Here is a 57671-nt window from a genome sequence, read left to right as displayed (position 1 = left end):
CATTAATGCATTATTAGAAATTAGATGTAAAAAATAAAATCTAAATTAATCATACTCTTTTAATTTTTAAAATTTCTTAAATTTAAAATGTAAAATTAGTTAAAAATCCAATTTAATACTACACATAAAATCATTTTTGAGTAACTAATTTTTTTGAATTTTTGAAGCAAGATCCAAAGTCTCATCAACCATCTCTTTGAGCCTATTTTGTGCATCTTCTAAAATCCCAGTTGATGAAACTGATTCTATTGTTAAAAAAACAGCCTTTGGGTTTGTTATAACTCTGAAATACGATAACAATTGGGTAAGTAACGTCTGAACATCAATGAAACCAATATTTCCCGCAGCTAAAATTGCCATTCCAGCAACTTTTCCAGGTGTTTTTTTGTAATCTATATACTCAAAGAGGTTTTTTAATGCTGAACTAAAAAATGAATTATAGATTGGTGAACCAATTAACCAAACATCTGCATCCATAATGTCAATTGCTGCATTCTTTGTTTCTTCATTATATTCTTCAGTAGGTCCTCTATAACATTCAATTTTACCATCTGAAAGATTGATAAATTTTGTATCAGGATTTTTTGCTTTAGTATATTCATAAACATAATTCATCATTATCTGTGTATTTGCATTTTTTCTTGGACTACCAGATATTACTATGACTTTCACATCTTCAACCGACTGTCTTTGTATTTAAATTTCCTTTTTGATGAAAATTAAACGGGCTTGGAGGGCTTCGATCCCTCGACCTGTAACTTAGGAGGCTACTGCGCTATCCATGTTGCGCGTCAATTTGACTCTGCGCTACAAGCCCAGCAAAAAAAATACTCTTAATTATTTAAGCGTAATCAAGATTATCTTTGATCATTTCCTGAATACTACTCCAATCTTCATTTTGTTTATCATCCCATTTTTCAAAATACACTACATCTTTCAAATCAAGTCTTGGTAACCATCCAGCAGTTTCAAGATCTGGTTTTTCTGCAAAATCATCGACATAACCTAAACACAAGTATGCTACAGGAATTACATGTTCGGGTAACTCTAATGCATCTTTTAGTGCATCATTAGATAGAATACTTACCCAACCTAGTCCAACTCCTTCTGCTCTAGCTGATAACCATAAATTCTGAATTGCACAACAAACACTATACAATCCGGCCTCAGGAATACTTGATCTGCCTATAACAAATGGCCCAAATTTAGTTGGATCATAAGTAACACAAAGATTCACTGGAGATTCCAAAATACCTTCTAATTTGAATGAAAGATACTTTGATCTTTTTGGTTCTTCAATTAATTGTGATGAACGATTCTTTTCTTCTTCAAATGATAATTTAATTTTCCTTTTAGTTTCTTCACTTTTTATTAAAATGAAATTCCAGGGCTGTGAAAATCCCACAGATGGAGCATGATGTGCTGCATGAAGGATTTTAGATAAAATTTCATCTTCGATAGGTTTTGATGTAAAATGAGATCTAACATCTCGTCTTGAATAAATCGCCTTATAGAAACCCCTTTTTTCATCTTCAGTAAAATCTTCTGTCAAATATTACACGCCTTCATTCATTTATTCAATTCTTGCTTTTGTTAAACGTTAATAATGTCTGCACCTAGACTTTTACTTCAATGGGCCGGTAGTCTAGCTGGTTAGGATACCGCCTCGACACGGCGGTGATCGTGAGTTCGAATCTCACTCGGCCCACTTTTTAATTAAAAACCAGTCTTGAATTCTTTTTCAATAGTGCTCCAGGAAGTTTCAGTTGTTATACTCCCTTCAGCAGTAAAACTAGTGATTTTGTTTTCTATTGCTGCTTGATAGATTTCTGAATTTGTTTCAGATTTACTAAGGACAAATGTATTTTTCAAAGGAATTTCTGCACCTGAACTAAATATTGCTCTACCTGGTAATGCTATATCTGCAGTAGAATATTGACCTGAACCAAGTAAAACTCCATCACCATAAAGTTGGTAACCAATCACCGAAACTGTAAATGTTTTTTCACTTGGATTCTTTACAAGAAAAGTAACATCAAATTTTGCCTGATTCTTAACTGTACTCACATCTCTTAGTTCAACACTTGTTAATTCAATCTCTACTTGTTCAAGATCCACATTATCTAAACTAGCATAGTAAACAATTCCTCCCATTAATGCTAAAACTCCTGCAATAGCAGCATAGACTGTCATTTTATTTTGGAGTGCCATTTCTATGATATCAGACTATGTACAACTAAAAAACGTTGTTAAGATCCAAATACATAATATTTGATTTAAAATATCTAAAACTATGAGTGCAATAGAACAAGCAATTCTTACATTTGTTCATCTTGTTGCAGCTTCAATATGGATAGGAGGATCACTTTTCATCGGAATTGTTTTTTCTCCTCTTTTGAAAACAATGACAGATTCATTAGAAGAACGAATGCAAATAATGATTCGTGTTGGAAGAAGATTCAACAAAATTGCTGTTCCATCATTGATTATTCTTATGGGAACTGGCTTGTATAGTTCATTTGCTTTACTCAGTAAACCTGACTTACTTGTTGCAACAAGTTATGGAACTTATTTGATTATTAAAATAATTCTTGTTATTGCTTTAATTGTTACATACATTGTTCATGTTAGAGTAATTAGAAAAGATATTGAAGATAAGATAATGTCAAAACAAATGCCAGAGCATGAAATTCAAAAATTAAGAAAAAAAATCATTATACTCGGTGAGATTACTGTAGTTCTATCGATTGCAATCCTATTTTTTGCATCACTACTTGATGCTGGTGTCTGAAACACCTTCAATTATTACCTCAAACCCATGGGGAGTTTTTCCCACTCCGTATTTACACCCGGTAATCTTTGATGTTACAAACAAGTTAGTCTCTAAATGTTTTGATATTTTTCCAACATGAAAAATACTTTTTTTGTTAGTTAGGCTTGCAGGTACTACCAACATATCTGCTAAGTTATCATCAACACCAAACATGTTTCCCATAAATCCTTCAGTATCTATATCAAATACATGATTTTTTTTATTAAATATACTATCTACTCCAATAATTGAATCATCATCTATGCTACAAATCAATAATGATGCTCCGGAATCTAAAGCATCTTGATTTTCTAAATGTACTTCAACATGAAATTTTTCTTTAATTAATTTTTCTTTAATTAATTCTATTTCATTTTCTATTTCTTTGAAAGGTATTTTTGAAAATGTACAAATTAATTTTACATCTTTTGTATTCCTTTTTGTTAAAAAAATTGGTTTAAGACTTGATGGATAAACTAGTAAATTTATTTTACCACCTCCTTTTGGATAATAACCAGGTCTAATTACATTAAGAGAAAATTCAATTCCCATTCTTGAATATGCTTCCTTTAACACATTTTGTGTATATTCAATAGTTGGACTCCATTGAACATTTGTTCCACCTTTTAATGTCAAGTTAATTTTTTTTTGTGATATTGAAACTACTGGAATAATTACTTGCAAGATTAGAGAAATACTACCTGCAGTTCCAACATCTTCTACTAGTTCTAAGCTTTCAATTTCTCCTGGAATAAATTTTAATTCTGTAGAGCCTATCTCTGCACCAATTACATGAGCGTTTGAAATTTTTTCAAGAATTTTTATCGTTGTTAGATGTTGTGGTCGTAGTCCTGGGATTTTTCGATTCATTCTAATATTTTCAATATGAATGGGTTTTTTTGTAATACATGAAATAGTAATTGCTGAACGAATAATTTGTCCTCCTCCTTCACCATATGCACCATTTATTTTTAGGAAATCCACAAATCATTTGAATTTCTACTCTTTATGATAGTTTTTTAAAAAGAAATTTTCTAACTTTTGTATGAATGGTTTGCTAATTGGTAGATTCCAACCTTTTCATTTAGGACACCTAGAGGCATTGAAATTTGCACTTTCTAAGGTTGATAAATTATGGGTAGGCTTAGGCAGTTCCAATAAACCAATAGAAAAAATCAATCCATTTTCTGCTGAAGAACGAAAAGAAATGATTCTATCCTCAATTGATGATTCCATGAAAGAAAAAATTTCAATTTATTTTATTCCCGACTTGGATAATCACATCAGATGGATTGAAAAAATAGATACAATTGTTCCAAAATTCGATATTATTTTTTCAAATGATGACTTGACAAAACATCTGTATTCTAAAAGATCAGTTCAAGTAATTCCTATTCCATTTTTGAAAAGGGAAGAGCTATCTGGTACAAATATTCGGAATTTGATTATTAGCGATCAAAAATGGGAGAATCTAGTACCTCAGGGCACAAAAAATTTTCTAATAAATTCTAGTGCTATTGACCGATTAAAAAATCTCTAATTATAAATAAACCCCATATTACATTGAGAATTAGAACTCAAATGGAATATCTCTCAATGCTTCCTGGTCCAACAAATGTACCTAATAGAGTAATGAGAGCAATGTTAGCACCAATTATCAATCATCGAAGTGATGATTTTGTTGAATTATACACTGATGTTGTTTCTAAAACACAACAAGTGTTTGAAACACAAAATGATATTGTAGCATTGTCTGCATCTGGAACAGGTGCAGTTGAAGCAGGTGTAGTTAATTTAGTTAAAAAAGGCGATAAAATTATCATTCCTGTAAATGGAGAATTTAGTGGAAGACTATCACAACTAATTGAAAATCAAGGAGGAAATGTAATTAAACTTCAAACCCCTCCAGGACAAAATGCAACTTTTGATCAAGTAAAAGAAGCATTTGATAACAATAAAGACGTTAAAGCATTCTATGTTGTTCACAACGAAACTTCTACAGGTACTATGGTAAATTATCTTGATAAAGTATCTGACCTGACATCAAGAAATGATGCATTCTATGTAGTAGATTCAGTTTCATTACTTGGTGGTGCTCAACTTCCAGTTGATAAATGGAATATTGATGTTTGTATGACAGGTGCTCAAAAAGCGATTGCAGCTCCACCAGGAATTTCTCCAATTTCTATTAGTCCAAGAGCTAAAAAATACATGATTGAAAATCCTCCATCTACAATGTATTTCAACTTAGCAAGATATTTCAAATATTATGATGAGGAAAAACATACTCCTTTCACACCTGCACTTCCATTACTTTATGCATATAGAGAAGCACTGTCAATAATGTTAGAAGAAGGATTACAGAATGTCTTTAAACGACATAAGGTATGCTCTGATGCATTATACTCTGGATTAAGTGCAATTGGTCTTACTCCATTTGCAAAAGAAGAAGATCGTTCAATCTCTATTGTTGCATTAAATTATCTTGATGGACTAGAAGACAAAACATTCAGAAATACTCTGGCTAATAAATTCAAAGTTTTAGTAGCTGGTGGATTTGGTGATCTAAAAGGTAAAGTATTCAGAGTTGGATGTATGGGCGAAGTTAGTCCTTATCATGTAATGCGAACAATTTCTGCAATTTCATCTACATTAGCTATGATGGGATTCGAAATAGATGCTCAAGCAGGACTCAAAACTGCAGAAGAAAAACTTAAAGATCTCTAAACCCTGTTAACTTAATATAAGGAAATTCGAGACCGATCACATTGACTTTCAATAAAGGATCTTTAATTTTAGTAGATTATACTGCTAAAGTAAAAGATAGTGAAGATGTTTTTGATACAACTATTGAAGAAGATGCAAAAAAATATTCTATTCATGAACAAAATGTCAAATATCAACCTAAACTAGTTTCAATTGGAGAAGTTTCATATCCAGTTCTCAAAGGATTAGATGAAGCACTTGCAAAAACTTCTGTTGGTGACAAGTTAACTGTAGAAGTAACACCAGACAAAGGATTTGGTGAAAGAGATTCTGGAAAAGTTAGAATGATTCCAATTAGAAAATTAGGTGAAGATGCAGAAAAAGTATCAGTAGGTGACACAATTGAAGTTGATAATAAAAGAGGAATAATTCGTTATATTGGTTCAGGTAGAGTCCAAGTTGACTATAACCATAGATACGCAGGAAAAACAATTCTTTTTGATGTTAATGTAATAAAATCTCTTGAATCTCCAAGTGATAAAATTGATGGAATTCTTAAAAACAGATTACCCGTTGAAGACTCAAAAATATCGTTTGATTTAAAAGATAAAGAAGTAAACATATCCATTCCTGAAGAAATACTACGAGCTGATGGTTTACAAATCATGAAACATTTTATCCAATTAGATATTTTCAAATTTGTTCCAACTTTAGAAAAAGTAAGTTTTGTTGAAACACATATCAACAAACAATCTCAGGAAAAAAAACCTGAAGCAAAAGAAAAAGTTGTTGAAGAAAAAACTGCATAAATTAAATTACTTTAGTAGTTTTTGCTAGATTCAAAGCTCTCTTTTCTGTCATTTCAATCTCTTTTAGAATAGTATATCTCTCTGGTCTTAGATCTTGCGCAATCATTAGTGCATTTATGATCTGTTCTTTTGTTAAGCCAATTTGTTTAGCTGTAATAGGTGCTCCAAGCTGCTTGAGTGTCTTTGAAATTTTTTTCCAATCTTGTCCTTGAAGTTTTGCAATCAATATGGAACCTAACCCACATTTTTCTCCATGCAATCCCTTACCTGGTGCAATCTTATCTAGTGCATGTGAAAAAAGATGTTCTGCTCCAGAACATGGTCTGCTACTACCTGCTATACAAGATGCTACACCTGCACTTATGAGAGCTTCAACAATCACTCTAGCATCAAGTCCTTTCTTTGCATATTGACTAGAATTCTCCATTACAATATTTGCACTCATCATTGCTAAATCAGCTGAATATCTTCCATAGTACTCTCCAGTTCTATCTCTTCCTAATTGCCAGTCTTTTACAGCAATAATGTTTGCAATTAAATCTCCACAACCACTTGAAAGTAATCTTTTTGGGGCTTTTTTGATTATATCAATATCAACAAACACTCCTAATGGTGCCGTAGCTACTATTGAATGGGGTTTATCACTTTTGACTGAAACAAAAGGACTTGCCATTCCATCATGTGATGCAGCAGTTGGGACACTGACAAATGGAATGTTTAGATTAAAAGAAACCATTTTTGCTGTATCTACTGAACGACCTCCTCCAATACCTGCCACAAGATCGCTATTATCCTTCTTTACAGCCTTCTCAATTTTGTTTAATGTGGTAATCTGATTATCTATTGATGTATGCCATACAAATTTGATCTTTTTTGATTTTAATGATTTTTCAATTTTCTGTTTAAGAATTTTTTTTACGTGAATTCCTGAAATTAATGATACTTTTTTTGGCTTTGTTAAATTATAGAGAAATGATCCAAATTCACTAATATTTTTTTCACCCACAACAATTTGTCTTGGCAATTCCATTGTATGTGATTTCATGCGATCCTGAATTTTTGACATTATTTATGATTTCAAGGGATCAAAAAGTTATTTAAAAGGGTGAGATGCCAGTTACTTTATCTTAATAGGTGTATTTTTGTCAAATAATGTTGAAGAAAAAATTCTGCACGGGACTACCACTGTAGGTATCAAGGCTAAAGACGGTGTCGTATTATGCGCCGATATGAGAGCAAGTGCAGGTTATTTTATTGCAAATAACAATACTATGAAAATACAGAAAATTGACTTACATGCAGGCCTTACTTTGGCTGGAGGGGTTGCAGATGCACAAAATATTGTTGATATTCTTCGTTATCATTCTAATTTACACAGAGTTGAAAAACAAGGTCCAATTTCAATTCATTCTCTAGCAAGACTTTGCTCATTAATCTTCCATCAAAATAGAGGTTATCCATTCATGGCTGATATTTTGGTTGGTGGATATGATGCTGAAGGTCCTGCATTGTTTAACATCGATATGTTTGGATCAGTTGAAAAGAAATCATATGTTACAACCGGAAGCGGTTCTCCAGTAGCTTATGGTTTACTTGAAGAAGAATACCGAGATGACCTGACAATAGAGGAAGCAAAAAAAATAGCTCTACGAGCTGTTAAAGCAGCAATAGTTAGAAACATTGGTACAGGTGATGGAATCAACATCGCTGTAATGGATAAAGATGGATTCCGTCTTTTAACCGATGAACAAAAGAAAGCTGTTATCGAACTTTAGTGATTTAATGCAAAGAAAACAACAACAAAAAGAATTACCTCCTAGTAGCCAGAATATAATGGCAACCATACTGCAAAGTATTCCCAAAGAAGCTGGAGTTACAAAAATAGAATATGAGGGACCAAGAATTGCTCTTTACACAAACTCACCACGTTATCTAATGGAAAATAATGAAACAATTTCCAATCTTGTAAATATAATTAAAAAAAGAATTGTAGTAAGAACTGATGAGTCTATTAGAAAACCAGAAGATGAAGCTAGAAAAATTCTTGCAGATTGTGTTCCACAAGAAGCTAAACTGGAAGGTACTTTGTTTGATACTGCTACAGGAGAAGTATCAGTTGAAGCAAAACGACCATGGCTTTTACAGAGAAATGCACAAGAATTCAATCATGCTGAAATCACTGAAAAGATTGGGTGGAAATTACGTATTAGAAAAGCTACCACCATTCCATCAAGGACAATTCAGACCATTAATGCAACTCTAAAACAGGCTTCAGCTGAGAGAAGTAAGCAACTCAAACAAGTTGGAGATGAAATATTCAGACCTAGACTCTCTCAACGAACAGAAGTATCACTTTACACACTAGGAGGATTTGGACAAGTAGGAAGATCTTCTCTTTTGTTATCGACTCCTGAAAGCAAGATCCTCATTGATTGTGGAATTAACCCTGGTGCTCGTTCTCCAATGGATGCATATCCTAGATTAGATTCACTCAATCTCACTTTGGATGAGCTTGATGCAGTAGTAATTGGACATGCACATTTAGATCATACTGGATTTTTGCCGGCCTTGTGTAAGTATGGGTACAAAGGTCCTATCTATTGTACAGAACCAACTTTACCTATGATGAATCTGATTCAGTTGGATGCAATCAAAGTGGCTGCAGCACAAGGAAGAACACCAATTTACTCTGAACGTGATGTAAAACAAATCATGAGGCAAACAATTACTTTGCCTTATGGAACTGTAACTGATATTTCCCCTGATATCAAATTGGTTCTAGCAAATGCAGGACATATCCTTGGTTCAGCTTTATGTCACTTTCATATTGGAAATGGTGATCACAACTTTGTTTATTCAGGTGATATTAAATTTGGAAAAAGTATATTGTTTGAAGCTGCCAGTTGGAACTTTCCAAGAGTTGAAACTTTGTTAATTGAAAGTACGTATGGACTTAAGGAAGATATTCAGCCAAGTAGACAAGAAGTTGAATCTGCTTTCATTAATGCAGTAAATAACACTCTTGCAGATGGAGGCAAAGTCTTGATTCCAATTCCTGCAGTTGGACGTGCACAAGAAATTATGATGGTAATTGATCATTACATGAAATCCGGAGAAATGATTGAAGCTCCTGTATTTACTGAAGGAATGATATCTGAAGCATCCGCAATACATGAATCTTATCCGGAATATCTTGCAAGAGAACTTAAACAAAAAATCTTGGAGACAGATGATAATCCGTTTGATTCTGAGTACTTTACCAATATTGAGCATGCAGATGCTAGAGAAGAACCTATGAGAGAAGACTCACCATGTATAATTTTAGCAACATCAGGAATGTTAGAAGGAGGTCCCGTATTGGAATACTTCAAAAATATTGCACCTGATAAGAAGAGCAAAGTCTTGTTTGTATCCTATCAAGTCAATGGAACTATGGGAAGAAGAGTTCTTGATGGCTCTAAGCAGGTCTCAATGTTAGGTAAAGAAGGCAAAGTCGAAGTGGTATCCGTAAATTGCAGTGTTGAAAAACTTGATGGCTTTAGTGGACACAGCGATTACAATCAACTAATGTCATTTGTTCAAAGACTAAGACCCAAACTTCGAAGAGTTTTGGTTAATCATGGTGAACGCAAAAAATCTGAAAATCTTGCAATGAATATTAGACGAATGTATAAGGTACCTGCACACTATCCACAAATTCAAGAAGCAATAAAATTATTTTAGATCGTACTCTGGTTTCCAGATCTTAATGCTTGAAGGAGCAACAATGATTCTCTCCTCCCCTAATCTTGCAATATCTGCATCAGCTGCTTTTGCAATAGAATACAATTCTTCAACAACCTTACGAAGTTGTTCCACATCTTTTTGTGCTAATGGAGTTACACGTAGAATCAATATCATCTCTTTTTTGATATCTTCTTTTATAGAATGAACATCACTGATGTCTCTAATTGTAATTGCTTTGAGATATGTGGGATTTTCTTGTTTTTGCATCCTTGTTAAAAATGAGATCTACTTCCTCAAAAACTCTTCCTTAGTTAGAACTAATTTTAGAAAAAATTCACGCCTAAATTCTATATTTTATGTAATAGTCTTCTTCTACTTTTTCTGCTGAAATTTCTTCAGAAATGTTATCTTTTTTTACAATAACAGTTGATTGTTCGTTTTTTGGAGCATCTGAATATCTCAATGTAACTGATGCTGCAAATTTTACATGTGTTTTTGCATTTTTACCACGTAAAATTGAAACTGGTCCAACGTAGTCTTTAGCTTCAAGTAATATATCATCAGGTAATGCGATTGCTTGGATCATTTCATTTTCATCTTTATTTCTTCCAACAACGAATTTTGTTTCTTCATCTAGTCTGAAATGTCTTCCAATCTTTAACAAATCAATATCGTTGATCGTTGGTGTTTCAGTATGTGAAAACAAATCTTTAGCTTTAACTCCAAATTGTGGATCAGTTAACAGACAACCACCTCCAGCATTAGGTGGATTTTCAATACCATATTGTTTTGCCATCTCTAATTGATTTCTTCTTGTTCTTCCTCTAATCATTCCAAGATTTTCTCTTTTGATCAATCCTTCTTTTTCTGGAATTGTTTCTGGTAACAATGCCGCTGATAATGGTCTTACAATTTTTCCAACTAATCCTGATTCTTTTTCAATTGTTCTTAATGCTGGTGCATGTTGACTCATTGGTCTTTGTCCTAAAACTTCTCCTGAAATAATAAACTCTGCACCAATTTCTTCCATGTGTTTTTTTGCTGCATCAAACATCATAGATCTGCAATCTACACATGGATTGAATCCTGCACCAATTCCGTGTTTTGGATGCTTTAACATCTCTATGTATTCATCACCAAGATAAACAGTTTTTAAATTAACATTTAGATCATCTGCTCTTTCTCTAATTTCAAATCCACATCCTCGCCCACAATCAAAATCACAAAATGGAGTCTTAATTGCAACTGCAGATACTTCAAAACCCTGTTCCTGCATCATTCTTACTGCAAGCTGACTATCTAATCCACCTGACAATAAAGCAACTACTTTTTTCTTCTCTTTTTCTTCTGTCACATTATTTGGGATCAAATTTCCATATACAAACTTTACATCATACATAAATTGAGAAAGAGCGATGTTTTTGTGTGAAGCAGCGCAGAAAAAATCTACTAAGACATGCTCAAAAAATAGACTGTGATACTCTAGTTACATTTGAGCCTGAAAACCTGTATTATCTGACTGGTTTTTGGGGTGAAGCAATAGGATTACTTGAAAAAAATGGTAAAACCACAATTATTGCTCCAGAACTTGAGGTAGGCAGAGCAAAAGATGAATCTGAAGATTGTGATGTAATTACTGCCGAACGAGGTACAGGATTAATCTCATCATTGATTACAAAAATTAAAAAAAATCATGTTTGTACAGATTGTCAAAACTATTCTGTAATGACATCATTAAAAAAATCAATTCCAAAAATAAAATCATCAACTGAACCATTTTACAATGCACGAATAATCAAAGATGAAAAAGAACTAAAAATTCTCAAAAAAGCTTCCAAAATCATTGATGAAATGTTTGAATTGTGTTCAAAAAAGATGAAAGTAGGTCAAAAAGAATCAGAATTACAAACAATTCTGATGACATATGCAATGCAACAAGAAATGTTTGATACGGGCTATAAATCAACACTTAATCCTCTAATTATTGCAGGTGGGCCAAATGGTGCATTACCCCATGCACAAGTTACGCAAAGAAAATTCAGAAAAGGCGATCTAGTAGTTACAGATCTTACATTAAGATACAAAGGATATGTTTCTGATGCAACGAGGACATTTGCAATAGGAAAAATTTCTTCTCAAGCAAACGAAGCATATGAAATTGTTAAAGAATCTCAAAGACTCGGTTTAAAGTCTGTAAAACCTAATGTTAATTGTAAAGATGTTGATGCAGCTTGTAGAAAATACATCGATGAAAAAAAATACGGTAAATACTTTATTCATTCAACAGGACATGGAATTGGATTAGAAGTACATGAACTACCTACAATTTCTTATCGAAGTGAAACAAAACTAGAAGAAAATATGGCAATTACAGTAGAACCTGGAATCTATATTGAAAATAAATTTGGAATTAGAATAGAGGATTCATTAATTGTTAAAGAACATCCAATTATTATGCATAAATTTACTAAAGATCTAGTGACAATTTGAGGCTAATCATAAAAATCAACCAAGTCTATAATGTATTTTGATTCTGAATTATTAGATATGATTTCTTTTGTGTTTACATCAACTGTCCAATTATAATTCATTTCTCCCTTGTATGATTTAAAATCTAACAATACTTGATATTTTTTTGAATCAATATTTGAAACAGTCAAATTTACTATGGTTTTTTTGTTATCAAAAATTTTTTCATCAGGATATTCTTCTGATATTTTATTAGATATTGCATCTAATACTGTTAATCCAGATTCATTTGGACCATTATAATTCATCAAAATTTCAACAGGAAGTTTTTGCTCTTCAGACAATTCCGGGAAATTACTTTGTAAATCTCCTTTTGTTAATTCAGGAATAACAAATACAACAAATATTGCAAGAACGGCTAGATAGATTGGAGCTCTTTTTTTCAGAAATGCTTTAAAATCTGATTTCTTTGGCTTTTCTTCCTTTTTCTTTTTGTCTTTGACCAATTTATCTCCTAAATAACTAGTGTTTTGCAGTTAAAATTAAAACTTGCCAAGGAAATAGGATTGTCTCATTTCTCTTTGTATACTGTACAGTCTTTTCTTTGACTAGTTGTTTTAGCTCTTTTCTTTTTGAATAATCTAAAGAATCTAATTTTTCTTTGAGTGGTTTTGCAATGTATTTGATATAGTTTCTCCAATAGTCTTCAAATTTTCCAGGACTGTATTCAAAGACATATTCTTTAATCATTATTTTTGAAAAGCCTGCTTTTTTAAGTTCAGCAAATAGTGATGATTTTGTTCCAAATCTATCAAGATTAGGTGATCCGGGAGGAACATAATCTGGAATAAATTTTGTTACAGAATCTAAAATACTGCTAAAAAATGGGACTTTATCTTTCATTCCATGAACAGAAATTCCAATTTTGCCATCATTTTTGAGGCTATTTTTCATATTTTTTAATGCCTTTTGGGAATTTGGAAAAAAGAATAGTGCATATTGACATGTTATAACATCAAATTTTTTTGCAAAGCTAAAATTTTCTGCATCACTATTTAGAAAATCTAAATTTGATTTTTTTGTATTCCATTTTTTTGCAATTTTTATTGCAGTATTTGATGCATCAATTCCAATCACATTACCTGAATTTCCAATTTTTTTGTGAATTTCTTTTGTCACCACTCCTGTTCCACATGCAACATCTAAAACAGAATTTCCTTTCTTTATGTTTACAAGTTCAATTAGTTTTTTAGTACTTTGAAATGGTCCTTTGTTAATACTGGCCCATCTTTTATGATATCTAGGAGCTACCTCATTCCATATGTTCATATTTCTCTGCTTATACTCTATTTGATTAAATCTCATTTTATACTCAGTAAAATTATGGTGTATTTTATGTAATCTCTTCTAGTTCAGCTTTGATTGAATTTCCTGTTTCATGAAAATATCTATGCTCAATTTGATTTATTTTTTCTTGTAATTTCTTGTCTTTGGATTTTTTAATTTTTAATTTTAATTGCTTATATTCTGCTATTAACATTCTGAGCTCTGATTTTTTCATTTTAATTTAAGTTCAATTTGTTTTCTAATGAACTTTGCAATTTTTTCTTTACTTGTTCTAGTTGATACAATAATTTTTTTTGAATCTACAATAATTACCTGATTATTTTTAGGATTTTTCATATATTTTGTACCAATATCATTTGCAACGATCATATCAGATGATGATTCTTTCAATTTTTTTTGTGCAGATTTTATGAGTTGATTTTTTGTTAAATTGGTTTCTGCCTTAAAGCCTACCAGCAAAACATCTTTTTGAATTTTTTTGATGAGATCTATGATTTTAGGTGCTTTTTTGAGGCTAATTTTTAGTTCATTTTTTGAACTTTTAATTTTATTTTTACTTGAATTAATTGGAATAAAGTCAGATATGGCAGCTGCCATAATTACAATATCAAACTTTTTCATTAATTCTTGTTTTACAGCGTTTAGCATTTCTTTACTTGATCTCACATTGATTATCTTTGCACCCTTTGGTGGTTTTTCATTTCCTGGCCCATACACAAAAGTAACTTTAGCTCCTGCAGAAATTAATTCTGCTGCTAGATTGACTCCAGTTTTTCCAGTACTTTGATTTGTAATTACTCTAACTGGATCTATATGTTCAATTGTTGGTCCTGCAGTCATTAGCACTTTTTTATTTTTTAAAATTGAAGAAAATCCAAATTTCTTTAATACGTAATCTAAAACATCTTCTGGTTCTGGAGCTTTAGCTTTTCCTTCGATCATTTGTGGATTCATAAATTCAATCTTGTTTTTTAAAAACTTGATATTTTTTCTCACTGCAGAATTTTCATACATTGATTCATGCATTGCTAAGCACATCAAAATTGGGATTTTTGAGCCAAATCCAACTGTTAGTACTGTAGAAATTGGCGTGTCATCTATTCCATTTGCTAATTTTCCCAAAGTATTTGCTGTAGCTGGATAAACAATTATGAAATCTGATTGATTGTAATCAGCTAATTTGATGTGTTCTAATTCTCCCGTTAGTTTTGTAATCACTTTATTTCCTGTAGCCCATTTGAAATAATCTGGTTGAATTAGTTTTGTTACAGCATTACTTGCAACACAAGTGACATCAGCACCATGTCTCATTAACAATCGTGCAAGTTCGATTGCTTTGTATGCAGCAACACTTCCTGCGACACATAGGACAATTCTCTTACCCAATAATTCAACACCATAAGAGCTAACAATGTCTAATGATGGATGGTCTTTTTTGGTAGATCCTTTCTTACTTTTCAATATGCTCACGTAATTTCTTTAGTTCATCATCATCCATAGAAAACCAGTTCTCTTCTGCAGGAAATACTCCTGTTTCGATATCTTTTTTGTAATTCTCTAATGAATTTACAATATCTTCAGATAAATTCATGTATCTTTTTGCAAATTTGGGTTTAATTTTATCATACATTCCAAGCATGTCTTGAACAACCAATACCTGTCCATCGCAATTTACACCTGAGCCTATCCCAATTGTTGGTATACTCACATTCTCTGATATGATTTGAGCAACTTGATGACTAACCATTTCTAATGCGATACTAAATACACCTGCTTCTTCAAGCTCCTTTGCATCTTGAATTAACTTCATTGCACTATCGATTGTTTTTCCTTGAACCTTGTATCCCTGTGATAACATTGTAGTTTGTGGTTGAAGTCCTATGTGCCCCATTACAGGAATTCCTACATCTACAATTGCACTAATTGTTTCAGCCATTATGGAACCTCCTTCAAGCTTTACTGCATCTGCACCTGCTTTGATTAACCTTCCTGAATTGTTTATTGCATCTTCAATACTTGATTGATATGACATAAATGGCAAATCAGAAACTAGTAATGCATTTTTTCTTGCTCTACTAACTGCCTCTGTAAACATACACATTTGATCCATTGTTACTGGAATTGTATTTTCATATCCAAGCATAACCATTCCTGCACTATCACCAACTAACAGTACATCAATTCCAGCTTTATCACACAATGATGCTAAAGTGTAATCATAACTAGTAATTACTGAGATTTTCTTTTTTTCTTTTTTCATTTTAATTATATCTTGAACGGATTTATGCAATTTTTGCCCTCCTTGTTAAATTATTTTTTATTTGAATGATATTCTCTTTTAGATTTTTTTTATTATCAAAATTATTTACAATTTTTTCTAATTCTTTTTTGTTTTTTAGAGATAGTTTTTTGGTTTCATTTATGAGTACATCAATTGCGCGTGTAACATTATCTACTATTGTAATGCTTGCTGTTTGTGATGTTCTAGATAATGGATTAAGATCAAATGTTATTACTAATTTGCCAGCATTTCTAAGTGCCATAGTTCTATCTCCATCTTCTAGTGGTACAACTACAACATCTGCAGAAAATATTCCATTTTTATCAACTATTCTTCTTGCAGAATCAATTCCTGATAGTTTGGTTGAATCTCTTGGATTTATTCCCATTATTTTGGTGGCTCCATTTTTCTTAAGCGTACTTACGATGGCTTTTTTCCTTTTTTCATTGGCATAAAACAGATTTACCTCAATTTTGGCTTTGGTTTGTTCAGATAATTTCACAATCTCCTTTGGACATAATGCTGCAACATTACCATTTACTGAAATGACAGGCATTTTTGCCAAAATCAGTTGAGCAGCAGCTGCTTTTATTGCATTTTTTGCATTTTTCCCAGTTTTCTCGCCAAGTAAATAATCAAATGCTTCTCCTCTCCCTTGTGCTAGTAAACCTTCTTTGGCAACTAATCCTTGATCAAACCCATTAACTAATTTTTCACGAATAAAAAGTGATTTTGCTCTAGGATGAGATTTTGGAATTAATGACATGAAATATCAATTAATTTAAAAGAATTCTTGCTCCAATGTTATCTAGTTCTGATTTTATAATTATTCCATCTGAATATTTTTCTAAAATCTCTAAAACTTTGTCTTCTTCTTCTTTTGGAATCATTGAAAAAATTGTTTCTCCAAAAAGAGCAATACCACACTTGATATTTTTATCATTAAATTCATTTACTAATTTTTGCATTCGTGGCGTCATAACATCAACATATTTTGCAAATTCTATTGACATGTCTTGAAAGTGCTGATAATCTTTTGATTCCAATAATCTATTAACCATTTTACCTCCTAGACCATTAATCTGAGATAATCTTTCTTTGATGAATTTATTTGTTGAAATTGGGGAAAAACAAATCATAATTATTGAAATTTTATCTGTATTGATTTTTTCTACAGTTCCAATTCCTGGTGCACCTGGTTTAACACGAATTTCAAAACCACCATGATATGATGCTAAAACATCTCCTAATCCAGTTTTACAATTTACTTCAGCATTATGTGCAATTTGTCCAATTTTTGTTCTATCTAATTTTGTTCCTAATGCTTTATCTAATGCATAAGATAGTGATAATGCAACTGCACTACTAGAACCTAAACCATATCCAACGGGAATTAATATCTCATGCTCAATTTCAAAAAATTTATCTGAAAAATTTCCTAATTTTGCAAATTCATTTAAAACAAATTCTGAAACATCAGTCTTATCAGATTGATAACCTGTTGTTGTAATTCTAAAGTTTGATTTTGAATTCTTTTTAGGAATAATCTTGACTCTAGTTGTTACTCCTTGTTTTATGGAAAAACCAGCACCCATTGAACCCAAGTTTTCCAAGCTATTGTGTTCTTCATCTAAGTGAGCTTTGAAAAAACCTGTAATGTGAGCCGGACAAAATGCTTTTGCCTCCATTAATCTAAGTTTAAATTTTACACAAAATATAAGAATATGGCTTATATTACTTAAATTAGTATAAATTGACTAAATTCATTAGACGCCTACAAAGGATAGGAAGTAGTATTCTGGTGTCTCTTCCAAAAGAGTGGGTTGATGCTAATGGTTTGGATAAAAAAAGTCAAGTTGAGTTAGAAACATGGGAAGACAGCATTTCAATTTCGGCAAACAAGGAAACCCGTCTTACAAAGGAACTTGTAATTTCTTACCCATTACCAAAAGAAGAAAATATTGTTGCCGATATCACAGGAGCATATCTTTTAGGTTATGATGTAATTCAAATTAATTCAAAATCTATTATTCCAGGTGAAGATAGAGAAAAAATTCGTAATTCTATGAGACGATTAGTTGGTATGGAAATCATTGAAGAAGATTCGTCAAAAATTAATATGCAATTTCTTTTAGATGCAACTACACTTAATCCCGAGAAAATTCTTAAACGTATGAGCTCCATTGCATTGGGAATGTATGATGATGTATCAAATGGATTGCTCTCAGATGATAAATCTAATTTACAAACACTTGCAAAACGTGATGTAGAAGTTAATAGACAATATTTTTTACTTGTACGGTTAATTCGTAGCACTCTTGTTGATAAAAGATTAGCTAGTGCATTTAATCTAGAAAATATTGATGTCTTAGATTATAGGGTTGCAGCTAATCTTCTTGAAAATGCTGGTGATTCAATTGTTGAGATTGCAAATTTTATTTATAATTCATCATTATCTAAAGAACACTCAAAAAAAATCTATGATGTCGTTAAAGAATTTAGCAAATTAGCTGAAAAATCAATTGATGCATTTACAAAACCTGATAGACTTTTAGCAATTGAAGCAATTTCACTACACAAAAAATATGAAGAAAAACTTAGTTTACTTAGAATAACTTTAGGAAATAAGAAACAAATTCCAATTGATTTTCTAGATCTGGTGTATATGTTTGAAAGAATAGCTCAATCATGGGCTGATGTAGCAGATCTTGTTAAACCAATCTATAATGAGTAATTAGTATAACTTCTTTTTTGAAGCATAAGTTAAAACAGCACAAATTGTTTTGGAATCTTGAATTTTTCCAGATTTAATCATAGAAATTACTTTTTTCAAATCCATTTTAACAACTGATAGAATTTCATCATCATCTAATTTCAAATCAGCAATTTTCTTTAATCCTGAGGCTAAAAAACAATGAATTACTTCAGTATTGTATCCAATTGAAGGATAATATGTGATTAAAGGAGTCATCTTTTTTGCTCTATAACCTGTTTCTTCTTCCAGTTCTCTGAATGCACATTTTATTGGTTCCTCCTTTTTCTCTAATGTCCCTGCAGGAATTTCAAGTACATATCCGTGAGGAAATCTATGTTGTTTTACAAGAATTATTTTTTTATTCTCGTCAAAGGCAAGCATCGCTGCAGCACCCCTATGCTCTATCATTTCACGTTTTACTTTCCTTCCTTCAATATTTCCTTCATAAACACTTAATCCTAAAATTTTTCCTTCAAAGATCTTCTTTTTCATCATAGAATTGCTAGAAATGATTATTATTTAATTTGTTTGATATGTAAGATGTAATTTTGGTAATTTTTTAAAATTATCTATTGCTTTTTCAATCCAACCAACATAAAATAAAATTTTTTTAGGAATGAACAGATCAGTAGATTTTACATTTTTTAATTTTCTTACTTTTTGACTTAACTCATCCATTTTGAAAATATTATCACTATACATAAACAGTACAATTTGATTTTTTGCAATAAATGGAATTTGTAAATAAAATTCTGAAAACTCTTTATTCATATTTTCAAGTGTTTCTTTAAGATCTCCATCTACCCAAGTTAATATTGCATGTGGGATGAAATTTTCAATTTTTTTAGGATTATGAATTAATGTAAACTGAATTCCTTCATTTTGTTGTAATTTATCAATACAGCGAGTAATGGTTTTAGTTGATAAATTTGTGTTTTTTGCAATTTTTTCAATTTTTTGTCTTGGATCTTTAATTAACTCTTCAAGTATCTCTAAATCTGTTTTTGTGAGATTTGCATCATATCCTGGATTTTCTGCTTCAAAAATAGATAAAACTCTAACATCTTTCATCAGTTTGTTTGCAAGTTCAATTTTTTGTTGAATATTTTCTTTTACTGCTATACTACAAACAGTAATTCCTCCTACACATGGTACTACAAAATTAGGTTCTCCAACTAAGCTGACCTGCTCTAAAATTTCGTTAATGTTTTCTCCTGATACTACAATATACAAAACTCCATAACCCAAAATTGGAGGCTCAACTTTGACAAAGAAATTCTCAATTACATTTTTTTCTACCATTTTTCTGACTCGTGCACGAACAGCGCCACCTGAAATTCCCAATTCTATGCCTATTTGCCTATCAGATTCTCTGCAGTTATTCATTAGACGACTAAGGATCTTCATATCTAATTTGTCCATTATGTGATCTAATGCCTCCCCATAAAATATACAAATTACTTATTTGATATAAAATTGTCTATTCTATTAGCACTAGGAATACTATACGTTATATAATAGACTATTTTATTTTTATTGTGGAATATAGACTACGGCTTGCAAAAAGAATGCTGTTTAACAAAAAAGGTAGTTTGATTGGAGCAGTTTTGGCAGTAACTATAGGAATTTTGGTAATTCATGTAAACTTTGTAATTTTTCAGGGATTGTTTGATGCCATTGTTAGAGACATTAGTGATTATAGAAATGGAGATATTCTTGTAACTGATGAAGCTGATTTTATTGATAAATCTGATTTGTCACTTGTGAATTGGTTTGAGCGAATTCCATATGTTGAGGCGGCTACTCCGCGGCTTTCATCGACGGCAGAAATGAACATGACAAAAAATGGAAAACTGATTGAAGAAACACGAATTCCAATAGTTGGTGTTGATCCTTTTAGAGATATTAGAGCTTCAACTGTAGCTGAGACGGTTACTGAAGGATCTTATGTTTTCTCAAGAAATTCCATTGTGTTAGGTACTTCTGTTGCAAGAGATCTTGGTGGTGCTCAAGTTGGAGATAGCGTCAAAGTTTTGGTAGTAGATAGATTTGGTCAAGATCAAATTAGAAGATTTACAGTTTCAGGAATTGCATCATCTCCAGGTGGACAAGGATTTGATTACAGTGCAGTTGTACATATTGATACTTTACGTGATATGATGAATAGACCAGGTGATTCTGGTTCATTAATGGTTAAACTAAATGATCCAGCTAAAGCATTTGAAGTAAAAGAATTCTTCTTACGCTCTTTTCCTAATGATGATTTTATTGCAGAAACCATAGAAGAATCAGCTGAGCAGCAACTTGCAGGATTTAGATCCGGAATTGCTATGATTAACATGATTGGATATTTTGGAATGATGTCTTCAGCTTTTGCTATTGTAACAATTCAAATGATGTTGGTTAATGGCAAAACAAAAGAAATTGGTGTAATGAGGGCAATTGGAGCTAAAAGAAAAGATATTTTACTGATTTTTATTTTTCAAGGAATGATTATTGGAGCCATTGGTGCTGGTGTAGGAACTGCTGCAGGATTAGGCTACACATTTTATGCTAAAGAGACTAAAATGTCGTTTAATAACAGTCTCCCACTAGAGGTTAGTTATAACTGGGAAAAAATTATTCAAACAGCATTAACATCATTTGTCTTGGCAATCATTGCATCGCTTTATCCATCGTATAGAGCAACAAAATTGTTACCTGTGGAGGCGATGAGAACTGTCTAAGGTACTTGAAGTTACTAATCTAAGTAAGATTTACGGTGAAGGAGATAATCAAGTAAAGGCAGTTGATAATGTTGAATTTTCAATTGAACAAGGTCAATTTGTTTTAATTGTTGGTAGCTCTGGTTCAGGAAAATCCACATTGCTTAACCTCATTGGATTATTAGATCATCCTACTAGTGGAAAGATCCTAATTGATGGAATTGATACAACTACACTTAATGATAATAAAATTTCTTCATTTAGGAATAAAAAACTAGGATTTATTTTTCAATTTTCTAATTTGTTATCTGATCTAACAGTTTTAGAAAATGTATTGCTTCCTAGACAAATTGCTGGAACAAATAATTTTTCAGAAAAAGAAGCTATAGATTTGCTTACAGCTGTTGGATTACAACAACAAATGCATAAACGTGCAAACAAGATTTCAGGTGGACAAGCACAAAGGGTAGCAATTGCAAGAGGGCTAATCAATAAACCCTCCATTGTTTTAGCTGATGAACCAACAGGTAATCTTGATTCAGTAACATCTGAAAAAATTGTTCAACTTATGAAATCAATGGCAAAAAAATTCAATCATACTTTCATAGTTGTAACACATGATAGAGAACATTTTGGAGATGTAGATAAAATAATTACAATAAAAGATGGGAGAGCATTTGAGGGTGATATGCCATCTGGAATGGAGGTTGTAGTATAATGAATTTTAAAATTCTAATTGTAATACTTGCAATTGGTTTTGTTCCACTACTCTTTGATAATTCATATGCACAAATAAAATCTGGAGGATTTGGTCAATCTCCATTTGAGAGAGATTTTGGTGATGTAAAGTTTCTAGATGCGTATTTTGGAACAATTAATAAAAAAATTGAAGTTGAAGGTGGAGATAGTAATGTTCCATTTACAGTAGTATTTGCAAATGTTGGAACTCAAGACATTACAGGTATTAGAGGACAATTATCATTACCATTTGGTTTTTCAGGCTCAGATGGCCCAAACTCAATAATTCTTGCTGATAGTGATTCTAATTCACTAGCAGGACAGAATTTTCATTTAACATTTTTTGTAAATTTAGATAATAATGTGAAAATTCAACAATATCCAGGTACGGTCAAAGTAGACTATTCTAGATTAAGAGAATCTGGGGTGCGTACTGCATTTGCTGACTTTGATTTCAAAGTAACTGGTGATAGTGTAATTAATGTAAAAGCCCAAGAGCCATTTCTTACATCTTTGAGAACCAATAATGTCGTAATCGAAATTGCAAATGATGGAACTGCACCAATCTCTGGTGTTGATATTGTAGCAACTAATACACAAACTGAACTTGCATCTACATCATCATCAACTACTAATGTGGAAAATGTTGTAATTTTAGAATCAAATTGGGATGTTGGTCAAATAGATCCTAAATCATCAAAATATCTTACAGCAACTGTTTATGTTCCTGAAGGTCTAAAAGATGACACATTAAGAATTCCACTATCTATTTCTTATTACAATACACATGGTGATCTTCATACAATTTCAAAAATTGTTGATTTTTACATTAAAGGACTAATTGATCTTAGAGTTTTCAACGTTCAAGTAATTGAATTATCTGGACAACAAATGGTAGTCGGAGAAATAATTAATGAAGGAAATGAAGATGGACTATTTGGTTTTGTAACTCTAGAACCAACTGGTGACTCTAACATCAAATCAAATACTCAATTTATTGATGAAATTGAAGTTGATGCACCAGTTCCATTTAATGTCCCAATAGAATTTGATGGTGAACCAAAATATGGTGAACATGAAATTACAATTAAGGTAAGATACAAAGATGGTGTAAGAGATGAAATCTTTCTTACACATAATGAAACCATATTTGTAAAAGAACCATCTAATGATAATGACGAAGGACCTGAACCTGTAATGATAATTATACCGATCATAATTGTTATAGGTGTTGGATTTCTCATTTATCGTAGACGTAAAAAAGCCCAAATTGAGGCTAATTAGTTTAAAATAACAAATCAAATTGAGGAAATACTGTTAATTAAAAATGCGATTAAGTATTCTTACACTCATAATAGTTTTAGTTGTTGGTAGCATTGTTATTTTAATAGGATTACTTACCAATCAGGAATTCTCTGAGGTTTCAAACATTCCAAATCAATATGAAAATTTACAAAAATACAAAAATGAATTAGAAAAAATTAATCAATACAATCAGGAAGTTCTTAATGATCTTGAACGACAATTCAATAATACTGATGATGTACATTTAGAGCAGTTAAAGAAAGAGATCGCAGTAGTGAGGCAAGTAATTAATGAAAACAAGGCAGAGCTTGAGGATGTAATCAAAAAATTGTCTAATATGACAAATTCACCTTAACAAAAGTGATTTCCATTTTTGGGAAATTTAGATTATAATTATATCTTATATCATTTGAAAAAATATTGGTATGGGTAAGGGCATTTTTCTATTTCTAGCAGGCAGTATTGTTGGTTTTATCACAACCCCACTTCTTTAGTCACAATACTTTTTCTTAATTCATATACTTTAAAACAAAATTCTATTCATTGGAAACTCATAGACGATTAACCTTCATTGGAGTTGCTTTATTGATAATTACATTTCTAATCAATTATTATCACGAACAAGATCATCCGGGTGTGGGATTTAATTTTGCATATGTTTCTGGAATTGCAATGTTAATCGTGTTTTCAATCAGCTTTATACTATTTACAAAAAATAATTTGTAAAACGAATATAATATAATTAATAGATGGTGTGAGGAATTTTTTCGGGAAAAAGCCTCCATCCTATCTATTTGAATACAATGTAAATTATTTGAATAAAAAAGACACGTAGGAATCATCAGTGACTTCTAAATACTAATTATCGTATTTTGTATTAGCCGTCATCAAATTACAATTTGTTTTTGATCTTAGGCTGAAATAATTTTTTTTATCCCTTAAGGTTATATGCAATTACTCGATCTTGCGTTTATGCCTGGCGATGAAATAGAAGTTCCTAAAGAATTACGTGAATTCATGCTTGATGGCGCAGAAGAAACTATTCTTGGACAAAAAAATGGCGCAGTAAAACAATATCGTTATGGAAATTTACACATTAGAGAATATGATGATAAATTTTTAGTTCATTCAGATAAAGTTGATCCTAGAAAAGATCCGATTGGTCATTTAGTTAAGGATGCACCTGAAGTTTTAATTGGCTTAGCATGTGCAATATTTGGTGGATCGTATGTTGGAAATAAATTTCATGATAAAAAATCAAAACCAAATTTTACCAACAAAATGATCTCATCAATAATTGCTGGTTACTTGGGATATAATATGACAAAACAAATTAAGAATTACTTGGAGTAAAAATGACTACAATTAGAACAATTCAGGTTCTCATCAAACTTTTGCCATCAATATTTGCACTAAGAAGAGATAGAAAACGATGGATTCACCAAGAGAATAAAGAAATTGATTTAGAACAATTTCGAAAAAATGCAAGAAAAGTTCTTGATACATTTATCTCACTTGGTCCAGTCTACATCAAACTAGGACAGTGGTTATCTTCGAGGGCAGATATTTTGCCACAACCATACTTGGAGGAATTATCAAAACTACAAGATAGTGTTCCAGCTGCATCATTTGATCAAGTAAAACCAATTATTGAAAAAGATCTTGGATCAATAAATGAGAAATTTGATCATATTGATTCAAACTGCATTTCTGGTGCATCCCTTGGACAAGTTTATCGAGGATCTGTTTCTGGTCAGCAAATAGTTGTTAAAGTAAAAAGACCAGGCATTGAAAAAATTGTATATGAAGATCTCAAAGTGTTAAAAAAAATTTTGCCTCTAGCATTAAGATTTGTTGATCCAAATCTTAGATTTTCTGCAAAAGCCATGTTATCTCAATTCATAGAAACAATTCATGAAGAGATGGATTATACTAATGAATCAGAAAATCTTAAAAAAATTAAGCATGATATGGAGCAAAATAGTACTGTAATAGTACCAACAGTTTATGATGATTTGTCCTCCAAAAATGTACTTACTATGGAATATCTTCCTGGAATCAAAGTAACTAATGTTCAAGCCCTAAATGAGAAAGGAATAGATCGAGAGCAATTAGTCATTGATGTTCATAAAGTATTTTTTACAATGCTTCTCAAACATTCAATTTTTCATGCAGATCCCCACCCCGGAAATATATCAGTCACAGATGATGGAAAACTCATTTTGTATGACTATGGAATGGTTGGACGAATAAACAATGAAACTAGATTCAAACTAATCCGATTATACCTAGCTCTTGTTGAGAAAAATCCTCCAAGAGTAGTTAATGCAATGGCTGATCTTGGAATGCTTACACCTGGGTATAACAGAACAGTAATTGAAAAAGGAATTGAACTTTCCATTCGTGCTATGCATGGAAATAAACCCGATGAGATGGAAGTTCAAAGTTTGATGGAGCTTGCTAATCAAACAATGAGTAAATTTCCGTTTGTATTGCCAAAAAATTTGGCTTTGTATATGAGAATGGCATCAATCATAGAAGGAATTTACAAGACACATAATGTTGATTTTAAGTTTGTAAAAGTTTTAAAAAATATTCTAGAGGAAGAAAATCTGATTCCTAGAGCATATGTTGAAGAATTAAAAATTTCTTTTGATAATTTTGCAAAATCTGTAGATTATGCAATTCGTTTAGGACCTGAAATGAAAAGACTAATCGATGAAGCTGAAGTTTATATGAAAAAAGGAAAATCGATGGTTTTAATCAGTGGAAGCATTTTTGCATCTGCAACTTTTATCGGGTCAACAATATTATTTCAATCAAATCAAACACTTGGAATTATTGGCATGATAAGCTCAGGTCTAATTATGATTGGCTCAGCTTTATTTAGAAAACTTTAGTTATTCTATTGAAATATTTTTACCCTTTTTAGAAACAGGAATAATTAATGTAAGGACCCCATTGTCATATTTTGCAGATTCAATTTTCTCTTCTCCTTGTTTAACATCTATGGGCAATCTAATTTTTTTATCTATAAGATTTGGTCTTTGATTGCAAACAATTTTCTCAGTTTGCTTTTCATCAATAATTTTTTTAGCTTTTATTGAAAGAATATCTCCACATAATGTCAGATTAATATTCTCTTTAGCAAATCCAGGAATATCAATTACCACTTTGAGTTTTTCATCCTCTAAATGCATATCAACTGGTGGTAAAACAAACTCGTAAAATTCTCTTGATTTGTTTCCAATCTCTTTGATTACTTCCTTGACTAGTCCCATTTTGTGTTAAATGGTTGATTTTTGGTTATAAATCTTGATAGATTTTTAATCAATTAATTTCTCTCTCATGATAACTTATGATTATTGTAATTGAGGGTGGAGATCAAGCAGGGAAATTGACCCAATCAACAATGCTTGAAAAGGCATTAAAAAAACAAAAAATTAAAACAAAACTATTTCATTTTCCTGACTACAAAACCCCCATTGGAAAAGAAATTAGAAAGTATCTTGATGGAAAACGGAAATTTCCTCCTCAAGTGATTCATTGTCTTTTAGCTGCAAATAGATGGGAAAAACTAGATGAAATCAAAAAAGCCCAAGAAAAAAACTCTGTTTTAATTATGAATCGATATTATCACTCAAATCTAATTTATGGAATTGCAAATGGTCTTAATCAAAAGTGGCTTGAAAATCTTGATGAAGGACTACCAAAAGCAGATCTTGTAATTTTATTAGATGTTACCCAAAAAGAATCATTTACCAGACAGAAAACTAATCGAGATAAATTTGAAAAAAATAAAGAATTTCTAAAAAAAATCTCAAAAATTTATCGTACTACTGCAAAGAAAAAGCATTGGAAGATTATTGATGCATCAAAATCTAAACAATTAGTTCATGAAGAAATTATGAAAACATTTTCTAAAAAATTGGGATTATGAAAAAAAATTACTTAGATATTATTGATCCCATTCATGATTTTATCCGTGTTTATGATCATGAGCTATCAATAATTGATAATCCTATTTTCCAGAGATTAAGAAGAATTAGACAACTCTCCGGGGCACATCTAACATATCCTGCTGCTCAACACACAAGATTCGAACATTCTCTTGGAGTCATGCATATTGCAAGTCAAGCAGGAAACGCACTACGGGAAAAAGGAATTTTAAAATCTGATGATATTGAAATTTTGAGATTAGCTGGTCTTTTACATGATATAGGACACGGACCATTCTCTCATTTGTTTGAAGAAATAATTCATGAAAAGAAAATTTCTCATGAAGACTTTGGAAAAGAAATCATTCTCAAATCTGAAATTGGTGATAATCTATCCAAAAATGGATATGACAAAAAATTCATTACACGAATTGCATTTGGCGATTCAAAATTTCAATATCTAAATGAGATTGTTTCAGGGGCTCTTAGCGCTGATATGATGGATTATTTGCTTAGGGATGGTTATTTTACAGGTGCAGAGCATGCAAAAATTGATCATAAAAGAATTACACAATCTCTTGATGTATACAAGAAAAAACTAGCTCTTGAACGTTCAGCTTTATACTCATTTGAATCAATGATGCATTCTAGATATCAAATGTTCAAAGCTGTTTATTTTCATAAAACTGTAAGGGCAGCAGAGGTAATGCTGCTTGAGGCATTACGATTATCTGATGAAGAATTTGGTTTTACATCATTTAACATTAATGAATTTGTCAAACTCACAGATGAATATGTTCTAACTACCCTAATTTCCTCAAAAAATTCAAAATTAAAACGTGCAAAACAATTTGCACTAGATTACCAAAATAGAAAACTGCTAAAATGCGTATTTGAAAGAATTCTTACCAATCAAACCAATTTGAAAAAAACTCGAACTAATGAACTCAGATCAATTCTTTCTAAAAAATCAAAAGTGGATGAAAGTGAAATTTTTGTAGATAATTCTCTTACCCCTTCCATCCCATTGGCACCCTCCAAAAATGAGTCAAAATCAATTATTTTGATAACTAATGATAATGGAAAATCATCAGCCATGGAGATGCCAATCTCAAAAATACCTGTAGTCTCAGCAATTTCTGGATTTATGAATATACTTCGAATTTATACTCATCAAAAGAATAGAAAAAAAGTTGAAATTGCTGCTAAATCCATCCTTGGTGATCTAAAATGAAAAAAAGAATTGTAATCAAATTATCTGGACGAGTTTTTGGAATAGATAATGTCAAACTCTTAAAAGATTATGCTGAATTTCTAGTCAAAATCAGCAAGATTTGCCAACCAATAGTAATTGCTGGTGGTGGAAATATTGCACGACATTATATCACACATGCCAGATCATCAGGTGCAGATGAATCAACACTTGATGAACTAGGAATTGAAATCTCAAGACTAAACGCAAAGCTGCTAATCTATGCTCTAAAAAACAAAGCATACTCTCATCCTCCAACTACATTACAAGAAGTAAGACATGCAGTAGATGATGGACTAATTGTAGTTGCTGGAGGACTACATCCAGGTCAAAGCACTAATGGGACTGCAGCACTAATAGCTGAAAAAGTAAAGGCTGAACAATTTCTTAATGCAACTGATGTTGATGGTGTGTATGATATGGATCCTAACAAATACAAAAAAGCAAAAAAATTCAAACGTATTGAACTCAAAAACTTGAAAAACATGTTAGTACATGAGGATTCAGTTGCAGGCGGTTATGATTTGATGGATATTGTAGCTCTAAAAATTATAGAAAGATCTAAAATCAAAACTAGAATTTTAAAAGCTAATCCAAAAATAATTGAAAAAGCCATTAAAGGTGGCGATGTAGGAACTGAAATTATCTTACCATCAAAATAATTATTCAGAATTCTCGTTTTGAATTGTAGGTCTTGACTCAGACCAAATCTGTATATCTTTTCCTGGATATTCAGGAATTCCAGATTCATGGAGTTTTCTAAAAATTTCTAGAGCCTTTTCTTTTTCTAATGCTTTTGATTGAGCTTTAGTAAATCCATCATTATCAACAATAATTGCAACGTATCCATCTGGGGAATTAATTACTGCAGCAAATTCTTCTTCTCCTACTGGTTCAAATTTCCCATCAATTTTTTTTGTAGTTAATGTTAGCATTGAAAATCCAGCAATATCAAACATCTTCATTTGTGATTTGCTTGCTATCTGTTTTCCTTTTTGGACTGCCTGAAAATACTGCATAATTTTTTTCTGTCTCCAATGGTATAATAACTATCTTAACATTTAAGATATGCAGAGAAAATGAAAAATTATGAATCCTAAAATTTTTGTTGGAGCAGCAGTGGCAGGTCTTGCTGTCATTTTAGGTAGTATTCTCTTAATGGGGCCTTCAATGGTTGTTGTAGAATCAAATCAAAATACATCATCTGAGATTAAAAACATCCCACAAATTCTTCCATTAGAAATCACACTAGATGATATTTCTGTTACAAGAATTTCAGAGCGTTCTGCAACTATTGAGATAGCATTCAAAATTTCAAATCCAAATCCAACATCAATGATTGTACAAACAATGGATTATCAATTATTTGAAACAGGTTATTCTGATTCTGAACAAATTTCTGGTGGTCAAATAGGAAGTAGACCAACAGGAATGGTAGAGTTTGGATCAAACTACTATACTTTGTTAGGTGAGAATTCTATAGTGCTTAGAGATAAAATTTCATTGAGTAATTCTGGAAACACTCCTGAGTTATGGAGTGCACTAGAAGATAATACAGCAACATGGAGAGTTTCAGGTGATGTGTATTACAATCTAAGTTCTATGACTAGCGGTCAAGAAAACGAACTTCATTTTGAATTTACAAAATAAATCCTTATTGTATCATAAAAACAAAATATTATGATAATTTGTTTTTAGATAAAAAATATTGGCAAAGTTATAAAAGCCCGTTAGATGGTTTTTTATCAAATGGCAGAAGCAGGTATGGCCGCATTTGGCTCAGCAGTTGGAGTCGCAATCGCACTAGCAGTAGTGTGTTTCGCTCTTCGTGGTAAAGGACATCCAGAACCACTAGATTAACAAAGGAATTTTTCCTTTACAATATTTTTCATTTAACTAAACTAATCTTTCTTGCCAATTCCTAACATGTCTGCCAGGGATAATTGCTTTGTATTTTTCTTCTTGATAAAACATCTTTCATAGTATTGGCATTCTGAGCAATCAACTGAAGGCTCTAGGATGGGAACTTTATTCTCCTTTAGAAGATTATTTAGAACTCTAACTCTTCTAATCACTTCTTCAAACATCTTTTTGTTTCGAGTTAAAGAAAATGTAGTTTCTTGTCTGTCCCCGGTAATGTAAACAATAATTCCATCATCTTTATCATATATCCACATACATGCATTAAGATATAGAACATCATTTGAATTTGGGGTCTCTAATTCATGAGTTGCTGCCCTGAACAAAAGAATCGAGTCATCTACTATCATATCTGCCTGTCCTTTTAGCTGAATCTCATCTATGGCAAACTCCTTTGGCTCACTACCAAACTGTAATTTTCTTAATAGCCCTGATAGTAAATCATTGAATCCTTTCCTTTCAACCTCCTCAGGATCTAATCTATCATAGTAGGAACGCCTTAGACATTGCACTACCTCTTTGAGATGGATTTTTTGTATATTTTCTGAATCAATCTCTATCTCAAGTTCTTTTCCGATGGAGCTGATAGTGTTTTGAATAATTCCTCGAAAATCTCTATCTCCCATCATAATACATCATTCTCCAAATTGACTTCTTATAGTTTAGCTAAGTATTTTTGTAAATAGATTGGAAATCCTTCCTGCAAAAGCCAAAATTACGAAATGTACGCCAAATCCTATAACTGCTCCAACTATTAGATTTCCGCTCAAAAAATAAATTCCTAAAAATATTCCCAAAGGAGGCAAACTGAAAACCATTGCCAAGAATGCACTAACCCAAATCATTCTCACCAAAATTTCAGGTGAGACATTGTTGTTTTTCTTTGTAAAATTAAACATCTTGAATTTTCCTATTCTTCAGGTAGGATAAGTTTAGACATTGTAGTCTCAGTGGGTATCTTTTGCTCAATTGCAAATGCAATTGCGGCAAGATTTCTTACTTCAAATGCAGTCAATTTGGTAATACCTACAATTGTTGCAAAACTGAACATTTTTGTAAATGATCTAAGTGAAGTGTTGTAAATCAACATCTCAAATGATCTCTCAAATTCTGCAATTGCATCTAATTCGTTTTCTACTTGAGGAATCAATTCTTTGTATTTTGTGTTAGATAATTCATTGAAAGCATCTCTTAATGAAGATGCTGCCATCATTCTTCCAAGTAGTTCTCTTCCAGAATGATTGGTACTAATTATCAAATCCTGAATTTGTTCTTCTTGTAATCCCCAGAACTTTCCTCTAATTACACTTAGAATATTGTAAAAATCAATATCCATAACTACAATTTTTGTGGCATCTTTATCGGAATATTTTCTCATAGCTCCTGCTAGATATTGGAATAATATTTTATCAAAATAAGTATCAAAAATCTGAACATTCTTTTTTTCATTGTATAATGCTGCAGCCTTTGCAATCTCTTCACCAAACTGGACAGAGCTCAAACTTGCAACTGTCTCTTCAATATCTTTTGCAACTAATGCCTTGATTACAATATCTCTTTGCTTGATTAATTCTTCAGCATGAAGATTCACATGAGTTTCAAGCTCCTCTTGTGATTTACCTAAGACTTTACCTTTCAAAATTAATTTAAGATTTGATATAATGAATTTCATATAGTAAGCGTCTAGCACATCTGAGTTACCGGATATTTTTGCTATTGAATAATGAATGTCTGCTAATTTACTTCTAAGTGCGGACTCTATGTTTTGTGAGGTATATGGTTTTTGGACATCAGCAACTGCATCAGCATAAACTGTATTTTTGATTCTAGTCATTAATTCTTCTAAATCACGAGATTCAGCAAGAGTTTGAAAATCCGACTTTGCCAATAATTTGCCCCTTTTGCTGTAGGCTTTTACTGAGGCATAGACATTCTTAGAACCGCCCATTTTGATCAATCTCAAGAGGTAACTGATTTTAATGTTTGGCGATCTATTTTAGGAGCAAATTCTAAGTTATTCTATCTAGAAATCTAATGGCATCCTCTTTTTCTTGCTTTGAAAGTTTTACAAATGCAGAAAGGATCTCTTTTTGAATAATTAATGATTCATCTGAAATATCCCTTAGTTTTGAGAGATCAAATGGTAACAGATCCTTGATTTTATTATCACAAAAAGCCTTTACGTATTTCTGAATAATTGAATATGTAAAATTGGGACTTGTCTTTACCAAACTAGATAAAATCCCCTCAAATTCTTTCTCTGCTGATTCAGACTGGGCAAAAAATGCTTTTAGCAGATCTTCTCTATTCTTTATTTCATTAATTGACAAAGCAATCAAGATTCCTTTTCTTGTTAAATGATAGTAAGGGATTCCTTTTTCCTGAAGCGCCTTTGGTCCTCTTTTGAGAGGTAATCTTCCATCTTCTTCGGCAATTTTCATAGGTAGTAAAATCTCATCTAGATCGCGAAATATTCCTGAATAGATATTCTTCCAGGTAATACCGTGGTTTTTAGCAATTCTCTGAGAAATTCCGGTTCTAGTTCTCTCAGCGGGATTGGCATTACTTGCTAGAATGGAAATAATTGCCCGTTGTCTGTTTGCTTCTCCTGTAAGGTCACTTCCTTTTGTTTTGAATGTATCAAAGATTGCTAATTTCGTATTTGATTTTACCATTGAATTATCCCCATGACATGATTTTCATGTATTATGTTACTATCAAATTATACTAAAATATAATAATTTACTTTTTTGGTGATTTTCTAGTCTTCAACCCTTAAATAATTTTCAATTTCGATAAATTTAATGAATTCTAGGAACTACAAGTATGCTCTATTACTTGTAGCCGCAGTATCCATCACAGCAACAGGTGCTATGTCACAAGCATACGCACAAAGTGTTGAAGATGGTATGGACGGATATGTAGCAGGTACCAGTGGAATATACACTGGTAACCCAAACGAATGTTGGTATGAAGATGGCGAAGGCGGATATCTACCCTGTAGAATCGATACCGGTGATACAGCTTGGATGCTTACAGCTACTTCATTAGTGCTCTTCATGTCCCCAGGTGTCGGTTTCTTTTATGGCGGTCTAGCCAGATCAAAGAACATCGTCAACGTACTTGGTATGACCTTAATCGTAATGGGTCTAATGTCAGTACAATGGGTTCTATGGGGATACTCACTAGCATTTGGCGGAATTGATTCAGACGCAAATATGTTCATGGGTAATCTAGACTATGTTGGATTTAACATGGTATCTCACTATGCTCCATTAGGAGAAGTAGGTCCATGTGCAGACACTTGGTCGGCAGCTTATCAGATGAATGCGTTTGTTGATGCGGATGAATGTAGCCAAGGTTGGCCAGGTACTGTACCTCACCAACTCTTTGCAATGTTCCAAGCAACATTTGCAATCATTACACCAGTACTCATTATTGGTGGTTTGATTGACAGAATCAAATTCAGCGCTTTAGTAATATTCGTACTCTTATGGGGAACCTTCGTTTATGATCCAGTAGCACACTGGGTTTGGGGAGGCGGATACATAGGAGGAGGTTCATTAGACCTCGATCCAGACTTATCTCCATCATATGCATTAGACTTTGCTGGTGGTACTGTAGTACACATTACTTCAGGATTCGCTGCATTGGCAGGAGCCTTAGTCCTTGGTAGAAGACTTGGATATGGCAAAGTGCCAATGGAACCACACAACATCCCAATGGTAGTCCTCGGCGCAGGAATTCTATGGTTCGGATGGTTCGGTTTCAACGCAGGAAGTGAAGTTATGGTAGACGGCATTACCGTCAGCGCATGGACTGTTACAAATACAGCAACTGGTATGGCTGCAGTCACTTGGGTGCTCATGTCTTGGGCACATACAGGAAAACCAAGTGTTGTTGGAGCTGCATCAGGAGCAGTAGCAGGATTGGTAGCAATCACTCCAGCCTCAGGTTGGGTAGGTCCAATGGCTGCGATTATTATCGGTATTGCAGCTGGTACAATTTGTTATGCAGCAATTGCATTCAAGAGTGCACGCAAATGGGACGACGCATTAGATGTATGGGGAGTACACGGAATGGGTGGTCTTACAGGTGCAATTTTGACTGGTACATTAGCTAGCCCACACATCTGGGATACCGGAGACGGTATTGGTGCTTGGACTGGTACTGCAGAAGGAATGGAACAGCAAGCAATCAGCATCATCGGTGCTGCTATATCAATAGGCTATGCCTTTGGTGTAACCCTTGTAATCCTCAAAGTAATGGATGCCGTATGGCCTGGCGGAATCAGAGTCACTCCTAAAGAAGAGGAGATTGGTCTCGATTTGGCTCAGCACGGAGAAAGAGCATACGTAAACGAATAGAAAAAACCCTTTTCTTTTCTTCTTTTTATTATTTAATCCAAATCAATTTAGATTTGATCATTTTATCCAAATCATGTTAATCTCCACAACTGAACTTAATTCAATTATTGATGATCCTAATGTAATAATTGCTGATACTCGCTCTTTCAAAGAATATTCAGAAGGACATATCCCAGGAGCTGTAAATTTAGATCTATTTGCATTTCATTGGATTGATACATCAAAACAAGGAATTGAGAATTTCAATAATCAATCCCAACACCTTCTTTCGTTTCTTGGTGTTACACCAGAAAAAAAAGTCATTTTTTATGATAATGTCTCTGGTATGCTTGCTGCAAGAGGAGTTTGGATGTTGATGTATTTCTCTCATGAAAACTCATCAATGCTTGATGGTGGGATTACTAAATGGAAAAAAGAAAATCTTCCACTTGAGACAAAACCCAACGGATTCAAACCATCTAATTTTTCAGGAAAAGTAAATCCAGAAATAATTACCGGATTTGAACATATTAGAGATAATCTGGAAAATCTGAGAATACTAGATGTTCGCTCACCTGAAGAATATAACGGAAGTATGATTCGCGCTGCTCAATCTGGTCATATTCCAAATTCAGAAAATATTGATTGGAATCAAAATCTCACAAAAGATGGAACCTTTAAGGATAATTCAGAACTCTCAAAACTTTACGATATTCCAAAAGATTCAGAAATTGTTACCTATTGTCAAGGTGCATATCGTGCTGCCAATAGCTTTTTGGCATTGAAAAAACTTGGATTCAAAAATGTTCAAGTTTATCTTGGTTCCTGGGGAGAATGGGGAAATAAACTGGAATTACCTGTAGAAAAATAAGGCATGCCACAAATCTATGGGCATTGTGATATATCTCAATACTTTATGTAACTTATGTCAGTCATTGTTCAATACGAACAAACCCCAAACCAATCAGTTTCTCTGGTTGAACGTGAGACCAAAAATCCCGAATCAACCAGTGTAACTGCTTTGGACATGATTGGATTGACATGGATCTTTTTAGATGATGATTTTCCAATGATTCAAGGATCATTTAAATAAAATTAATGAAAGAGAATATCTTATGTCTATTAAAATAAATTTTATTGTATTATTTGTCGCATCTGTTTTGATGTTAGGAGCTGTATCTGCTCCATTACTCCAATCTGCTGATGCACTAAAGGGGCAAGGAGTTCCATCATCTCAATATGGTTCTGCCACAAAAGATATTGTGTGTGGAGATAAACTCTGTTCTGAAGTAAAGAAAGAAGCAGCAAAGAAAGAAGCAAAGAAGGAAACCCCAAAGAAAGAAGGAGCTGAAAAGATAGAGAAGAAAGAAGCAGAAAAACAGAAAATTGCAGATAAAGAAATGTCTGCCCAAGTAAGATATGATGAAACTGCTTTACCTCCAAGAACAATAAAAACTGGAACAATTACATCTGTTCAAGATCCAGGAAAAGGTCATGAGAATCATCAATTAACAATTATTCTTCCACCATCTGACAAAGTATATCGTGGAATGTTGACATTTACTGCATCAGATGAAGTTCAACTTGTTGCATTACATGGACCACTAAAACCTGGAGAAGATAAAGGACAAGCTATTTGGACTCCTGATGGAAAAACAAAATATGCATTGACTTTCATTCCCCTAAATGCTAAAGCAGGAACATGGCAATTTGCAGGAAATGCATTAGCAGTTCATACCATGAAAGATGAACCATTTACAATTTCATATTCAGTTGCATACAGAGAGAGAACATTATCTGACACTGTAAAAAGTGAAACAATTACCTCTGTTCAAGATCCAGGAAAAGGTCATGAGAATCATCAATTAGCAATTCTTCTTGCTCCAAGAACCACTGCATACTATGGTACATTGGGATATTCTGCATCTGAGAATGTACAACTTGTAGCACTACATGGCCCATTAACCGTTGGTCAAGAACAAAATGGACAAGCTATCTGGTCACCTGATGGAAAAACATTCTATGCTTTGACATTTGTAGATAAGGAAAACTCAATGGGAACATGGCAATTTGCAGCTAATGCAATTGCACTTCATACTATGAAAAATACTCCGTTTACAGTGAGCTATTCTGTAGCGACAGGACAATAATGAAAAGTTAAAAGTGGTATAATATCAAAAAAAAAACATGAATAAAACTCTCCTAATCATTACAATTGCCTCATTATCTGTATTTTTAATATCTCAAGCATCATCTGATGTATTTGCTGATGTAATATCTCCAAAAAAACAAATCAAAATAGGAATTGATCAAACAGAAATTATTTGTAAAGCAAATCTAGTCAAAGTATACCGAATTAATTCAGATAGTGTTGATTGTTTTACTCCCGAATCTGCTCAAAAATTAGTTGATATGGGAGTTGCACAAGACATTCCAAAAGATAAACTAGAGGCAAAAAAATTATTTAAGACAATTCAACCAATAGGTAAAGTAACAGGATTAGCTACAGTCAAACAATTTGGCTCTGAAGGCAAATTGTCTACAGATCCTCGTGTTGTAAATTATCTTTATGTCTTTGAAGCATGCGCAAATGAGAAAACCATTAGACTACCAGAAGTTTTGGTAACATCTGATAGTGAGGCAAAGACTGTAAAGCTTGCCAAAAGAATACTTGCAAATACATGCTATACTAGCTCTGCAATTATCAAAGCAACAGATCCTGCCTCTGTTTCAGGAGTTCTAACAAACAAGGGTGTAATTACTGACAAAATCACAGAACTTGAATCAAATGTTTTAGATTTACAAAAGCAACTTGATACCAAGAAAAAGAGTCTTGGTGAATTAACAAAATCTACTACATTAAGTGATGAGAATAAAAAGAAAGTATCTGATACTACAAGTGAAATTGTAAAACTTAGAGCTGATCTTAATTTGGCAAAGGGTGAATTAAACAAATATCTCTATACCCTTAATGCTCCTCAACTAACATCATCTCAGTTTGCCAAACAAAAACTAACATTTACTGGTGTTCCATTAAAGGATACATCTACTAGTATTATGAGTATATCCAGACAAACTGTAGGAAATACCGACTCTCCTGATACTACATCTGGACTAAAGCTATACAATGTGGTTTTTGAGGCTTGTGCAGGAAATGAAGTAGTTAGAGCCCCTGAAGTGAAAATAACTTCTGATACTGAAGAAAAAATTATTCGTGTCTCAGAGAAGATAATCGCAAACTCTTGTCAAATGTCTGCTGGAAAGATAAACACAGTTGATATCAACTCCATTAAAATTGAATTGGCAAACAGATCCGATATATCTGCCAAGATAACCCAATTAGAGAAAAACATAGAGATGCTGCTAGATGAACAGAGTACATACCAAATTCAACTAAACAAACTTGTAGTATCATCGGAAAAACCTGCAGACTTTGAACAAAAAGTTACAGAATTGTCCACCAAGATAATCAAACTAAGAAATGACATTAGAGATGCAAAATTCCAACTCTATGGAAGTATGTATGAGATTTACAAATCTCCTTAATCTATAATTCCAAAAATAATATCTTAAGGATTATAATCTAGTAAAAGAAATTAACGAGAAATACTCGGAAAACTCGATCTAGGACAGACCATAACATGAACTGTTTTCCAGACCTATTATTCTACGACGCAGAATAACGGCTTCTCGTTATTTGATATATGGCAATAAAATATTTGGATATGACTGACAAATTGTGGCATGCTAAGAATTTTGCTACATAGAATTTTAAGACTGATTATGTTCTTGTTGATATAATTTTTCTATTCTTTTGTAAGTTAAAGGATGAGTTCTAAAGATCTCACCGAACTTGCTAAAACTGCTCTTTCTCTCCCAATCCATTGCATTTTTTACTTCTTCTTCAGAGATGTGTTGATCCTGATAATGTGAAGCAAACTTTGTTACCTCATAACTTGATGCAATTGGATCTACTGCATAAAATGATCTTAGAGTTGAGTTTCCAGCTTTTTGTTTTTGTAAACTTAATCCATATGTAATTTTAGCCAATGCATTTGCAAGAATTGAAGGTTTTACTTGCATTCCAGCAAACCTATCTGCATAAAATTCTCTAAGCCGTGAAAAGTATAGTATCAGTAGATTTGTTATAAAATAAACTGCAAATGCTCCAATTCCAATTAGAATTGCAGCTCCTCCTTGATTCCTACTTCTACCTCCAAAGATGGTCGAAAGTGCAATAAAATATGCAATTGTAGGGATTACTGAGATTATAGTCATAATTACCATATCATTATGCTTTATGTGGCCAATTTCATGTGCGATTACTCCTCTGACCTCATCTTTGTTTAATGTATTGAGCAGACCTCGTGTTAATGTTAATGTCGCAGATTTACTAGTTCTGCCAAAAACAAATGCATTTGGCATACTTGTATTTGCAATAGTTATTTTTGGAATTTTTACTTTATTTTTAATACAAAACTCATGAACAGTTTCTTCAATCCATGGAAATTCATCTTTGTTTAGTGGAGTCATGTTTGTACTCCATTTTACTATGATTGGTCCTATTGCCCACTGGAATAACCCTAACCCTATTGCCATTCCAACAGTAGCATATAGCCCTAGACCAAAGTAAAATGATAGTCCTGCAAGTAATGCAAAAAGTAATCCAAAAACTAGAATCAATGTAAGGCTCATTGATGCCACAAGTCCTTTGATCATCTTACTCAATTAGTTAATCTTGGGTATAATTGTTCAAACTCCACTTTCTTTACAAATTGATTCTTTTTCAAAACAAAACTTGTCTTGAACTATTTGAATTACCTTTGATGGTGTAAATTCAGGCTCTACAGATAACAGAATCAAATTATCTTCATATGGAATTGTGATTATTGTGGTTTTGTCTCTGAATGAAACAATTGCTTGAATTTCTCCTAAGGAATTGTTAAATTCACTTCTCATTGAAAAATCAAGGGATATTTCCATGAAGAGCATCTCCAACTTTTGTTCGTCTTTTTCAAAGGGAGTAATTTTAGGGCTAAAACCTCCTGAGATTTTTCTTCCCCTCTTGTTGATTATTGCTACAAACCTAATGCCAGGAATCTGACGTAATTGATTGCATACAATATCGCTGTGATGGATTTGTTTGAGTTGCATTAGCACTCTTCCTCCAAATTTTCAATGGAATTTTTGATTGTGTTTTTTTGTATTTGATAATAGTTTGCTGTCATAAAATTTCTCAAATCATAAATTATATCTGTATGGATACCACATTGTGGCATGCTTTTCAATACAATTTTTTTTATTTGTACCTTAGATTCTATTAGTTTTAGGTTACAAATCAAAAAACTGATGAATAAAATAAAACAAAATTCATTCTAGTGAACAACTATTTTTCCAAAATGGGTAATTAGTTAAATTCTATTATGGTGTATTACACCTTATGGAAAATAATTCAAAATCTGACACTAACAAAACAGATGAGAAAAAACTTTCTTTATGTGATATAATGAAAGATGACACTTCTGAAATCATTAGAAAATTAGAGTCTCAAACTCCATCATTATTTCAGAATTTCTCTGATTTGTATACAGCCTATCTTCATATGTATGATGATCTCTTTGGTACTTGCTACATTTCAGAAAAAGAGTTTTTTGACAAAGCAAACATAGATCCGGAAATATTACAACAAATTAAAAAAAACTCTGAAATAATGAAGAAAAACTTTATGGAAATGATTGATATGAATACAAAATACATTGACGAATACACTAAGATGAGAATATCTGCCATCAAATCATTTGATAACTTTTCTCATATTATGATGGAGTCATATGCTAAATATCTCTCAGAATATAACAAATCAATTAATTTGAAAAAATAATTCATATTATTCATTCCTAATTGAATTATATGAAAAAAATTCTTTATGTTGCTCTTCCAATCCTTGCATTTTTAATAATATTTGTAAATGCTTTTTTTGGCCATCTTATTTTTTCATCAGACTCCCAACAGGTTGTAAACAAATATTCTGTGTATGTTCATCTACTATCTGATTGGAATAGTGATTCAAAGAATATTATTTTTGATGTAACAAATTCTTGGCACAAATCTGATAAGAATGTCAATGAAAATTATGTTTTTGATGCTGCATCAAAAGAATACAATACAAATCAATTTCAAGAAATTAATGGCAAAGCCTATGTTGAACTAAGGCATGAATTTAGTGATTGCCAAGAAGATTGGCAACCAATGTTCTATAGAAAAGCAGTAGATACCGTAAGACATGAAATTGAATATGTGCAAGGAAAGCAATTGAGTGCAGATCCTGAAATCTCCATATATCCAGACATTGATAATAAAATCTACGACAATTCCGAACAACAATTAAAAATCAAAAATGGTTTTGTGCAATTTTTCCCCATTTGTACATCTAAAGAAATAACGTCATATGATTATAGTATCAAAATTGACAACAAAGATTTGGGCTTTGATGTATATTTTGTTTCATCATCTAAAGAGCGCCAAAACTTTGCAAGTTCAGAGTTTGATTTTTACACAGATTTAGGTTGTTTTGGACAGAACAAACAAAGCTATAGTGGAACATGCAAAAATATCAACCAAGATAGTGGATTGTTAGTGATATTACCAGATGAACTAAAACCATGGACTACAAAAATTACTGTTAATCTTTATGAAATAAATTAATTTTTTATTTTTTCTTCCAAATGAATTGATTGTAAATCAATTCTGGTCTTATCTGCCTAAATGGCTGTGATCCGCCAACGTACCACTTTGTAAAGAATTCATACAAATGCAATCTGAGGGATTGGATGTATACAATTAATCCTTCAATCATCATAATTCCCAAGTTTCCACCAATAATCATTGCCATTGCTGCACCTGATCCTGCACCACCTAATGATGCAAATGCATTATTCACCGTCAACAGTAAAGCCGCATGCACAAGTAACATAATTCCAAGTCGTGCATAACTAATTGTATGAGCTAAACTTTCAACTGTTTTTCCTAATAGTACTTCCATTATCACACTTGCAGGATCTGCTCCATCTTCTGGATGCTTCTTTGCATGCATTACACCGCCAACCATCATCATGACCATTGATGCAATAACAATTACAACTGCAATTCTTGTCACAATCCAAACTTGTGCCCAATCACCAAGGAATACTGTTACCCAAGGAACTGCCTCTGTGTGTACTTTGGAATACATGTTCATGACATCATATTGTGAACCAATGGCACACATCATAATGACTACGATTCCTCCATAGAGTGTAATGTTTGGAATTGCTTCAGTAAATGCTACTAGTTTATGACCTTCTTTTACTGATCTAATAACTCTCAAAGTCATTGCCCAAACTAAATGAACAATTCCTATGAATAATGAAACTTTGAGAATGTTAATGACTTGGTCAAATGTTAACTCAGCAACACTGAGAATTCCAACTAACCAACTAACAGAATGTAATGCTCCTCCATCTTCTAATAATCCTTCAAATGGTCCCATGTGATCAAGATGGAAACCAAACATCTCTCCTGCACCAACACCCGCTATAGCCGCTGATGCACCAGAAATTGCAATGAGCATTCCCCATCTAGAAATTTCTCCTTGTCCCTTTAGTTTGAACAATAATCCTAATGCCATTAATAATAATCCGTGACCCATATCTGCAAACATCAATCCATAGAAGATTGGCCACATTAGAGCAATCATTGGAGTTGGGTCTGGCTCTCCTGACTTTGGAATTCCCTGACTTTTGGTGATTACTTCAAATGTTCTAACAAATTTTTTATTATCAAATAAAGTGGGAATTTCTTCTTTTAACTTAGGATCTGTAATGTCTTCTACAATAGACATCCATTGTTTTGTTGAGTTTGTGAATTCAGGTTCCATTTTTTTTGGAATAAAACCTTGAATTACTGCAAAGTGCTTTGTTCCACCTGGTTTTCTTAAAGTCTCAAGAATATCTTTTGCAACTAATGCTTTTTCGTGGAGTGATAAAATGTCCCTTCGTGATTTCTTTGTAATTTTTCCTAATTCTTTTTTAATGAATGCAAGTTTCTCAGTTTGTTCTTTAATTTTTGATTCTGTAAGTTGATATGCCTCACTAGGAATCTGTGGAAATCCCTCTGGAATTTTAAATGTAGAAGAATTGAAACTTCTTAAAACCTTTAGAACTTTTTCATAGTCTTCATTATCTGAAATTACTAAAATAGCAGATTTTTCTTTATTCTCTAATTCATACTTGTAAATTGTAACTCCTTCAAGTGAGCGGCTAATCTCGTCAAAGTCTGAAGAATTAATGACAAATAAATTAGTGAAAAAATATTTCATCAAACCAAATCCAGAAAGATCAATTTTCATCTTTCTGATAACTTCCAAAGTATCTTTGAGTGAGTTATATTCTTCAATAGAACGTCTTGCGCTTGCGGCATCCTCTAATAATTTTGCAGGTTTCTCAATAATGGAAGGTGTTTCTTTACTTATTTGCTCAACCATCGCTTCAATTTCATCAATTTCATAATCTTTTTTCTTGATAACAGTACCCTTGAATAATATCTCCATAATTCCTACGGTCAGAGGAATTCCCATATTTTTCACCACGTCATCAATTGACTGAAAAGTTTGTTGTGCTTTTAGTAACAGATCATCGATTTCAGGAGTAACTAAATCACTTGGGGAATCAATTTTATGAAACCATTCAAACTCTGTTAATCTTGAAATCGCTTTAGGAGACTCATTTCTCGGCAAAATTATAGTTCCAAGTTTTAGATCTGCTGTTCCCAAGACAAAATTTGGGTATTTTCATTGAGTTTAATATCTTTCTGATTTTTTTCCCAAACATTAAAATCTATTATGGGTCAACGGCACTCATTGACATCTAATGTTGCTTTAGAAACTACTATTGACAAAATTCTCAATAATACTGAAAAAAACTTAATTTCAAGCATTAAATCATCTCTTGCCGAATCACAGCAGAAACTCGAAGATTCAATCCCAAAATTAGAGAGTGAATATAATAAAATCATTTCAGATGGCAAAAAAGAGGCAGATAAGATCGAAAAACAGATCATTGGAAGTGCTGATATTGAAGTCAGAAATAAGCAACTTATGATGCTAGAAGAAGCAATTGACAAGGTTTTTACAAAATCACTAGATGAAATTGCAAATTCAGATAGAAGCGGTGACTATTCAAATCTAATTAAATCTCTCATTGAGGAATCAGCTAAAGTATTGGGAACCAATGAAATTACAGTTTTTACAAATGCTAAAGACAAAGACGTTGTACAATCAACATTATCCCAATTCTCAGGATCTGAGTTATCTTCTGATACAATTGATTGTCTTGGAGGAGTTATAGTAAAATCAAAAGATGGTACAATGACATTTGATAATACAATTGATGCCAGAATCGATCGTTTAAAGCCTTTATTAAGGAAAGAAATTACAGCGAAATTCGGAGTAGGAAATTAGATGGCAGCACAAGGTAGAATTGTATGGGTCAGCGGTCCTGCAGTCAAAGCAGATGGTATGTCTGATGCAAAAATGTATGAGACAGTAACTGTTGGCAATTCAAAATTAGTAGGCGAAGTAATTCGTTTAACTGGCGATGTAGCATTTATTCAAGTATACGAATCAACAAGTGGACTAAAACCAGGTGAACCAGTAATTGGAACAGGAAACCCACTAAGTGTATTATTGGGTCCTGGAATTATTGGACAACTCTATGATGGAATTCAAAGACCACTAAGAGAATTATCAAAAGCATCTGGCTCATTTATTGGAAGAGGTATTACAACCACCCCTGTTGATATGACAAAAAAATATCATTTTGTTCCAACTGTAAGCAATGGTGATGAAGTATTACCAGGAAACATAATTGGAACAGTACAGGAAACTGATCTTATTGAACACTCTATTATGGTTCCACCAGATCATCCAGGTGGAAAAATTTCAAACATTGTTTCAGAAGGAGATTATGATTTAGAGACTGAACTAGCTTCTGCTGAAAAGAACGGTCAAAACGTTCCTCTCAAAATGTATCACAGATGGCCAGTTAGAAAACCACGTCCATACAAGAAAAGATATGATCCTACAATTCCATTACTTACAGGTCAACGTGTTATAGACACATTCTTCCCAATTGCAAAAGGCGGTACAGGTTCAATTCCAGGAGCATTTGGAACTGGAAAAACTGTGACATTGCACCAAATTGCAAAATGGGCTGATTCTCAAGTTGTTGTTTACATTGGCTGTGGTGAGAGAGGAAATGAGATGACCGAAGTATTAGTTGAGTTCCCACACCTCAAAGATCCACGTAGTGGAAAACCACTCATGGATAGAACTGTTCTTGTTGCAAATACAAGTAACATGCCAGTAGCAGCAAGAGAAGCAAGTATCTACACTGGTGTAACAATTGCAGAATATTATAGAGATATGGGTAAGGACGTTGTACTTGTTGCAGACTCTACAAGTAGATGGGCCGAAGCACTCAGAGAAATGAGTGGTAGATTAGAAGAGATGCCAGCAGAAGAGGGTTATCCATCATATCTTGCATCAAGATTAGCAGAATTTTATGAAAGAGCAGGTCGTGTCAGAGCTGAAGGAAGCCCTGATAGAGACGGTTCAGTTACTTTAGTTGGTGCAGTATCTCCATCTGGTGGTGACTTTACAGAACCTGTCACTACTCACACCATGAGATTTATCAAAACTTTCTGGGCTTTAGATGCAAAACTTGCTTACTCTAGACACTACCCATCAATTAATTGGATGAACAGTTACTCTGGATATCTTGCAGATATTGCCAAGTGGTGGGGTGAAAACATAAACGAAGATTGGTTAAATCTTAGAAGTGAAGCATATGGAATTTTACAAAGAGAAGATACACTAAAAGAAATTGTTAGACTCTTAGGTCCTGAAGCATTACCTGATGAAGAAAAATTAATTCTAGAAGTAGCAAGAATGGTAAAGATTGGTCTTCTACAACAAAACTCATTTGATGATGTTGATACTTACTGCAGTCCAGAGAAACAATACAAGTTATTGAAATTATTAGTTGACTTTTACAGAAAGGGCCAACAAGCACTAAAAGAAGGTGCAGCATTATCTGATATTCGTGCAATGGCAGTTGTTACTTTGATTCTCAAAGCAAGAATGGATGTCAAAGATGATGAGATGCCAAAACTTGATCAAATAGATTCTGATATGCAAGAACAATTCAAAGCAATTACAGGAGTGAAAGTTTCAAGTTGACAACTGAAGGCGGAGTTCAATACAGTAAGATTGCAGAAATCAAAGGACCACTAGTAATTGTTGATGATGTAGAAAATGCAGCATTTGATGAGCTAGTGGAAATTGAAACTAATGATGGTCAACGAAGATTAGGTAAAGTTCTTGAGGTTGGAAACGGAAAAGCAATTGTCCAAGTCTTTGAAGGAACATCTGGATTATCTATCTCTGGAACTAACGCAAAATTTGTTGGTAAAGTTATGGAAATGCCAGTTTCAAAAGAAGTACTTGGTAGAGTATTTGATGGATTAGGCAGACCAAAAGACGGACTACCAGATCCTATTGCTGATAAATTTATTGATATTAATGGTGAACCAATGAATCCTGAACAACGTGAATATCCAAAAGATTTCATTCAAACTGGCGTATCTGTAATTGATGGAATGATTACTCTAGTTAGAGGACAAAAACTCCCAATCTTTTCTGGCTCTGGAATGTCTCACAATCTATTGGCTGCACAAATTGCAAGACAAGCAAGTGTTGTTGGAACCAGTGATGACTTTGCAGTAGTATTTGCAGCAATTGGTGTGCAATACAGTGAAGCAGAATATTTCAGACGAAGTCTTGAAGAATCTGGTGCTCTAAAAAGAAGTGTTCTATTTCTAAATACAGCAGATGATCCTGCAATTGAAAGAATCATTACTCCTCGTGTGGCATTAACTGTCGCAGAATATTTGGCATTTGAATTAGGAATGCACGTTCTAGTAATTCTTACTGATATGACAAACTATGCAGAGGCACTCAGAGAGATTAGTGCTGCAAGAGAAGAAGTACCTGGAAGAAAGGGATATCCTGGTTATCTTTACACTGACCTCTCAACTATCTATGAGAGAGCAGGAAAACTAAATGGTAGAAAAGGAAGTGTTACACAAGTTCCAATTTTATCAATGCCATCTGATGATATTACGCACCCAATTCCAGATCTTACAGGTTACATTACAGAAGGTCAAGTTGTACTTGGCAGAGACTTGTTTAGACAAGGAGTCTATCCACCTGTCAATATCTTGATGAGTCTTAGTAGATTAATGAAAGACGGAATTGGTGAAGGAAGTACAAGAGCAGATCATGGTGAAGTTTCAAATCAAGTTTATGATGCATATTCTCGTGCACAAGAAGTAAGAGCACTTGCAGGAATTGTAGGTAAAGCAGGATTGACTGAAATTGATTTGAAATACATGGATGTCGGTGATGTCTTTGAAAAAGAATTCCTATCACAAGCAACCGATGAGAACAGAACCATTGAAGAGACTCTTGGAATCTTATGGAAGATTGTTTCTAAATTACCAAAGAACGAGATCACTAAAATTAAAGACAAATACATAGACGAGTACTACAAGGAAGAGTAACAGAATGTCATTTGGACAAAATGTTGCAGCCACAAAAATTGAGCTTCTAAAATACAAAAAATCTACACAAGTAGCCGTAATGGTTCAGAAAATTTTAGACGATAAACGTAAAGTTCTTTTAAAAAATATCGAAGAGATGATTGAAGAAGCATCAAAAGCCAGAGGCGGAATTTGGGATCCTCTGCAAGACATCTACCAATCAGTAAATGAAGCATATCTTGCATTAGGAACTAATACAGTTGACTCTGTTGCTGAATCTACCCCTCCAGTTATGGAAGTAGAGGTTCATGTAAGAAGAGTTGTTGATGTAAAGATTCCAGCATTATCTGTTACTGAGAAAGATACAAAGTCAATGCCATATGGTTTTGCTGATACAAATTCATCAATTGATAGAGCATCAAAACAGATCAAGGAATTGCTTCCAAAAATTTGCAAAGCTGCTGAATATGAAAATTCTATTTTTAGTCTTGCAAAAGCACTAGAAAAAACACAAAAACTCCTTAATGCACTTGAAAATGTCATTATTCCTCAATATCAACAAAAAATCCGATTTATTCTAGCAACCCTTGAAGAAAGAGAAAGAGAGGAATTCGCAAAGTTAAAAAAAGTCAAGGCAAAGATGGAAAGTAGAAAATAATGGCAAAAGAAGAGATTAAAAAATTACTTGAACATTCTAAGAAGGAATTGGATTCAAATTATGATAATTTCGTAAAATCTATTCAAGATGAACTGACTTCATTCAAAAAGAAAGCATTAGATCGAATTTGAATAATTTACCTCATCATGATTTAAATATGGACCGAGAGGAGCCACATCGTAAATGAAAAATATAGTCTTGTTACTTTTGGCAGCATCAGCAATTTCAATTCTCGGCTCAACCGGAGTTGCATTTGCAGCAGAAGATGGTGCATCTAGTGGCGACTCTATGAAAATTCTTGGTGCTGGTTTGGCATTTGGTCTAGCAGCACTTGGAGCAGGATTAGGTCTTGGTCAAGTAGGTGCAGCAGGTCTTGCAGTCATTAGTGAAAACCCAGCTTTACAGTCTAAGGTATTCATCTTCGTAGGTATGGTAGAATCAATTGCTATCTACGGTATAGTTATGATGTTTATCATCTTAGGACAATAGTCAAACTAAATCTTTTTCAAATTTTTATATTTTTAATTTAATTATACTTTAGCTTATTTACATCCAAAACTCTTGCACAATATCTGCACTTGAGGACTCTGCCTTCTTTATCAATGACATCCATTACTGATTCAATGTGTTCTGTACTATTTGTAATGCAATCAGGATTTGAGCATCGAAATATTCTATCTATCTCATTTGGAAGCGAAACTCTACGCTTCTCAACTAGCTTAAAGTCCTTGATGATGTTGATAGTTGATTTTGGAGCAATAACTGCTAGTTTGTTTGTATCATCATCTTTTAGAAATTTATTTTCAACTTTTATGATGTCTTTTTTCTTGAATTTACCGCTGGGAACATTCAGAGCAATGGTGATAAGACTTCCATCTCCACCGTCAATTCTTAATGCATTTAGGACTTGAAGACCCTTGCCTTCATCAATATGGTCAATTACTGTACCTTCCTTTATTCTTCTAACCATAAGTTCAGATTGTTCCATCAGAATACTTTGTATAGTCACCTGTATATAATATTGAAAGAATGAACGAGTTCTACCAAAAAGACATCATCTCAATTAAGGACTTTAACAAAGATCAACTAGAAAAAATCTTTACATCAACGGATAAGATTATTCAGCTAAATCCAACAGATAGGCAAGAGATCTGTAAAGGTAAGACACTGGGCTATCTTTTCTATGAACCTAGTACTAGAACCCGTCTTAGTTTTGATTCTGCGATGGCATCAGTTGGTGGAAATTCTTTGGGAATATCAAATGTCACTTCATCATCTACACAAAAGGGTGAGAGTTTATCTGATACTGTTAAAATCATGTCAATTTATTCTGATGTTCTAGTTTTACGACATACATTAGATGGCTCTAGTAGATTTGCAGCAGAAGTTTCAGATAAACCAGTAATTAATGCTGGAAGTGGAACTGAGGAGCACCCAACACAGGCAATTCAAGATTTATACACAATTAAAAAAGAAAAGAAAAAGATTGATGGATTAAAGATTGGAATTGTCGGTGATCTAAAATATGGTCGTACTGTTTACTCACTTTTGTATGGACTTGGAAATTATGATGTTGATGTAAGATTGATTTCCCCTGAATCACTTCGAATTCGCTCTGATTCAGTTTATGAAATCAAAAAGAGATTGGATTTCAAAGAATCAACTGTCATTGAAGAACACATTGATGAACTTGATGTCCTTTATGTTACTAGAATTCAAAAAGAGAGATTCCCTGATGAAGAAGAATATCTTAAGGTTAAAGGAAGTTATATAGTTGGTTTGGATCTACTAAAACAAATGAAAGATGATGCAATAATTTTACACCCACTGCCAAGAATTGATGAAATTTCTCCTGAAGTTGATAATACAAAAAATGCCAAATACTTCAAGCAAGCTGAATATGGAAAATATACACGTGCAGCTCTTCTAGGCTTGACTCTAAATGAGAATGGATTTTAATTTCTTAGAACATCCGTATTCCATATATCTAGAGACAAACAATTAAGATTGATTGACACAAACTAAGATTATCCCAATATTTCCTTTAGATTTAGTTTTATTTCCTAGACAAGAACTTCCACTTCGAATTTTCGAACCCCGATACAAGCAACTAGTTGATGATTGCATGATTGGTGACGGGCAATTTGGTGTGTGTCTTATTGATGAAAATAATTCTGTAAATGGATGGAATTCTCCTAAACTAGTAGGAACAATAGCAAAAATAACAAAATGTGAAGATGTCAATATGGATGGATTACAACTACACATTGAAACAATTGGAAGAAATTCATTTAAGATAAAAAAAATTATTCCCCCATCAATTTCTCAGCCTGCAAACTATGATCCACTTTCAGTTGAAGGACATCAGGAGATATCTGACATACATGAGAAAGTTGGAACTGGTGAGAAGATGTACATTAGAGCAGAAGTTGAAATGATTCCTGAAATTGATGAGAATATTTCACTTGAAGAATGGAATCAACTAGTTGAATTATGGAAAAAGAAAATAATTACACAGGCCTTGCCCCAAATTGTAGAACCACATGCACTAGAGCATGTTCTTGAGCAATACTATCTTACTACTGAAACGCCTACAATAGATTACATCTACTCATTATCTGCGCTTGGTGCAAAAGATCCTAATGAACTCCAACCAATTCTAGAAGCAAGAACAAAAGAAGAATTGATTCAAAGCATGCATCAATTGCTGACAGTAAAATAGGCCTTTGAAATAGAAATAAAATGATGTCAATCAAAAAACTTGGAATTTTTATGATAGTTGGATGCTTGTTTTTTCCTGTAAGTAGTGTTTATGGACATGGATTGGGTATTGATACCATACCATCAGTAAATATCCAGGGAGAAAAAATTTCAATCTCAGTTGAGATGCCAATGTATTTTGAAAATGATCAGGAGCAAATTACAATCACTGCTACTAATGATGAAACTAAAGAAACTGCAAAAAATGTGACATTTCTAATTGGTTTGTTTCAAAATAATGAAATGATTTTTAGGAATTACTTTTTTGCAGAAGATGGCATCTTGCCAATTAAAATAACACCTACAGAAGATGAAAAAATTACCATTCATGGTGAGCAAGATTCTTTGCTTGGTGCATGGCATGGAACTGAAACTAATCCGATAGAAATTACTGGTTCTGCATTTGATTCGGGAGGCTTGTATAATTTTGAGATAGAAGTGAGAACCATTGATGAGCCTACTAACATAATTGAAGATTCCGGAGTATATTATGCAGATTTGAGTATTGTTTCAACCCAATCATTTCCACAAGAAGATCTAGAAAACAATAATGTAGATTTTCGTGTAAAGTCGTATTTTGATAAAATGTCCAATTTTTCATACGATCCTGAGGCTAAAGAGGTAACAATTGAGATGCCATTTGATTGGAGTGAAAATAAAATGTCTCACATTCCAGTTGTTCACGTGGAGGTCCATTTCCCAAAAGATTTTGCTGAATTTCTTAGTCCTAGTTATTCTGGTTTTGCTAATGGTGTAGAATTATTCAAAGCATCAGTTACAATTGATGATTATACAGAAGATCATGAAAGAATAGTTCATTTTGTTTTGTTACAAGATCATTTGAGATTCATAAAAAATCAAATGAAGCAATCTGAAAAACCACTCCCTGAAAATATTATTTTCACTTTATCCAAAAGTGAAAAAACTGCTTTTCCACTAACTGCATATACAAAAAGTGAGGACTTTCAAGTAAATCTTTCTTGGGATCCAGTAAATATTGAGCCTGGAGTTAATACTAATTTTGTATTTACCATTAGAGATGGTAAAACTGGTGAGCCACTAAGAAATTCTGATTATACTTTTGTAATTATTCAAAATGGGCAAGAAATCCATCGTACATCAGGTACAGCTCAAGTTGGAGGTGAATTTGAAAAATATACATTTGCTGAAGAACAAACAGGTCCAACTATAATCAAATTTGAAAACATTAGAAATTCCGGACAAGAAACTGAATTTGGACTAGTTGTTACACCAGAATTTGGAACAATTGTAATGTTTGTTTTAGTAATCTCAATTATTGGTATAATCTTAGTTTCTAAAAAAATACCATTAACAACTAAATTGCAACAAGTTTGACTGTATCCATGTTTTTATTTGTCTGAAAATCTTTTGTCATTATAGAAACTTTTTCAGCATCTCCATCAATTACAAACAATTCCATGCATTTTTCTTTCTCAATTTTGCTGTGTAGATGTGTGGTAATCAAGTCTTCAAAATTATGAGTGATTCCTGATACTACATGATCAAACTCGTCATTATGCACTACCAAAAGTATGGCATGAATATCACCTGACAAATCTGACTTTTGTTTTTCTTCAGAAACAAATGCTCTGATTCCTGCTCTTATTGCCTCTGATCTTCCTGAAAATCCCATGGAAGTTTGTAGTTTGTCTAATTCGGAGAGGATCTCGTCATTTAGTGAGATTGAGACTATTGGCATATGCCTAATGTTATTAATTATCTTATAAGTTTAGCAATTAATCTTATTAACTTTTTATAGATATATTAATAATATTTACCGAATTGATGCGTGAATACTCAGACAAAACTGGCAATTACTGCAATTTTGGTGGTAATTCCACTAAGCTCAATTGCAGTTTATGGAACAAATTTTGAGCAAGATTTCTCAGCCAATTCAAATTCAAAACTACAAGCAATGACATCATTTTATGTTCTTCAGGAATTTGCTGAAAAAATTGGACAAGATAAGGTGGATGTCTCACTTCTTGTTCCAGAAGGAGTAGAACCTCATGATTGGGAGCCAACCATTAAAGATGTTCAAAAAATGCAAGCAGCAGATCTAATAATTATCAACGGAATTGGTTTTGAAAATTGGGTTCATAAATTAGATAAGATGAGTAATCATGTAACAATAGTTGATACAAGTAACGGAATTTCAATTAAATTATTTGATGATGACATGGAACATGGTGATGAACATGGTGATGAACATCATGATTCAGGAGATCCACACATTTGGCTAAATCCTGTTTATGCAAAAATACAAGTTCAAAATATAGCTACGGCTTTTTCAAATTTAGATAACCAAAATCAAAAATTCTATCAATCAAATGCTAATCAATACATCTCTGAATTAGAAAGTCTAGATTCCAAGATAAGAGATGAATTGAAAAGTTGTAACAGTGATTTTATTGCATTTCATGATGCTTTTTCATATTTTGCAGATGAATATGGTTTGACTCAGCATACTATTACATCATCAAATATCTCGCATGGTGAAGTAACTGCAAAAACTTTACAAGAAGTAATATCTACTGCAAAAAAATTTAACATTAAAGTAATTTTCAGTGAAAAAAATATTGATTCAAAAACAACTAATATCATTGCAAATGAAATTGGCGGAAAAGTCTTGGTATTATCTCCTCTAGAAGTTTTCTCGGGAGATTCCTATATTTCTACAATGACACAAAATCTTGAGAATCTAAAGGAGGCATTGTGTTGAAAGTAGTTGAAATTAGTAATCTGACTGTTCAATATCCTGATGTTAAAGCACTTGATGATGTTAGTTTTGAAGTAAATCAAGGCGACTTTTTAGGCATAATTGGTCCTAATGGGGCTGGAAAATCCACCCTCTTTGACTCTATGTTGGGATTAAATACAAAGTATAATGGAACTATCAAATTTTTTGGTGAAGACATTAGAAAATCAAAAGATTATCTTAAAGAAATCGGATATGTCCCACAAAAACCAGTCTTTGAAAAAAATTTCCCAGTAACAGTTACTGATGTTGTCCGAATGGGCTTGCGAAAAGAATCTGACGAAAATAAAATTGATGAAATCTTACAACAACTGTGGATTCATGAACTAAGTGATAGAAGAATTGGTGAGTTATCTGGTGGACAACAACAGCGTGTATTTATTGCAAAAGCCTTGATTACAAAGCCGCAAATTTTAATTTTAGATGAACCTGTTACAGGAATTGATCAACAGAGTATAGATTTATTTTTTAGTATTCTTAAAGAACTAAATTCTAAACAGAAAATTACAATCATTTGGTCATCTCATGATTTAGATGCAGTAAATCAACTTGCAAATCATGTTGCATGTCTTAATAGAACATTATTTTTCCATGGTGAATCTGAAAAATTCTTTTCTAATGATGAACTAGTCAAGCAATATTCTGAAGCATCAATGCAGGAACATATGCATCATCATTAATCATGTCAATAGAAATTCTAACTTTTAGTTTTATGCATAGAGCACTTATCTCAGGAATAGCAATTGCTATTCTTTGTTCTGTTGTTGGCCTATTTTTGGTTTTAAGACGGTACTCTCTGTTTGGTGATGCAATTGCACATTCATCATTTGGTGGAATTGCATTGGGATTACTAGCAGGTGTTTATCCATTATGGACTGCTTATGGTGTTTCAATTGCAAGTGCATTGATAATTACAAAAATCAAAGACCGATACAATATATCGGGGGATGCCTCAATTGCGGTTCTTTTGTCATCAGGCATTGCAGTGGGGCTTGTAATTATTGGTTTATCAGGCGGCTTTACCATTGATATCTTTAGTTTTCTCTTTGGCAGTATTCTTCTTGTAAGTGTAGATGATACTGTACTAATTTTATCACTAACTGGAGTTATTCTAATAGTAATTCTGTTGCTGTATCGTCAACTACTTTATTCCACATTTAATGAAGAACAGGCCAAAGTTAGTGGTATTCCTGTTGAGAAAATAAATTATTTGATTGTGTTTATGGCAGGAATAACTGTAGTTACATCAATACAACTTGTAGGTGTTTTACTAATTTCAGCTTTGTTTGTAATACCTAATGTAACTGCAATTATGTACGGAAAGGGATTCAAACAAACTGCAATAATCTCTATGAGTTTTTCTGTCTTTTCTGTAGTTGTAGGAATTCTACTATCTTACATATTTGATATAACTCCTGCAGGAACTATTGTTTTGCTGGCAATTGGTTTACTTGCAGGTACTATGGGACTAAAATCTTCTGGATTATTATCTAAGAATTAATCAATAGATTTAATCTTCTTTTATCCTGAACACTCTTTACAAAAAATAATGATGTTGCAATAATTCCTAATGCAATTAATGGGGAAGCAATCTCTGTATATTTTAATTCAAAAGTATTACTAGCAAAAACTTGTGTGGCACTAACTGGGATTTCTGTAGTCTTTACTGTAGCAAGCTTGTTTGATTGTTGTTCAACAAACCATACATTGTTGTTTCCATCTGATGTCATAAACTGAACAAAGGATGTCTCACTTGGAACTGGAATCTCTAATAGATTTGTATTGTCTGGATCAAACACTCCAATTTTGTCAACTGTATGTTGTGCAAACCAAATATTTCCATATTTGTCAAATGTCATTCCAAATGGTAATGCATCTTTATCTGGAACTGTGACTCTCTCAAATGTTTCTAAGACTGGATTGAATTTAGTAATGGACAAACCTGTATGCTCTGCAATCCATAAATCCCCATTTTTATCAAAAATCAAAAATTCGGGAGCCTGAAGTGGTTCATCATTTGTAAATTGGGTAATCTTGTTAATATCAGGCTCAATAAATCCAATCTTTCCTGCGCCAGTTGTACTAAACCAAATTTTTCCTTCCTCATCAATTGCTAAGGCAAAAGGCAATGATTGCTTATCGGGAAGAACTATTTCTTCGAACTTGTCAAGAACTGGAATGTATTTTAGAATTCTATCTTTGTTGATTATGGTAATCCAAATATTTCCATCATAATCTGCAAGTAAGAATATTGGAGTATTATCTGAAATTACCGGATCAAGTTTTGGTATGGTTTTTGTAGTTATTTGTTTAGTTTCTGGATCAATAAAACCAATTTGATTTCTTGGAGTATCACTAAACCAAATCTTTCCATTGTGATCTTGTGTTAGAAAAGTTGTAGTCAACCCGTCAAATGAATATGAGGAAAACTCATTCGTATCAAGTGAGAATTCCCATAATCTAGGCGCAGAAGGATCACTTATCCAAATTGAATTTTTTCCATCATACAATGGGAAAAGAGGTTTTGCGTCTTCAGGTAGTTGATATTCTATAATTTGTGTTTGAAGATTTTCTAGTCTAGGCTTTACTGCCACATTGATAATTTTACCCTCATTTGGATTTTCTGTTCTTTGAGCTTCAATTTCTATCTCCCAATCATCGTAGAATCCAAAGGTTAACTCTCCTTGATACTCTACTGGTTTGTCTTCATCATCTTTGATAATCTCCATTGGAACTACAATAGGGAAAATATTTTTTGAAGGATTAGAAATTTTTACTTTAAGTTGGTCATAATCATAAAGTGGTTTATTTTCAAAATCGCTTACTTTTACAACAATTGAATTTTGACCACTTGCAAATGGTAAAATCTCTATCTCAAATTTCGCATTCTCACTATATTCTGTTGTTTTAAATCCAAAACTCTCTTGTGCATCTACCTTTTGAATCTCCCCTGCAGGAAGAGTTCCATTTGAAAGTAAGGCTATTACACCTAGAAGAATTATTCCTAAAGCAGCATCAACTTTGAGTGATCTCTTTATCTTTTTGTGAACTGATATCTTTCCAGAATTGTAGTTTTTCTCTGCAGTTTTTTGTACTTTAAATTGAAAGAATCCTCCTAATCCAACCATTACTGATGCAATTACAATCTTTAGAATTATCAATTGACCATAAACTGATTCAGTAATTACTCCAACATCACTTTCCAAAAACCACAACAATGTAGGACCTGTGATAATTACAACCCCTACTGCAATGATAAATGCAATTGAAAATCTTGGAATTAGTACCAAACTCATCTTCTCTCTATTCTTTTCTTTTAATTGAGAAAATGTTGGTAATAAAATGAAAACAAAATACATAATGCCCCCAATCCATATTCCTGCAACTAAATTGTGCAAATAATCTAAAACAAGTGCTGCATTTTCTCCACTTGCAGCACCATGTCCGATCAAGCTTGAAGTACTAATTAGTGCTAATGTTCCTACTAGCATTGGTATTTGATTTCTCTTTGAAAGTATTTTCTTTCTATCTAAGATAAACCATATTCCAAGTAAAATTATTGTAAGTATCATTCTGATTAACCAAGTATTTCCAAAAGTAGTTTGAATTGCATCTAGAGGAGATGATTCAATTCTAATGGTCTGAACTGCAATCATCAAAATATCCGAAATAAAAACAAGAATCAAGCCTATTCCTGTAATTGACATAAATTTTCCATGATGAAATGAC

General features: G+C 32.8%; 65 protein-coding genes and 2 tRNA genes (1 of these 67 cut by a window edge). 38 read left to right on the top strand and 29 right to left on the bottom strand.

What is annotated here, in order from left to right; genetic code table 11:
* Window positions 1-144: 144 nt before the first annotated feature.
* The 3 genes from ACX119_RS10180 to bluB all read right to left on the bottom strand — a co-directional run bounded on the left by ACX119_RS10180 (window position 145) and on the right by bluB (window position 1552).
* On the bottom strand, window positions 145-672 hold the full coding sequence (locus ACX119_RS10180; protein WP_459351120.1) for an NADPH-dependent FMN reductase: 528 nt from the start codon (window positions 670-672) through the stop codon (window positions 145-147).
* Window positions 673-724: 52 nt separating this feature from the next.
* Window positions 725-817: transfer RNA gene (locus ACX119_RS10175), tRNA-Arg, on the bottom strand.
* Between the two features lie 24 nt (window positions 818-841).
* Window positions 842-1552 (bottom strand): 5,6-dimethylbenzimidazole synthase, encoded by a 711-nt coding sequence (gene bluB, locus ACX119_RS10170; RefSeq protein ID WP_459351119.1) that lies wholly within the window; start codon window positions 1550-1552, stop codon window positions 842-844.
* 82 nt (window positions 1553-1634) lie between these two features.
* Here bluB and ACX119_RS10165 point away from each other — a divergent pair.
* Window positions 1635-1708 (top strand) — tRNA-Val (locus ACX119_RS10165).
* Between the two features lie 8 nt (window positions 1709-1716).
* On the opposite strand, the gene ACX119_RS10160 is transcribed toward ACX119_RS10165, so the two are convergent.
* The gene (locus tag ACX119_RS10160; protein ID WP_459351118.1) at window positions 1717-2211 is read right to left on the bottom strand and encodes a hypothetical protein; all 495 of its coding nucleotides are present in this window, start codon (window positions 2209-2211) and stop codon (window positions 1717-1719) included.
* A gap of 82 nt (window positions 2212-2293) precedes the next feature.
* Between ACX119_RS10160 and ACX119_RS10155 the strand changes: the two genes are divergently transcribed.
* Window positions 2294-2791 carry a CopD family protein gene (locus tag ACX119_RS10155; RefSeq protein WP_459351117.1) on the top strand — a complete coding sequence of 166 codons (498 nt, stop codon included), beginning with the start codon at window positions 2294-2296 and terminating at the stop codon, window positions 2789-2791.
* On the opposite strand, the gene rtcA is transcribed toward ACX119_RS10155, so the two are convergent.
* A complete protein-coding gene (gene rtcA / locus ACX119_RS10150; protein ID WP_459351116.1) occupies window positions 2771-3796 on the bottom strand; it encodes an RNA 3'-terminal phosphate cyclase in 1026 nt (341 codons plus the stop codon). The genes ACX119_RS10155 and rtcA overlap by 21 nt on opposite strands.
* 61 nt (window positions 3797-3857) lie before the next feature.
* Between rtcA and ACX119_RS10145 the strand changes: the two genes are divergently transcribed.
* Genes ACX119_RS10145 through ACX119_RS10135 form a run of 3 tightly spaced genes read left to right on the top strand, consistent with a single transcriptional unit; the run spans window position 3858 to window position 6327 of the window.
* Window positions 3858-4352: a nicotinamide-nucleotide adenylyltransferase gene (locus ACX119_RS10145; protein ID WP_459351115.1), complete on the top strand. Its 495-nt coding sequence runs from the start codon at window positions 3858-3860 to the stop codon at window positions 4350-4352.
* 41 nt (window positions 4353-4393) lie between these two features.
* Entirely contained in the window at window positions 4394-5539 is a 1146-nt protein-coding gene (locus tag ACX119_RS10140) for a pyridoxal-phosphate-dependent aminotransferase family protein (RefSeq protein WP_459351114.1), read from the top strand.
* Window positions 5540-5580: 41 nt separating this feature from the next.
* The gene (locus tag ACX119_RS10135; protein ID WP_459351113.1) at window positions 5581-6327 is read left to right on the top strand and encodes an FKBP-type peptidyl-prolyl cis-trans isomerase; all 747 of its coding nucleotides are present in this window, start codon (window positions 5581-5583) and stop codon (window positions 6325-6327) included.
* A 1-nt stretch (window position 6328) separates the two neighbouring features.
* Here the strand turns inward: ACX119_RS10135 and ACX119_RS10130 are convergent, their stop codons facing one another.
* A complete protein-coding gene (locus tag ACX119_RS10130; RefSeq protein WP_459351112.1) occupies window positions 6329-7393 on the bottom strand; it encodes a sn-glycerol-1-phosphate dehydrogenase in 1065 nt (354 codons plus the stop codon).
* 76 nt (window positions 7394-7469) lie between these two features.
* On the opposite strand from ACX119_RS10130, the gene psmB reads away from it, so the two are divergent.
* Both psmB and ACX119_RS10120 read left to right on the top strand, forming a co-directional pair.
* Window positions 7470-8102 carry an archaeal proteasome endopeptidase complex subunit beta gene (gene psmB / locus ACX119_RS10125; RefSeq protein WP_297594317.1) on the top strand — a complete coding sequence of 211 codons (633 nt, stop codon included), beginning with the start codon at window positions 7470-7472 and terminating at the stop codon, window positions 8100-8102.
* Between the two features lie 7 nt (window positions 8103-8109).
* Complete coding sequence (locus ACX119_RS10120) at window positions 8110-10050, top strand: beta-CASP ribonuclease aCPSF1 (RefSeq protein WP_459351111.1); 1941 nt, start codon at window positions 8110-8112, stop codon at window positions 10048-10050.
* On the opposite strand, the gene sepF is transcribed toward ACX119_RS10120, so the two are convergent.
* Window positions 10042-10320, bottom strand: a complete 279-nt coding sequence (gene sepF, locus ACX119_RS10115) for a cell division protein SepF (RefSeq protein WP_297594321.1) — start codon at window positions 10318-10320, stop codon at window positions 10042-10044. The genes ACX119_RS10120 and sepF overlap by 9 nt on opposite strands.
* 73 nt (window positions 10321-10393) lie before the next feature.
* Window positions 10394-11407 carry a tRNA (5-methylaminomethyl-2-thiouridylate)-methyltransferase gene (locus tag ACX119_RS10110; RefSeq protein WP_459351110.1) on the bottom strand — a complete coding sequence of 338 codons (1014 nt, stop codon included), beginning with the start codon at window positions 11405-11407 and terminating at the stop codon, window positions 10394-10396.
* Window positions 11408-11478: 71 nt separating this feature from the next.
* On the opposite strand from ACX119_RS10110, the gene ACX119_RS10105 reads away from it, so the two are divergent.
* On the top strand, window positions 11479-12543 hold the full coding sequence (locus ACX119_RS10105; protein WP_459351109.1) for a M24 family metallopeptidase: 1065 nt from the start codon (window positions 11479-11481) through the stop codon (window positions 12541-12543).
* 2 nt (window positions 12544-12545) lie between these two features.
* Here the strand turns inward: ACX119_RS10105 and ACX119_RS10100 are convergent, their stop codons facing one another.
* The 7 genes from ACX119_RS10100 to ACX119_RS10070 form a co-directional block, all read right to left on the bottom strand.
* Window positions 12546-13028, bottom strand: coding sequence for a hypothetical protein (locus tag ACX119_RS10100; protein WP_459351108.1), 483 nt, complete (start codon window positions 13026-13028; stop codon window positions 12546-12548).
* 16 nt (window positions 13029-13044) lie between these two features.
* A complete protein-coding gene (locus ACX119_RS10095; RefSeq protein WP_459351107.1) occupies window positions 13045-13851 on the bottom strand; it encodes a methyltransferase domain-containing protein in 807 nt (268 codons plus the stop codon).
* A 64-nt stretch (window positions 13852-13915) separates the two neighbouring features.
* Window positions 13916-14083 carry a hypothetical protein gene (locus tag ACX119_RS10090; RefSeq protein WP_459351106.1) on the bottom strand — a complete coding sequence of 56 codons (168 nt, stop codon included), beginning with the start codon at window positions 14081-14083 and terminating at the stop codon, window positions 13916-13918.
* Window positions 14080-15330, bottom strand: coding sequence for a bifunctional phosphopantothenoylcysteine decarboxylase/phosphopantothenate--cysteine ligase CoaBC (gene coaBC / locus ACX119_RS10085; protein WP_459351105.1), 1251 nt, complete (start codon window positions 15328-15330; stop codon window positions 14080-14082). The genes ACX119_RS10090 and coaBC overlap by 4 nt, the downstream gene beginning before the upstream one ends.
* Window positions 15320-16159 (bottom strand): 3-methyl-2-oxobutanoate hydroxymethyltransferase, encoded by an 840-nt coding sequence (gene panB, locus ACX119_RS10080; RefSeq protein WP_459351104.1) that lies wholly within the window; start codon window positions 16157-16159, stop codon window positions 15320-15322. The genes coaBC and panB overlap by 11 nt, the downstream gene beginning before the upstream one ends.
* Window positions 16152-16916, bottom strand: coding sequence for a 4-phosphopantoate--beta-alanine ligase (locus ACX119_RS10075; RefSeq protein WP_459351103.1), 765 nt, complete (start codon window positions 16914-16916; stop codon window positions 16152-16154). Before ACX119_RS10075 ends, panB begins: the two co-directional genes overlap by 8 nt.
* Before the next feature lie 10 nt (window positions 16917-16926).
* Window positions 16927-17838: a pantoate kinase gene (locus tag ACX119_RS10070; protein ID WP_459351102.1), complete on the bottom strand. Its 912-nt coding sequence runs from the start codon at window positions 17836-17838 to the stop codon at window positions 16927-16929.
* A gap of 65 nt (window positions 17839-17903) precedes the next feature.
* Between ACX119_RS10070 and ACX119_RS10065 the strand changes: the two genes are divergently transcribed.
* Complete coding sequence (locus tag ACX119_RS10065) at window positions 17904-18884, top strand: AbrB/MazE/SpoVT family DNA-binding domain-containing protein (protein ID WP_459351101.1); 981 nt, start codon at window positions 17904-17906, stop codon at window positions 18882-18884.
* Here ACX119_RS10065 and ACX119_RS10060 read toward each other — a convergent pair whose 3' ends face one another.
* Together ACX119_RS10060 and ACX119_RS10055 are read right to left on the bottom strand one after the other, a co-directional pair.
* Window positions 18885-19400, bottom strand: coding sequence for an NUDIX hydrolase (locus ACX119_RS10060; RefSeq protein ID WP_459351100.1), 516 nt, complete (start codon window positions 19398-19400; stop codon window positions 18885-18887). It abuts the gene before it with no gap.
* Between the two features lie 24 nt (window positions 19401-19424).
* Window positions 19425-20327 (bottom strand): AsnC family transcriptional regulator, encoded by a 903-nt coding sequence (locus ACX119_RS10055; protein WP_459351099.1) that lies wholly within the window; start codon window positions 20325-20327, stop codon window positions 19425-19427.
* Between the two features lie 146 nt (window positions 20328-20473).
* Here ACX119_RS10055 and ACX119_RS10050 point away from each other — a divergent pair, with 146 nt between their 5' ends.
* The 6 genes from ACX119_RS10050 to ACX119_RS10025 all read left to right on the top strand — a co-directional run bounded on the left by ACX119_RS10050 (window position 20474) and on the right by ACX119_RS10025 (window position 26553).
* Window positions 20474-21631 (top strand): ABC transporter permease, encoded by a 1158-nt coding sequence (locus tag ACX119_RS10050; protein WP_459352036.1) that lies wholly within the window; start codon window positions 20474-20476, stop codon window positions 21629-21631.
* 106 nt (window positions 21632-21737) lie between these two features.
* On the top strand, window positions 21738-22328 hold the full coding sequence (locus tag ACX119_RS10045; RefSeq protein ID WP_459352035.1) for an ABC transporter ATP-binding protein: 591 nt from the start codon (window positions 21738-21740) through the stop codon (window positions 22326-22328).
* Window positions 22328-23632, top strand: a complete 1305-nt coding sequence (locus ACX119_RS10040) for a COG1361 S-layer family protein (RefSeq protein ID WP_459351098.1) — start codon at window positions 22328-22330, stop codon at window positions 23630-23632. Before ACX119_RS10045 ends, ACX119_RS10040 begins: the two co-directional genes overlap by 1 nt.
* Window positions 23633-23675: 43 nt before the next feature.
* Window positions 23676-24008, top strand: a complete 333-nt coding sequence (locus tag ACX119_RS10035) for a hypothetical protein (protein ID WP_459351097.1) — start codon at window positions 23676-23678, stop codon at window positions 24006-24008.
* A gap of 617 nt (window positions 24009-24625) precedes the next feature.
* A complete protein-coding gene (locus ACX119_RS10030; protein ID WP_459352034.1) occupies window positions 24626-25006 on the top strand; it encodes a hypothetical protein in 381 nt (126 codons plus the stop codon).
* A 2-nt stretch (window positions 25007-25008) separates the two neighbouring features.
* Window positions 25009-26553: an ABC1 kinase family protein gene (locus ACX119_RS10025; protein WP_459351096.1), complete on the top strand. Its 1545-nt coding sequence runs from the start codon at window positions 25009-25011 to the stop codon at window positions 26551-26553.
* Here the strand turns inward: ACX119_RS10025 and hsp14 are convergent, their stop codons facing one another.
* Entirely contained in the window at window positions 26554-26934 is a 381-nt protein-coding gene (hsp14, locus tag ACX119_RS10020; RefSeq protein WP_459351095.1) for an archaeal heat shock protein Hsp14, read from the bottom strand.
* A gap of 77 nt (window positions 26935-27011) precedes the next feature.
* On the opposite strand from hsp14, the gene tmk reads away from it, so the two are divergent.
* Genes tmk through pyrH form a run of 3 tightly spaced genes read left to right on the top strand, consistent with a single transcriptional unit; the run spans window position 27012 to window position 29505 of the window.
* Window positions 27012-27593 carry a dTMP kinase gene (gene tmk, locus ACX119_RS10015; RefSeq protein ID WP_459351094.1) on the top strand — a complete coding sequence of 194 codons (582 nt, stop codon included), beginning with the start codon at window positions 27012-27014 and terminating at the stop codon, window positions 27591-27593.
* A complete protein-coding gene (locus ACX119_RS10010; RefSeq protein WP_459351093.1) occupies window positions 27590-28825 on the top strand; it encodes an HD domain-containing protein in 1236 nt (411 codons plus the stop codon). The genes tmk and ACX119_RS10010 overlap by 4 nt, the downstream gene beginning before the upstream one ends.
* The gene (gene pyrH, locus ACX119_RS10005) at window positions 28822-29505 is read left to right on the top strand and encodes a UMP kinase (RefSeq protein WP_459351092.1); all 684 of its coding nucleotides are present in this window, start codon (window positions 28822-28824) and stop codon (window positions 29503-29505) included. The genes ACX119_RS10010 and pyrH overlap by 4 nt, the downstream gene beginning before the upstream one ends.
* On the opposite strand, the gene ACX119_RS10000 is transcribed toward pyrH, so the two are convergent.
* The gene (locus ACX119_RS10000) at window positions 29506-29862 is read right to left on the bottom strand and encodes a hypothetical protein (protein WP_459351091.1); all 357 of its coding nucleotides are present in this window, start codon (window positions 29860-29862) and stop codon (window positions 29506-29508) included.
* Between the two features lie 70 nt (window positions 29863-29932).
* Between ACX119_RS10000 and ACX119_RS09995 the strand changes: the two genes are divergently transcribed.
* Complete coding sequence (locus ACX119_RS09995) at window positions 29933-30493, top strand: hypothetical protein (RefSeq protein WP_459351090.1); 561 nt, start codon at window positions 29933-29935, stop codon at window positions 30491-30493.
* Between the two features lie 251 nt (window positions 30494-30744).
* Here ACX119_RS09995 and ACX119_RS09990 read toward each other — a convergent pair whose 3' ends face one another.
* The 4 genes from ACX119_RS09990 to ACX119_RS09975 all read right to left on the bottom strand — a co-directional run bounded on the left by ACX119_RS09990 (window position 30745) and on the right by ACX119_RS09975 (window position 33438).
* A complete protein-coding gene (locus ACX119_RS09990) occupies window positions 30745-31392 on the bottom strand; it encodes a hypothetical protein (RefSeq protein ID WP_459351089.1) in 648 nt (215 codons plus the stop codon).
* Between the two features lie 33 nt (window positions 31393-31425).
* Complete coding sequence (locus ACX119_RS09985) at window positions 31426-31662, bottom strand: hypothetical protein (RefSeq protein ID WP_459351088.1); 237 nt, start codon at window positions 31660-31662, stop codon at window positions 31426-31428.
* A gap of 11 nt (window positions 31663-31673) precedes the next feature.
* Window positions 31674-32711, bottom strand: coding sequence for a V0D/AC39 family V-type ATPase subunit (locus tag ACX119_RS09980; protein ID WP_459351087.1), 1038 nt, complete (start codon window positions 32709-32711; stop codon window positions 31674-31676).
* Between the two features lie 61 nt (window positions 32712-32772).
* A complete protein-coding gene (locus tag ACX119_RS09975; RefSeq protein ID WP_459351086.1) occupies window positions 32773-33438 on the bottom strand; it encodes a hypothetical protein in 666 nt (221 codons plus the stop codon).
* Between the two features lie 129 nt (window positions 33439-33567).
* Here ACX119_RS09975 and ACX119_RS09970 point away from each other — a divergent pair, with 129 nt between their 5' ends.
* From ACX119_RS09970 to ACX119_RS09950, 5 genes are all read left to right on the top strand, one after another.
* Window positions 33568-35130 carry an ammonium transporter gene (locus tag ACX119_RS09970; protein ID WP_459351085.1) on the top strand — a complete coding sequence of 521 codons (1563 nt, stop codon included), beginning with the start codon at window positions 33568-33570 and terminating at the stop codon, window positions 35128-35130.
* A 73-nt stretch (window positions 35131-35203) separates the two neighbouring features.
* Window positions 35204-35980, top strand: coding sequence for a sulfurtransferase (locus ACX119_RS09965; RefSeq protein ID WP_459351084.1), 777 nt, complete (start codon window positions 35204-35206; stop codon window positions 35978-35980).
* A 54-nt stretch (window positions 35981-36034) separates the two neighbouring features.
* Window positions 36035-36202: a hypothetical protein gene (locus tag ACX119_RS09960; RefSeq protein ID WP_459351083.1), complete on the top strand. Its 168-nt coding sequence runs from the start codon at window positions 36035-36037 to the stop codon at window positions 36200-36202.
* Between the two features lie 22 nt (window positions 36203-36224).
* Entirely contained in the window at window positions 36225-37259 is a 1035-nt protein-coding gene (locus tag ACX119_RS09955) for a hypothetical protein (RefSeq protein WP_459351082.1), read from the top strand.
* A 37-nt stretch (window positions 37260-37296) separates the two neighbouring features.
* Window positions 37297-38655 (top strand): hypothetical protein, encoded by a 1359-nt coding sequence (locus tag ACX119_RS09950; protein ID WP_459351081.1) that lies wholly within the window; start codon window positions 37297-37299, stop codon window positions 38653-38655.
* A 225-nt stretch (window positions 38656-38880) separates the two neighbouring features.
* Here ACX119_RS09950 and ACX119_RS09945 read toward each other — a convergent pair whose 3' ends face one another.
* Both ACX119_RS09945 and ACX119_RS09940 read right to left on the bottom strand, forming a co-directional pair.
* Window positions 38881-39828, bottom strand: coding sequence for a zinc metalloprotease HtpX (locus tag ACX119_RS09945; protein WP_459351080.1), 948 nt, complete (start codon window positions 39826-39828; stop codon window positions 38881-38883).
* 33 nt (window positions 39829-39861) lie between these two features.
* Window positions 39862-40263, bottom strand: a complete 402-nt coding sequence (locus tag ACX119_RS09940; protein WP_459351079.1) for a DUF6659 family protein — start codon at window positions 40261-40263, stop codon at window positions 39862-39864.
* 286 nt (window positions 40264-40549) lie between these two features.
* Here ACX119_RS09940 and ACX119_RS09935 point away from each other — a divergent pair, with 286 nt between their 5' ends.
* Together ACX119_RS09935 and ACX119_RS09930 are read left to right on the top strand one after the other, a co-directional pair.
* Window positions 40550-40990: a hypothetical protein gene (locus tag ACX119_RS09935; protein WP_459351078.1), complete on the top strand. Its 441-nt coding sequence runs from the start codon at window positions 40550-40552 to the stop codon at window positions 40988-40990.
* 29 nt (window positions 40991-41019) lie between these two features.
* On the top strand, window positions 41020-41814 hold the full coding sequence (locus ACX119_RS09930; protein WP_459351077.1) for a hypothetical protein: 795 nt from the start codon (window positions 41020-41022) through the stop codon (window positions 41812-41814).
* A 4-nt stretch (window positions 41815-41818) separates the two neighbouring features.
* Here the strand turns inward: ACX119_RS09930 and ACX119_RS09925 are convergent, their stop codons facing one another.
* Window positions 41819-43918 (bottom strand): V-type ATP synthase subunit I, encoded by a 2100-nt coding sequence (locus tag ACX119_RS09925; RefSeq protein WP_459351076.1) that lies wholly within the window; start codon window positions 43916-43918, stop codon window positions 41819-41821.
* A gap of 69 nt (window positions 43919-43987) precedes the next feature.
* Between ACX119_RS09925 and ACX119_RS09920 the strand changes: the two genes are divergently transcribed.
* The 6 genes from ACX119_RS09920 to ACX119_RS09895 all read left to right on the top strand — a co-directional run bounded on the left by ACX119_RS09920 (window position 43988) and on the right by ACX119_RS09895 (window position 48892).
* Entirely contained in the window at window positions 43988-44605 is a 618-nt protein-coding gene (locus tag ACX119_RS09920) for a V-type ATP synthase subunit E (RefSeq protein ID WP_459351075.1), read from the top strand.
* Window positions 44606-46384: a V-type ATP synthase subunit A gene (locus tag ACX119_RS09915; protein ID WP_459351074.1), complete on the top strand. Its 1779-nt coding sequence runs from the start codon at window positions 44606-44608 to the stop codon at window positions 46382-46384.
* Window positions 46381-47766 (top strand): V-type ATP synthase subunit B, encoded by a 1386-nt coding sequence (locus ACX119_RS09910; RefSeq protein WP_459351073.1) that lies wholly within the window; start codon window positions 46381-46383, stop codon window positions 47764-47766. Before ACX119_RS09915 ends, ACX119_RS09910 begins: the two co-directional genes overlap by 4 nt.
* A 4-nt stretch (window positions 47767-47770) precedes the next feature.
* Window positions 47771-48403, top strand: a complete 633-nt coding sequence (locus tag ACX119_RS09905; RefSeq protein ID WP_459351072.1) for a V-type ATP synthase subunit D — start codon at window positions 47771-47773, stop codon at window positions 48401-48403.
* The gene (locus ACX119_RS09900) at window positions 48403-48534 is read left to right on the top strand and encodes a hypothetical protein (protein ID WP_459351071.1); all 132 of its coding nucleotides are present in this window, start codon (window positions 48403-48405) and stop codon (window positions 48532-48534) included. Before ACX119_RS09905 ends, ACX119_RS09900 begins: the two co-directional genes overlap by 1 nt.
* A 67-nt stretch (window positions 48535-48601) precedes the next feature.
* Window positions 48602-48892: an ATP synthase subunit C gene (locus ACX119_RS09895; RefSeq protein ID WP_048114774.1), complete on the top strand. Its 291-nt coding sequence runs from the start codon at window positions 48602-48604 to the stop codon at window positions 48890-48892.
* A 37-nt stretch (window positions 48893-48929) separates the two neighbouring features.
* On the opposite strand, the gene pyrI is transcribed toward ACX119_RS09895, so the two are convergent.
* Window positions 48930-49391 (bottom strand): aspartate carbamoyltransferase regulatory subunit, encoded by a 462-nt coding sequence (gene pyrI / locus ACX119_RS09890; RefSeq protein ID WP_459351070.1) that lies wholly within the window; start codon window positions 49389-49391, stop codon window positions 48930-48932.
* Between the two features lie 41 nt (window positions 49392-49432).
* On the opposite strand from pyrI, the gene pyrB reads away from it, so the two are divergent.
* Genes pyrB through ACX119_RS09875 form a run of 3 tightly spaced genes read left to right on the top strand, consistent with a single transcriptional unit; the run spans window position 49433 to window position 52519 of the window.
* Window positions 49433-50362 (top strand): aspartate carbamoyltransferase, encoded by a 930-nt coding sequence (gene pyrB / locus ACX119_RS09885; RefSeq protein ID WP_459351069.1) that lies wholly within the window; start codon window positions 49433-49435, stop codon window positions 50360-50362.
* Window positions 50363-50414: 52 nt separating this feature from the next.
* A complete protein-coding gene (locus ACX119_RS09880) occupies window positions 50415-51125 on the top strand; it encodes an LON peptidase substrate-binding domain-containing protein (protein ID WP_459351068.1) in 711 nt (236 codons plus the stop codon).
* Window positions 51126-51145: 20 nt separating this feature from the next.
* Window positions 51146-52519, top strand: coding sequence for a PEFG-CTERM sorting domain-containing protein (locus tag ACX119_RS09875; protein WP_459351067.1), 1374 nt, complete (start codon window positions 51146-51148; stop codon window positions 52517-52519).
* Here ACX119_RS09875 and ACX119_RS09870 read toward each other — a convergent pair.
* Entirely contained in the window at window positions 52500-52883 is a 384-nt protein-coding gene (locus ACX119_RS09870; RefSeq protein WP_297594414.1) for a CopG family ribbon-helix-helix protein, read from the bottom strand. The two genes, ACX119_RS09875 and ACX119_RS09870, sit on opposite strands and share 20 nt — an antisense overlap.
* A 90-nt stretch (window positions 52884-52973) precedes the next feature.
* Here ACX119_RS09870 and ACX119_RS09865 point away from each other — a divergent pair, with 90 nt between their 5' ends.
* From ACX119_RS09865 to ACX119_RS09855, 3 genes are read left to right on the top strand one after another with little or no spacing between them, the layout of a single operon-like run.
* The gene (locus tag ACX119_RS09865; RefSeq protein ID WP_459351066.1) at window positions 52974-53906 is read left to right on the top strand and encodes a metal ABC transporter solute-binding protein, Zn/Mn family; all 933 of its coding nucleotides are present in this window, start codon (window positions 52974-52976) and stop codon (window positions 53904-53906) included.
* Window positions 53900-54622: a metal ABC transporter ATP-binding protein gene (locus ACX119_RS09860; RefSeq protein WP_459351065.1), complete on the top strand. Its 723-nt coding sequence runs from the start codon at window positions 53900-53902 to the stop codon at window positions 54620-54622. The genes ACX119_RS09865 and ACX119_RS09860 overlap by 7 nt, the downstream gene beginning before the upstream one ends.
* A gap of 32 nt (window positions 54623-54654) precedes the next feature.
* On the top strand, window positions 54655-55443 hold the full coding sequence (locus tag ACX119_RS09855; RefSeq protein WP_459352033.1) for a metal ABC transporter permease: 789 nt from the start codon (window positions 54655-54657) through the stop codon (window positions 55441-55443).
* Here ACX119_RS09855 and ACX119_RS09850 read toward each other — a convergent pair.
* Window positions 55433-57671 carry the 3' portion of a copper resistance CopC/CopD family protein gene (locus ACX119_RS09850; protein WP_459351064.1) on the bottom strand. 542 nt of this gene lie beyond the right edge of the window, so 2239 of the gene's 2781 nt are visible here — the last part of the coding sequence; its start codon lies off the right edge, out of view; it ends in the stop codon at window positions 55433-55435. The two genes, ACX119_RS09855 and ACX119_RS09850, sit on opposite strands and share 11 nt — an antisense overlap.

The organism is Nitrosopumilus sp. S4 (assembly GCF_054515835.1).
The sequence above is the reverse complement of the archived record's forward strand: the minus strand, read 5'-3'. Positions and strand labels throughout refer to the sequence as shown.

What these genes read in the sequence shown, in the direction of transcription:
- ACX119_RS10160 (WP_459351118.1), bottom strand. Translation starts at nt 2,211, where the DNA reads ATGGCACTCCAAAATAAAATGACAGTCTATGCTGCTATTGCAGGAGTT.
- ACX119_RS10155 (WP_459351117.1), top strand. Translation starts at nt 2,294, where the DNA reads ATGAGTGCAATAGAACAAGCAATTCTTACATTTGTTCATCTTGTTGCA.
- ACX119_RS10145 (WP_459351115.1), top strand. Translation starts at nt 3,858, where the DNA reads ATGAATGGTTTGCTAATTGGTAGATTCCAACCTTTTCATTTAGGACAC.
- ACX119_RS10140 (WP_459351114.1), top strand. Translation starts at nt 4,394, where the DNA reads ATGGAATATCTCTCAATGCTTCCTGGTCCAACAAATGTACCTAATAGA.
- ACX119_RS10130 (WP_459351112.1), bottom strand. Translation starts at nt 7,393, where the DNA reads ATGTCAAAAATTCAGGATCGCATGAAATCACATACAATGGAATTGCCA.
- ACX119_RS10120 (WP_459351111.1), top strand. Translation starts at nt 8,110, where the DNA reads ATGCAAAGAAAACAACAACAAAAAGAATTACCTCCTAGTAGCCAGAAT.
- sepF (WP_297594321.1), bottom strand. Translation starts at nt 10,320, where the DNA reads ATGCAAAAACAAGAAAATCCCACATATCTCAAAGCAATTACAATTAGA.
- ACX119_RS10095 (WP_459351107.1), bottom strand. Translation starts at nt 13,851, where the DNA reads ATGAACATATGGAATGAGGTAGCTCCTAGATATCATAAAAGATGGGCC.
- ACX119_RS10090 (WP_459351106.1), bottom strand. Translation starts at nt 14,083, where the DNA reads ATGAAAAAATCAGAGCTCAGAATGTTAATAGCAGAATATAAGCAATTA.
- ACX119_RS10075 (WP_459351103.1), bottom strand. Translation starts at nt 16,916, where the DNA reads ATGTCATTAATTCCAAAATCTCATCCTAGAGCAAAATCACTTTTTATT.
- ACX119_RS10070 (WP_459351102.1), bottom strand. Translation starts at nt 17,838, where the DNA reads ATGGAGGCAAAAGCATTTTGTCCGGCTCACATTACAGGTTTTTTCAAA.
- ACX119_RS10060 (WP_459351100.1), bottom strand. Translation starts at nt 19,400, where the DNA reads ATGATGAAAAAGAAGATCTTTGAAGGAAAAATTTTAGGATTAAGTGTT.
- ACX119_RS10055 (WP_459351099.1), bottom strand. Translation starts at nt 20,327, where the DNA reads ATGGACAAATTAGATATGAAGATCCTTAGTCGTCTAATGAATAACTGC.
- ACX119_RS10050 (WP_459352036.1), top strand. Translation starts at nt 20,474, where the DNA reads ATGCTGTTTAACAAAAAAGGTAGTTTGATTGGAGCAGTTTTGGCAGTA.
- ACX119_RS10040 (WP_459351098.1), top strand. Translation starts at nt 22,328, where the DNA reads ATGAATTTTAAAATTCTAATTGTAATACTTGCAATTGGTTTTGTTCCA.
- ACX119_RS10035 (WP_459351097.1), top strand. Translation starts at nt 23,676, where the DNA reads ATGCGATTAAGTATTCTTACACTCATAATAGTTTTAGTTGTTGGTAGC.
- ACX119_RS10030 (WP_459352034.1), top strand. Translation starts at nt 24,626, where the DNA reads ATGCCTGGCGATGAAATAGAAGTTCCTAAAGAATTACGTGAATTCATG.
- ACX119_RS10025 (WP_459351096.1), top strand. Translation starts at nt 25,009, where the DNA reads ATGACTACAATTAGAACAATTCAGGTTCTCATCAAACTTTTGCCATCA.
- hsp14 (WP_459351095.1), bottom strand. Translation starts at nt 26,934, where the DNA reads ATGGGACTAGTCAAGGAAGTAATCAAAGAGATTGGAAACAAATCAAGA.
- tmk (WP_459351094.1), top strand. Translation starts at nt 27,012, where the DNA reads ATGATTATTGTAATTGAGGGTGGAGATCAAGCAGGGAAATTGACCCAA.
- ACX119_RS10010 (WP_459351093.1), top strand. Translation starts at nt 27,590, where the DNA reads ATGAAAAAAAATTACTTAGATATTATTGATCCCATTCATGATTTTATC.
- pyrH (WP_459351092.1), top strand. Translation starts at nt 28,822, where the DNA reads ATGAAAAAAAGAATTGTAATCAAATTATCTGGACGAGTTTTTGGAATA.
- ACX119_RS10000 (WP_459351091.1), bottom strand. Translation starts at nt 29,862, where the DNA reads ATGCAGTATTTTCAGGCAGTCCAAAAAGGAAAACAGATAGCAAGCAAA.
- ACX119_RS09995 (WP_459351090.1), top strand. Translation starts at nt 29,933, where the DNA reads ATGAATCCTAAAATTTTTGTTGGAGCAGCAGTGGCAGGTCTTGCTGTC.
- ACX119_RS09990 (WP_459351089.1), bottom strand. Translation starts at nt 31,392, where the DNA reads ATGATGGGAGATAGAGATTTTCGAGGAATTATTCAAAACACTATCAGC.
- ACX119_RS09985 (WP_459351088.1), bottom strand. Translation starts at nt 31,662, where the DNA reads ATGTTTAATTTTACAAAGAAAAACAACAATGTCTCACCTGAAATTTTG.
- ACX119_RS09980 (WP_459351087.1), bottom strand. Translation starts at nt 32,711, where the DNA reads ATGGGCGGTTCTAAGAATGTCTATGCCTCAGTAAAAGCCTACAGCAAA.
- ACX119_RS09975 (WP_459351086.1), bottom strand. Translation starts at nt 33,438, where the DNA reads ATGGTAAAATCAAATACGAAATTAGCAATCTTTGATACATTCAAAACA.
- ACX119_RS09970 (WP_459351085.1), top strand. Translation starts at nt 33,568, where the DNA reads ATGAATTCTAGGAACTACAAGTATGCTCTATTACTTGTAGCCGCAGTA.
- ACX119_RS09965 (WP_459351084.1), top strand. Translation starts at nt 35,204, where the DNA reads ATGTTAATCTCCACAACTGAACTTAATTCAATTATTGATGATCCTAAT.
- ACX119_RS09960 (WP_459351083.1), top strand. Translation starts at nt 36,035, where the DNA reads ATGTCAGTCATTGTTCAATACGAACAAACCCCAAACCAATCAGTTTCT.
- ACX119_RS09955 (WP_459351082.1), top strand. Translation starts at nt 36,225, where the DNA reads ATGTCTATTAAAATAAATTTTATTGTATTATTTGTCGCATCTGTTTTG.
- ACX119_RS09950 (WP_459351081.1), top strand. Translation starts at nt 37,297, where the DNA reads ATGAATAAAACTCTCCTAATCATTACAATTGCCTCATTATCTGTATTT.
- ACX119_RS09945 (WP_459351080.1), bottom strand. Translation starts at nt 39,828, where the DNA reads ATGATCAAAGGACTTGTGGCATCAATGAGCCTTACATTGATTCTAGTT.
- ACX119_RS09940 (WP_459351079.1), bottom strand. Translation starts at nt 40,263, where the DNA reads ATGCAACTCAAACAAATCCATCACAGCGATATTGTATGCAATCAATTA.
- ACX119_RS09935 (WP_459351078.1), top strand. Translation starts at nt 40,550, where the DNA reads ATGGAAAATAATTCAAAATCTGACACTAACAAAACAGATGAGAAAAAA.
- ACX119_RS09930 (WP_459351077.1), top strand. Translation starts at nt 41,020, where the DNA reads ATGAAAAAAATTCTTTATGTTGCTCTTCCAATCCTTGCATTTTTAATA.
- ACX119_RS09920 (WP_459351075.1), top strand. Translation starts at nt 43,988, where the DNA reads ATGGGTCAACGGCACTCATTGACATCTAATGTTGCTTTAGAAACTACT.
- ACX119_RS09915 (WP_459351074.1), top strand. Translation starts at nt 44,606, where the DNA reads ATGGCAGCACAAGGTAGAATTGTATGGGTCAGCGGTCCTGCAGTCAAA.
- ACX119_RS09905 (WP_459351072.1), top strand. Translation starts at nt 47,771, where the DNA reads ATGTCATTTGGACAAAATGTTGCAGCCACAAAAATTGAGCTTCTAAAA.
- ACX119_RS09900 (WP_459351071.1), top strand. Translation starts at nt 48,403, where the DNA reads ATGGCAAAAGAAGAGATTAAAAAATTACTTGAACATTCTAAGAAGGAA.
- pyrI (WP_459351070.1), bottom strand. Translation starts at nt 49,391, where the DNA reads ATGGAACAATCTGAACTTATGGTTAGAAGAATAAAGGAAGGTACAGTA.
- pyrB (WP_459351069.1), top strand. Translation starts at nt 49,433, where the DNA reads ATGAACGAGTTCTACCAAAAAGACATCATCTCAATTAAGGACTTTAAC.
- ACX119_RS09875 (WP_459351067.1), top strand. Translation starts at nt 51,146, where the DNA reads ATGATGTCAATCAAAAAACTTGGAATTTTTATGATAGTTGGATGCTTG.
- ACX119_RS09870 (WP_297594414.1), bottom strand. Translation starts at nt 52,883, where the DNA reads ATGCCAATAGTCTCAATCTCACTAAATGACGAGATCCTCTCCGAATTA.
- ACX119_RS09855 (WP_459352033.1), top strand. Translation starts at nt 54,655, where the DNA reads ATGCATAGAGCACTTATCTCAGGAATAGCAATTGCTATTCTTTGTTCT.